General features: G+C 69.9%; 49 protein-coding genes (2 of these 49 running past the window's edge). 30 read left to right on the top strand and 19 right to left on the bottom strand.

All coding sequences use genetic code 11. From position 1 onward, the window contains the following. Positions 1-11, top strand: partial view of an alpha-amylase family protein gene (locus tag AB0K11_RS25450; RefSeq protein WP_364983755.1) — the 3' end only. It extends 1,303 nt beyond the left edge of the window; 11 of the gene's 1,314 nt are visible here — the last part of the coding sequence; the start codon falls outside the window, past its left edge; its stop codon occupies positions 9-11. A gap of 18 nt (positions 12-29) precedes the next feature. Here the strand turns inward: AB0K11_RS25450 and AB0K11_RS25445 are convergent, their stop codons facing one another. Continuing rightward, a complete protein-coding gene (locus AB0K11_RS25445; protein WP_364983752.1) occupies positions 30-458 on the bottom strand; it encodes a DUF1810 domain-containing protein in 429 nt (142 codons plus the stop codon). Between the two features lie 209 nt (positions 459-667). Between AB0K11_RS25445 and AB0K11_RS25440 the strand changes: the two genes are divergently transcribed. The 12 genes from AB0K11_RS25440 (at position 668) to AB0K11_RS25385 (ending at position 16,464) form a co-directional block, all read left to right on the top strand. Beyond that, entirely contained in the window at positions 668-2,728 is a 2,061-nt protein-coding gene (locus tag AB0K11_RS25440) for an adenylate/guanylate cyclase domain-containing protein (protein WP_364984168.1), read from the top strand. Next, positions 2,725-4,125: a mechanosensitive ion channel family protein gene (locus tag AB0K11_RS25435; protein ID WP_364983749.1), complete on the top strand. Its 1,401-nt coding sequence runs from the start codon at positions 2,725-2,727 to the stop codon at positions 4,123-4,125. The genes AB0K11_RS25440 and AB0K11_RS25435 overlap by 4 nt, the downstream gene beginning before the upstream one ends. Positions 4,126-4,132: 7 nt before the next feature. After that, a complete protein-coding gene (locus AB0K11_RS25430) occupies positions 4,133-5,392 on the top strand; it encodes an alpha-hydroxy acid oxidase (RefSeq protein ID WP_364983746.1) in 1,260 nt (419 codons plus the stop codon). A 132-nt stretch (positions 5,393-5,524) separates the two neighbouring features. Beyond that, entirely contained in the window at positions 5,525-6,526 is a 1,002-nt protein-coding gene (locus tag AB0K11_RS25425; protein ID WP_364983743.1) for an alpha/beta hydrolase family protein, read from the top strand. A 176-nt stretch (positions 6,527-6,702) separates the two neighbouring features. Further along, entirely contained in the window at positions 6,703-9,033 is a 2,331-nt protein-coding gene (gene lon / locus AB0K11_RS25420) for an endopeptidase La (RefSeq protein ID WP_364983741.1), read from the top strand. A gap of 92 nt (positions 9,034-9,125) precedes the next feature. Continuing rightward, entirely contained in the window at positions 9,126-10,166 is a 1,041-nt protein-coding gene (locus tag AB0K11_RS25415) for an LLM class flavin-dependent oxidoreductase (protein WP_364983738.1), read from the top strand. A 22-nt stretch (positions 10,167-10,188) separates the two neighbouring features. Further along, complete coding sequence (locus AB0K11_RS25410; RefSeq protein WP_364983735.1) at positions 10,189-10,521, top strand: TfoX/Sxy family protein; 333 nt, start codon at positions 10,189-10,191, stop codon at positions 10,519-10,521. A 39-nt stretch (positions 10,522-10,560) separates the two neighbouring features. Then, positions 10,561-11,193 (top strand): endonuclease, encoded by a 633-nt coding sequence (locus AB0K11_RS25405; RefSeq protein ID WP_364983732.1) that lies wholly within the window; start codon positions 10,561-10,563, stop codon positions 11,191-11,193. After that, positions 11,194-11,958, top strand: a complete 765-nt coding sequence (locus AB0K11_RS25400; RefSeq protein WP_364983729.1) for a DUF72 domain-containing protein — start codon at positions 11,194-11,196, stop codon at positions 11,956-11,958. A gap of 9 nt (positions 11,959-11,967) precedes the next feature. Continuing rightward, on the top strand, positions 11,968-12,561 hold the full coding sequence (locus tag AB0K11_RS25395; RefSeq protein WP_364983726.1) for a hypothetical protein: 594 nt from the start codon (positions 11,968-11,970) through the stop codon (positions 12,559-12,561). A 136-nt stretch (positions 12,562-12,697) separates the two neighbouring features. Further along, positions 12,698-13,312, top strand: a complete 615-nt coding sequence (locus AB0K11_RS25390; RefSeq protein WP_364983723.1) for a hypothetical protein — start codon at positions 12,698-12,700, stop codon at positions 13,310-13,312. Next, entirely contained in the window at positions 13,312-16,464 is a 3,153-nt protein-coding gene (locus AB0K11_RS25385; protein WP_364983720.1) for a DUF87 domain-containing protein, read from the top strand. Before AB0K11_RS25390 ends, AB0K11_RS25385 begins: the two co-directional genes overlap by 1 nt. On the opposite strand, the gene dctA is transcribed toward AB0K11_RS25385, so the two are convergent. From dctA to AB0K11_RS25365, 4 genes are all read right to left on the bottom strand, one after another. Then, a complete protein-coding gene (gene dctA, locus AB0K11_RS25380) occupies positions 16,451-17,812 on the bottom strand; it encodes a C4-dicarboxylate transporter DctA (protein ID WP_364983717.1) in 1,362 nt (453 codons plus the stop codon). The two genes, AB0K11_RS25385 and dctA, sit on opposite strands and share 14 nt — an antisense overlap. Before the next feature lie 109 nt (positions 17,813-17,921). Beyond that, on the bottom strand, positions 17,922-18,971 hold the full coding sequence (locus AB0K11_RS25375) for a substrate-binding domain-containing protein (RefSeq protein ID WP_364983714.1): 1,050 nt from the start codon (positions 18,969-18,971) through the stop codon (positions 17,922-17,924). A 59-nt stretch (positions 18,972-19,030) separates the two neighbouring features. Next, complete coding sequence (locus AB0K11_RS25370) at positions 19,031-20,068, bottom strand: ABC transporter permease (RefSeq protein WP_364983711.1); 1,038 nt, start codon at positions 20,066-20,068, stop codon at positions 19,031-19,033. Continuing rightward, entirely contained in the window at positions 20,065-21,609 is a 1,545-nt protein-coding gene (locus AB0K11_RS25365; protein ID WP_364983708.1) for a sugar ABC transporter ATP-binding protein, read from the bottom strand. Before AB0K11_RS25365 ends, AB0K11_RS25370 begins: the two co-directional genes overlap by 4 nt. Before the next feature lie 234 nt (positions 21,610-21,843). Between AB0K11_RS25365 and AB0K11_RS25360 the strand changes: the two genes are divergently transcribed. Together AB0K11_RS25360 and AB0K11_RS25355 are read left to right on the top strand one after the other, a co-directional pair. Further along, on the top strand, positions 21,844-22,764 hold the full coding sequence (locus AB0K11_RS25360; protein ID WP_364983705.1) for a sugar-binding domain-containing protein: 921 nt from the start codon (positions 21,844-21,846) through the stop codon (positions 22,762-22,764). A 28-nt stretch (positions 22,765-22,792) separates the two neighbouring features. Continuing rightward, positions 22,793-23,557, top strand: a complete 765-nt coding sequence (locus tag AB0K11_RS25355; protein ID WP_364983702.1) for a GolD/DthD family dehydrogenase — start codon at positions 22,793-22,795, stop codon at positions 23,555-23,557. A gap of 4 nt (positions 23,558-23,561) precedes the next feature. On the opposite strand, the gene AB0K11_RS25350 is transcribed toward AB0K11_RS25355, so the two are convergent. Next, positions 23,562-25,034 (bottom strand): acetyl-CoA acetyltransferase, encoded by a 1,473-nt coding sequence (locus AB0K11_RS25350; RefSeq protein WP_364983699.1) that lies wholly within the window; start codon positions 25,032-25,034, stop codon positions 23,562-23,564. 36 nt (positions 25,035-25,070) lie between these two features. Then, entirely contained in the window at positions 25,071-27,371 is a 2,301-nt protein-coding gene (locus AB0K11_RS25345) for a CoA transferase (protein WP_364983696.1), read from the bottom strand. 110 nt (positions 27,372-27,481) lie between these two features. Here AB0K11_RS25345 and AB0K11_RS25340 point away from each other — a divergent pair, with 110 nt between their 5' ends. Both AB0K11_RS25340 and AB0K11_RS25335 read left to right on the top strand, forming a co-directional pair. Continuing rightward, positions 27,482-29,872 (top strand): phosphoketolase family protein, encoded by a 2,391-nt coding sequence (locus AB0K11_RS25340; RefSeq protein WP_364984164.1) that lies wholly within the window; start codon positions 27,482-27,484, stop codon positions 29,870-29,872. Positions 29,873-29,905: 33 nt separating this feature from the next. Further along, a complete protein-coding gene (locus AB0K11_RS25335; RefSeq protein WP_364983693.1) occupies positions 29,906-30,655 on the top strand; it encodes a CPBP family intramembrane glutamic endopeptidase in 750 nt (249 codons plus the stop codon). A gap of 168 nt (positions 30,656-30,823) precedes the next feature. Here the strand turns inward: AB0K11_RS25335 and AB0K11_RS25330 are convergent, their stop codons facing one another. Next, complete coding sequence (locus AB0K11_RS25330; protein ID WP_364983690.1) at positions 30,824-31,891, bottom strand: APA family fibronectin-binding glycoprotein; 1,068 nt, start codon at positions 31,889-31,891, stop codon at positions 30,824-30,826. A 339-nt stretch (positions 31,892-32,230) separates the two neighbouring features. Here AB0K11_RS25330 and AB0K11_RS25325 point away from each other — a divergent pair, with 339 nt between their 5' ends. The 3 genes from AB0K11_RS25325 (at position 32,231) to AB0K11_RS25315 (ending at position 35,335) form a co-directional block, all read left to right on the top strand. Further along, complete coding sequence (locus AB0K11_RS25325; RefSeq protein ID WP_364983687.1) at positions 32,231-32,902, top strand: SDR family oxidoreductase; 672 nt, start codon at positions 32,231-32,233, stop codon at positions 32,900-32,902. Positions 32,903-32,920: 18 nt separating this feature from the next. Next, complete coding sequence (locus AB0K11_RS25320; protein WP_364983684.1) at positions 32,921-33,850, top strand: LLM class F420-dependent oxidoreductase; 930 nt, start codon at positions 32,921-32,923, stop codon at positions 33,848-33,850. Positions 33,851-33,949: 99 nt separating this feature from the next. After that, positions 33,950-35,335, top strand: a complete 1,386-nt coding sequence (locus tag AB0K11_RS25315; protein WP_364984161.1) for an NAD(P)/FAD-dependent oxidoreductase — start codon at positions 33,950-33,952, stop codon at positions 35,333-35,335. Here AB0K11_RS25315 and AB0K11_RS25310 read toward each other — a convergent pair. From AB0K11_RS25310 to AB0K11_RS25275, 8 genes are all read right to left on the bottom strand, one after another. After that, entirely contained in the window at positions 35,328-35,960 is a 633-nt protein-coding gene (locus AB0K11_RS25310; RefSeq protein WP_364983681.1) for an urease accessory protein UreD, read from the bottom strand. The genes AB0K11_RS25315 and AB0K11_RS25310 overlap by 8 nt on opposite strands. Continuing rightward, complete coding sequence (gene ureG / locus AB0K11_RS25305; protein ID WP_364983678.1) at positions 35,957-36,658, bottom strand: urease accessory protein UreG; 702 nt, start codon at positions 36,656-36,658, stop codon at positions 35,957-35,959. Before ureG ends, AB0K11_RS25310 begins: the two co-directional genes overlap by 4 nt. A 22-nt stretch (positions 36,659-36,680) precedes the next feature. Beyond that, positions 36,681-37,316, bottom strand: coding sequence for an urease accessory UreF family protein (locus AB0K11_RS25300; RefSeq protein ID WP_364983675.1), 636 nt, complete (start codon positions 37,314-37,316; stop codon positions 36,681-36,683). 3 nt (positions 37,317-37,319) lie between these two features. Then, a complete protein-coding gene (locus tag AB0K11_RS25295; RefSeq protein ID WP_364983672.1) occupies positions 37,320-39,041 on the bottom strand; it encodes an urease subunit alpha in 1,722 nt (573 codons plus the stop codon). Then, a complete protein-coding gene (locus tag AB0K11_RS25290) occupies positions 39,038-39,352 on the bottom strand; it encodes an urease subunit beta (protein WP_364984157.1) in 315 nt (104 codons plus the stop codon). Before AB0K11_RS25290 ends, AB0K11_RS25295 begins: the two co-directional genes overlap by 4 nt. Before the next feature lie 2 nt (positions 39,353-39,354). After that, positions 39,355-39,657 (bottom strand): urease subunit gamma, encoded by a 303-nt coding sequence (locus AB0K11_RS25285; RefSeq protein WP_264011829.1) that lies wholly within the window; start codon positions 39,655-39,657, stop codon positions 39,355-39,357. Positions 39,658-39,711: 54 nt separating this feature from the next. Then, positions 39,712-40,116, bottom strand: coding sequence for a PaaI family thioesterase (locus AB0K11_RS25280; RefSeq protein WP_364983668.1), 405 nt, complete (start codon positions 40,114-40,116; stop codon positions 39,712-39,714). A gap of 154 nt (positions 40,117-40,270) precedes the next feature. Continuing rightward, positions 40,271-41,047, bottom strand: a complete 777-nt coding sequence (locus tag AB0K11_RS25275; RefSeq protein WP_364983665.1) for an iron reductase — start codon at positions 41,045-41,047, stop codon at positions 40,271-40,273. Positions 41,048-41,273: 226 nt separating this feature from the next. Here AB0K11_RS25275 and AB0K11_RS25270 point away from each other — a divergent pair, with 226 nt between their 5' ends. From AB0K11_RS25270 to AB0K11_RS25255, 4 genes are all read left to right on the top strand, one after another. After that, on the top strand, positions 41,274-41,690 hold the full coding sequence (locus tag AB0K11_RS25270; protein ID WP_364983662.1) for a BlaI/MecI/CopY family transcriptional regulator: 417 nt from the start codon (positions 41,274-41,276) through the stop codon (positions 41,688-41,690). 14 nt (positions 41,691-41,704) lie between these two features. Next, entirely contained in the window at positions 41,705-42,652 is a 948-nt protein-coding gene (locus AB0K11_RS25265; RefSeq protein WP_364983659.1) for a M56 family metallopeptidase, read from the top strand. 69 nt (positions 42,653-42,721) lie between these two features. Then, complete coding sequence (gene gndA / locus AB0K11_RS25260) at positions 42,722-44,176, top strand: NADP-dependent phosphogluconate dehydrogenase (RefSeq protein ID WP_364983656.1); 1,455 nt, start codon at positions 42,722-42,724, stop codon at positions 44,174-44,176. A 24-nt stretch (positions 44,177-44,200) separates the two neighbouring features. Then, positions 44,201-45,637: a GuaB1 family IMP dehydrogenase-related protein gene (locus AB0K11_RS25255; RefSeq protein ID WP_364983653.1), complete on the top strand. Its 1,437-nt coding sequence runs from the start codon at positions 44,201-44,203 to the stop codon at positions 45,635-45,637. Here AB0K11_RS25255 and AB0K11_RS25250 read toward each other — a convergent pair. The 3 genes from AB0K11_RS25250 to AB0K11_RS25240 are packed head-to-tail and all read right to left on the bottom strand — an operon-like array spanning position 45,590 to position 49,259. Further along, entirely contained in the window at positions 45,590-46,684 is a 1,095-nt protein-coding gene (locus AB0K11_RS25250; RefSeq protein WP_364983650.1) for an ABC transporter ATP-binding protein, read from the bottom strand. The two genes, AB0K11_RS25255 and AB0K11_RS25250, sit on opposite strands and share 48 nt — an antisense overlap. Further along, entirely contained in the window at positions 46,681-48,225 is a 1,545-nt protein-coding gene (locus AB0K11_RS25245; RefSeq protein ID WP_364983647.1) for an iron ABC transporter permease, read from the bottom strand. The genes AB0K11_RS25250 and AB0K11_RS25245 overlap by 4 nt, the downstream gene beginning before the upstream one ends. 5 nt (positions 48,226-48,230) lie before the next feature. Beyond that, a complete protein-coding gene (locus AB0K11_RS25240; RefSeq protein WP_364983645.1) occupies positions 48,231-49,259 on the bottom strand; it encodes an iron ABC transporter substrate-binding protein in 1,029 nt (342 codons plus the stop codon). A gap of 327 nt (positions 49,260-49,586) precedes the next feature. On the opposite strand from AB0K11_RS25240, the gene AB0K11_RS25235 reads away from it, so the two are divergent. The 6 genes from AB0K11_RS25235 to AB0K11_RS25210 all read left to right on the top strand — a co-directional run. Then, the gene (locus AB0K11_RS25235; RefSeq protein ID WP_364983642.1) at positions 49,587-50,957 is read left to right on the top strand and encodes a hemolysin family protein; all 1,371 of its coding nucleotides are present in this window, start codon (positions 49,587-49,589) and stop codon (positions 50,955-50,957) included. After that, positions 50,957-52,009 (top strand): hemolysin family protein, encoded by a 1,053-nt coding sequence (locus AB0K11_RS25230; protein ID WP_364983639.1) that lies wholly within the window; start codon positions 50,957-50,959, stop codon positions 52,007-52,009. Before AB0K11_RS25235 ends, AB0K11_RS25230 begins: the two co-directional genes overlap by 1 nt. Then, on the top strand, positions 52,002-52,946 hold the full coding sequence (locus AB0K11_RS25225) for a 3-methyladenine DNA glycosylase (protein ID WP_364983637.1): 945 nt from the start codon (positions 52,002-52,004) through the stop codon (positions 52,944-52,946). Before AB0K11_RS25230 ends, AB0K11_RS25225 begins: the two co-directional genes overlap by 8 nt. Before the next feature lie 54 nt (positions 52,947-53,000). Continuing rightward, positions 53,001-55,199, top strand: coding sequence for a malate synthase G (locus AB0K11_RS25220; RefSeq protein ID WP_364983634.1), 2,199 nt, complete (start codon positions 53,001-53,003; stop codon positions 55,197-55,199). A gap of 101 nt (positions 55,200-55,300) precedes the next feature. Beyond that, positions 55,301-57,523: a substrate-binding domain-containing protein gene (locus AB0K11_RS25215; protein ID WP_364983631.1), complete on the top strand. Its 2,223-nt coding sequence runs from the start codon at positions 55,301-55,303 to the stop codon at positions 57,521-57,523. A gap of 86 nt (positions 57,524-57,609) precedes the next feature. Next, positions 57,610-57,671, top strand: the beginning of a protein-coding gene (locus AB0K11_RS25210; protein WP_364983628.1) for a LysM peptidoglycan-binding domain-containing protein. 592 nt of this gene lie beyond the right edge of the window; 62 of the gene's 654 nt are visible here — the first part of the coding sequence; its start codon is at positions 57,610-57,612; its stop codon lies beyond the right edge, outside the window.

The following is a 57,671-nucleotide window of genomic DNA, read 5'->3' as shown; positions in this document are numbered from 1 at the left end:
CACCGGGCTGATCGGTCCCCCGGTTGCGCTCAGGCCAACCGCTCGACGGTCGCCGGGTCCTGCTCGCCGCCGTAGAACGTCTCCAGCACGGCGGCGAAGTCGGCGTCGTCGTCGGCCGCGCGGGCGAACAGCGTCATCGACGAGCGCACCTTGAGCACGTCGGGGAAGCCGAAGACGTCCTCGGCCGACCGGCCCTCGAGCTGCTGGACCAGGTGCGTGCATTCCCGCAGCCGCGGTCCCAGCACCGGGTGCTCGAGGTAGGCCCGTGCCTCGGCGAGCGATGCGATGCCGAACCGGTCGGCGGTGGCACTGCGGCCCAGTCCGCGCAGTTGCGGGAACACGAACCAGATCCAATGCGAGCGCTTGCGGCCCGCCCGCAGTTCGGCCAGCACCGTGTCGTAGACGGGCTCCTGCGCGGTCACGAAGCGCTGCAGATCGAAGGCGTCGTCGGTGGTCATGTCCGCCACGGTGACACATGTCCGCCGCCGCGTCGGCGACATTTTGCCCACAGCCCCCGCATCGGGCCGTCGGGCCAGCTAGCCTTCTAGTCTCGATGACGACTTCCGAGGAGCCGGACTCCTCTCACCCCACCGTGCCGGCTCCCGCCCGCCGAAGCCTGCGGCGCCGCGTGTTGTCGCGCATCAGCATCCAGTCGAAACTCCTGGTGATGCTGCTGATGACCAGTGTCCTGTCAGTGGCGGTGGTCGGGTTCATCGGCTACCAGTCGGGACGTTCGTCGCTGCGGGAGTCGGTGTTCGACCGGCTCACCGAGATTCGCGCCTCCCAGTCACGCCAACTCGAGGCGCAGTTCACCGACCTGCAGGACTCGCTGGTGATCTACACCCGCGGCGCCACCGCGATCCAGTCGATCGAGGCGTTCACCACGGGCTTCGACCAGCTGGCCGATGCGCCGCTGAATCCGGCGCAGTCCCAGTCGCTGACCGACTACTACAGGAACCAGTTCGCCGTCGCCAAGCGGGAGCAGACCGGCGAGGAACTGGACGTCGCGGGCCTGCTGCCCACGTCCAACGCCGAGCGGTACCTGCAGGCGTACTACACCGCGCCCTTCGACGACTTCGAGAAGGCGATCCGGTTCGACGACGCCCGCGACGGCAGCGCGTGGTCGGCCGCCAACGCGCGCTACAACGACTTCTTCCGGGAGATCGTCACCCGCTTCGGGTTCGAGGACGCATTGCTGCTCGACACCCGCGGCAACGTGGTCTACACCGCCTACAAGGGCGTCGACCTCGGCACCAACATCCTGACCGGGCCCTACCGGGAGGGACAGCTGCGCGACGCCTATCAGAAGGCATTGGCGTCCAACGCCGTCGACTACGTCGGCATCACCGATTTCGGTGACTACATCCCCGCCGACGAGCCGACGGCGTGGATGGTCTCCCCCGTCGGCCCCGAGGGCAGGGTCGACGGGGTGCTCGCACTGCAGTTCCCGATCTCGAAGATCAACACCCTGATGACCGCCGACCGTCAGTGGGAGGCGGCAGGCATGGGCACCACGGGCGAGACGTTCCTGGTCGGGCCCGACGACCTGATGCGGTCGGACTCCCGGATGTTCATCGAGAATCCGGAGCAGTTCCGCACCGACGTCATCGACGCGGGTACCCCGCCCGGGGTCGCCGACGACTCGCTGCGCCAGCGCGGCACCACGCTGGTGCAACCCGTCGCCAGCGACGCGACCCGGGAGGCCCAGCGCGGCCAGACGGGCACCGTCATCGAAGACGACTACCTCGGCCAGAAGTCGCTGCAGGCCTATGCGCCGGTGGACCTGAAGGGGCTGAACTGGTCCATCATCGCCAAGATCGACACCTCCGAGGCCTTCGCCCCGGTGACGGCGTTCACCCGCACGCTCGTGCTGAGCACCGCCGTGATCATCTTCGTGGTGTGTCTGGCGGCGATGCTGCTGGCCCGGTTGTTCGTGCGGCCCATCCGGCGCCTCGAATCCGGTGCGCAACAAATCAGTTCGGGTGACTACCACGTCACGCTGCCCGTCCGCACCCGCGACGAGTTCGGCGACCTGACAGTCGCCTTCAACGACATGAGCCGCAATCTGGCGATCAAGGAGGAACTGCTGGCCGAGCAGCGCCGGGAGAACGACCGGCTGCTGTTGTCGCTGATGCCCGAACCCGTCGTCCAGCGTTACCGCGAGGGTGAGGAGACGATCGCCCAGGACCACCAGGACGTGACGGTGATCTTCGCCGACATCGTTGGCCTGGAGGAACTGTCGTCGGACCTGAACTCCGACGAGCTGCTGATGATCGTCAACAAGCTGACCCGGCAGTTCGACGCCGCTGCGGAGAATCTCGGGGTGGAGCAGGTGCGCACGCTGCACAACGGCTACCTGGCCAGCTGCGGTCTCTCGGTGCCCCGGCTCGACAACGTCCGGCGCACCGTCGATTTCGCCGTCGAGATGCAGCGCACGATCGACCGGTTCAACGCCGAGACGGGCCATGACCTGGAATTGCGCGCCGGCATCGACACCGGCACCGTCAGCAGCGGGCTGGTCGGACGGGCCACGCTGGCCTACGACATGTGGGGGTCGGCGGTCGACCTGGCCTACCGGGTGCAGAGCGGGTCACCGCAGGCCGGCATCTACGTCACCTCCGCGGTGTACGACGCGATGCGCGACAGCCGGACCTTCAGCTCCGCGGGCGTGGTCGCGGTCGACGGCGAGGAACAGCCGATCTGGCGGCTCACGGAGCGGCAGCCGTGACCAGCATCCTGGCCGAGACGTGGTTCTACTGGGCGCTCGGCATCGCGATCGGGTTCCCGGTCGCCCTGGTGCTGCTCACCGAGATCCACAACGCCCTGCGCCGCCGCAACAGTTTCCTGGCCGGCCCGGTGCACGTGCTGCGCAACTACATCCTGCCGCTGGGCGCCCTGCTGGTCCTGATGGTCGGAGCGATGCAGATCTCCGGCGAGACGACGCCGGTGCGCATCGTCGCCACGGTGTTCGGCGTGGTGGTGCTGGTGCTGCTGCTGTCCGGGCTGAGCGCCACCGTGTTCCAGGGCGCGCCGGAAGGCACGTGGCGCAAACGCATTCCGTCGATCTTCCTCGACGTGGCGCGCTTCGCGCTGATCGCGATCGGCGCCGGCCTCATCCTGGCCTACATCTGGGGCGCCAACGTCGGCGGTCTGTTCACCGCGCTGGGCGTGTCGTCCATCGTGCTCGGGCTGGCGCTGCAGAACTCGGTGGGCCAGATCATCTCGGGGCTGCTGGTGCTGTTCGAGCAGCCCTTCCAGCTCGGCGACTGGATCCAGACGCCGTCGGCCAAGGGCCGCGTGATCGAGGTGAACTGGCGCGCCACCCACATCGACACCGGCGGCGGCACCCAGGTCATCCCGAACTCGGTGCTCGCAGCGGCGTCGTTCACCAACTTCAGCAGGCCGCCGGGGGCCCATTCGCTGGCGGTCACCACCATCTTCTCCGTCGACGACCCGCCCGACGACGTGTGCGCCATGCTCAACCGGGTGGCGGCGGCGCTGCCACAGCTGCGGCCGGGCGCCACGCCGAACAGCGTGCGATCGGGCAGCCTGGAGTACACCACCGGGATCCCGCTGCGCTCACCGGCCGACGACTTCGCCGCCAGATCGCGTTTCCTTCGCTGGGTCTGGTACGCGGCCCGGCGCGAGGGGCTGCACCTCGACGAGGCCGAGGACGAGTTCGAGACGCCGGACCGGATGCAGAGTTCGGTGCGGATCATCGCGCCGACCCTGCGGCTCAACCAGTCCGACCAGGAGGACCTGCTCGCGCACGCCCGGCTGACCCGCTTCGGCACCGACGAACACCTCCAGGTCGCAGGCCAGGTCCCCAAGCGGATGATGTTCATCGTCAACGGCAAGGTCAAGCTGGTGGCCACGGACGACGACGGCGGCGCGATTCCCATCCGTACCCTGGAGGCCGGTGAGTTCCTCGGGCAGACCACGCTCACCCGTGAGCCCGTGACCGCCGCCGCGTACGCACTCGAGGAGGTGACCGTGCTTCAGGTCGACCGTGAACACATCGAAGATCTGGTGGCTCGAAAGCCGATGCTGCTGCAGGAGATCGGCCGGGCGATCGAGGAGCGGCGCGCCAGCCTGCGGCGCGCGCTGGCCGCCTCGGAGAAGTAGGCCTGCGGTGAAACGGCACCTGCCCCGGCCGGCCGAACTCGCCCCGCTGATCGGCTTCCGCAAGCCGCAGCTCGACGCGACGAAGCGACGCCTCGACCGGGCTCTCACGATCGACGACCTGCGGCGGATCGCGAAGCGCCGGACGCCGCGGGCCGCCTTCGACTACACCGACGGTGCGGCGGAGGAGGAACTGTCGCTGGCCCGTGCCCGGCAGGCCTTCCTCGACGTCGAGTTCCACCCGACGATCCTGCGCGATGTCGAGACCATCGACACCTCCGTCGACATCCTCGGTGCGTCGTCCGCGCTGCCGTTCGGCATCGCGCCGACCGGCTTCACCCGGCTGATGCACACCGAGGGCGAGGTCGCAGGCGCCCACGTCGCCGCCCGCGCCGGCATCCCGTTCTCGCTGTCGACGCTGGGAACCAGCTCGATAGAGGACGTGAAGGCGGCGAACCCGAACGGCCGCAACTGGTTCCAGCTGTACATGTGGAAGGACCGGGAGCGGTCGATGGCGCTGGTGGAGCGGGCGGCCGCGGCCGGCTTCGACACCCTGCTGGTGACGGTGGACGTGCCGGTGGCCGGCGCGCGGCTGCGTGACACCCGCAACGGCATGTCCATTCCGCCGACGCTCACCCTGCGCACGGTCCTCGATGCGATCCCGCGGCCCCGGTGGTGGTTCGACCTGCTGACCACCGAGCCGCTGTCGTTCGCGTCGCTGGACCGCTGGCCGGGCACGGTGGCGGAGTACCTCGACTCGATGTTCGACCCGACCGTCACCTTCGACGATCTCGCCTGGATCAAGCAGCAGTGGCCGAACAAGCTGGTGGTCAAGGGAATTCAGACGCTCGAGGATGCCAGGGCGGTCGTCGACCTCGGAGTGGACGGTGTGCTGCTGTCCAACCACGGCGGCCGCCAGCTGGACCGGGCGCCGGTGCCGTTCCATCTGCTGCCGGTGGTGGCGCGTGAACTCGGCGCCGATGCGGAGATCCTGGTCGACACGGGCATCATGTCCGGCGCCGACGTCGTCGCGGCGTTCGCGCTCGGCGCCCGGTTCAGCCTCGTCGGCCGGGCGTACCTGTACGGCCTGATGGCCGGTGGCGAGGCCGGGGTGCAGCGGGCCGTCGACATCCTGGCCGGCCAGATCGGCCGGACGATGCGGCTGCTCGGGGTCACGTCGCTGCAGGAACTGACACCGCGGCACGTCACCCAGCTGCGCCGGATGCGGCCGGTTCCGATCGGCGGCGAAGGTCTCGAGCCCGACGCGTAATCGTTAGCCAACCGCGACAACGCATCCGGGTGTTGGTACCAGTGTGACTGGTGAGGCCCGTGTTTCACTTTTCGAGCACAGCAACGGCAATTGCTTGTGGCATGCAAAACGAAAGGTGGGTTGGTTGCCGTTATGAAGTTCGTCAGAAGGTTTCGCGGTACAGCAATGTGGATGCGCAGGCTGGCGGTGGTTGCCGCATCGGCGGCCATGCTGCCCGGCCTGATCGGCTTCGCAGGTGGCTCGGCGACCGCAGGCGCGTTCTCCCGGCCGGGTCTCCCGGTCGAGTACCTGGACGTGTTCTCCCCGTCGATGAATCGCAACATCAAGGTCCAGTTCCAGGGCGGCGGTCCGCACGCGGTGTATCTGCTCGACGGCCTGCGTGCGCAGGACGATTTCAACGGCTGGGACATCAACACCCCGGCGTTCGAGTGGTACTACCAGTCCGGGCTGTCGGTGGTGATGCCCGTGGGCGGGCAGTCCAGCTTCTACACCGACTGGTACCAGCCGTCGCGGGGCAACGGGCAGGACTACACCTACAAGTGGGAGACGTTCCTGACCCAGGAACTGCCGGCCTACCTGCAGGCCAACAAGGGTGTGGATCCCAACGGCAACGCCGTGGTGGGTCTGTCGATGGCGGGCAGCACCGCGCTGACCTACTCCATCTACCACCCGCAGAAGTTCATCTACGCCGGCGCGCTGTCGGGGTTCCTCAACCCGTCCGAGGGCTGGTGGCCGATGCTGATCGGCATGGCGATGAACGATGCCGGCGGCTACAACGCCGAGAGCATGTGGGGGCCGTCCAGCGATCCGGCGTGGCGGCGCAACGACCCGATGATCAACATGAATCAACTGGTCGCCAACAACACCCGGATCTGGATCTACTGCGGCACCGGCACCCCGTCGGACCTGGACTCCGGGGCCAACGGCGGGAATCTGATGGCCGCACAGTTCCTCGAAGGGTTCACGCTGCGCACCAACGTCACGTTCCGTGACAACTACATCGCAGCGGGCGGGCAGAACGGCGTGTTCAACTTCCCGGCGAACGGCACGCACAGCTGGGGTTACTGGGGTCAGCAGCTCCAGCAGATGAAGCCCGACATCCAGCGGGTGCTCGGCGCCCAGGGTGCGGTCTAGATCCACTCACACACCAGGGAGCCTGCCGTCACCCCCACGGCAGGCTCCCTGTCTGTGTGCGCACGGCGTCGTGGCGAAATCGCGGCGCCGTACGCGCAGGGCGAACGGGGATCGGTGCGGGGAACAAAGCGACCGCCGTCAGGGTTGAGCGCATCAGGTTCAACTTTGGAGGATGGATGTCTGAAGCAATCGCAGTGCCCGTGTTGTTCGTCAGCGAACCGGTCGTCCTGCCCGGAATGGTGGTGCCCGTCGAGCTCGACGACGCGGCGCGCGCAGCCGTCGACGCGGCACAGGCCAGCGAGAGCGGCAAGCTGCTGATCGCACCGCGCCTGGAGGACCGCTACCCCACCTACGGGGTGATCGCGTCGATCGTGCAGGTCGGCCGCGTCCCGGGGGGCGGCGCCGCGGCGGTGGTGCGCGGTGAGCGGCGCGCCCACATCGGTTCCGGCACCACCGGGCCGGGCGCCGCACTGTGGGTCACGGTGCAGGAGGCGCCGGAGCCCAAGAGCTCCGAGGAGACCAGGGCGCTGGCCGCGGAGTACAAGAAGCTGCTGCTGGCGATGCTGCAGCGCCGGGAGGCGTGGCAGATCGTCGACGTGGTCAACAAGATCACCGACCCGTCGGCGCTCGCCGACACCGCCGGGTACGCGTCGTACCTGTCCGACGTCCAGCGCCGCGAGCTGCTGGAGACCGAGGACGTGGCGCGTCGTCTCCGGCTGCTGATCGACTGGACCGGCGAGCACCTGGCCGAGGTCGAGGTCAACGACAAGATCGCCGAGGACGTCCGGTCCGGGATGGACAAGCAGCAGAAGGAGTTCCTGCTGCGCCAGCAGCTCAACGCGATCCGCAAGGAACTCGGTGAGGGTGAGCCCGAGGGCTCCGACGACTACCGGGCCCGCGTCGAGGCCGCAGACCTGCCCGAGAAGGTGCGGGAGGCCGCGCTGCGCGAGGTCGGCAAGCTGGAGCGCTCCAGCGACCAGAGCCCCGAGGGCGGCTGGATCCGGACCTGGCTGGACACCGTGCTGGAACTGCCGTGGAACGTCAGCACCGAGGACTCGACCGACCTGAAGTCGGCGCGGGAGATTCTCGACGCCGACCACCACGGGCTGGACGACGTCAAGGACCGCATCGTCGAGTACCTCGCGGTGCGCGCCCGTCGGGCGCAGCGTGGTCTGCAGGTCGTCGGCGGTCGCGGCTCGGGTGCGGTGATGGTGCTGGCGGGTCCTCCCGGTGTCGGCAAGACGTCGCTGGGTGAGTCCGTCGCGCGGGCGCTGGGTCGAAAGTTCGTCCGCGTCGCGCTGGGCGGTGTGCGCGACGAGGCCGAGATCCGCGGTCATCGGCGCACCTACGTCGGCGCGCTGCCGGGCCGCATCGTGCGGGCCATCGGCGAGGCGGGGTCGATGAATCCCGTCGTGCTGCTCGACGAGATCGACAAGGTGGGCTCGGACTACCGGGGCGACCCGAGTGCGGCGTTGCTCGAGGTGCTGGATCCCGCGCAGAACCACACGTTCCGCGACCACTACCTGGACCTCGATCTCGACCTGTCGGACGTGGTGTTCCTGGCGACGGCCAACGTCATCGAGAACATCCCGCAGGCACTGCTGGACCGCATGGAGCTGGTGCAGATCGACGGCTACACCGAGGACGACAAGGTCGCCATCGCCCGCGACTACCTGCTGCCCCGGCAGCGGGACCGGGCGGCGCTGACCGACGCCGAGGTGACGGTCACCGACGCCGCGCTGCGCAAGATCGCCGCCGACTACACCCGCGAGCCCGGGGTGCGGCAGTTCGAGCGGCTGCTGGCCAAGGCGCTGCGCAAGGTGACGACCAAGCTCGACGCCGACCCGGCGCCGATCGTCGTCGACGAGCCGGGCCTGGTCGAGTACCTGGGCCGTCCGCGGTTCACGCCGGAGTCGGCCGAACGCACGGCGGTGCCCGGTGTGGCGACCGGGCTGGCCGTCACAGGGCTCGGCGGCGACGTGCTCTTCATCGAGGCCGGCGCCACGGAGAACGCCGCCGGTGAGTCCAGCTTGGTCCTGACCGGTCAGCTCGGCGACGTGATGAAGGAGTCCGCGCAGATCGCGCTGTCCTACGTGCGGGCGCACGCCGAGCAGTTGGGTGTCGACCCGAAGGCGCTGGACCGCAAGATCCACGTGCACGTCCCGGCCGGCGCCGTCCCCAAGGACGGACCGTCGGCGGGTGTGACGATGGTGACCGCGCTGGTGTCGATGGCCACCGGCCGTCAGGTGCGCGCGGACGTCGGCATGACCGGTGAGGTCACGCTGAACGGCCGGGTGCTGCCGATCGGCGGTGTCAAGCAGAAGCTGCTGGCCGCCCAGCGCGCAGGGCTGTCGACGGTGTTCATCCCGCAGCGCAACGAGCCCGACCTGGACGACGTCCCTTCGGAGGTCCTGGCGGTGCTCGAGGTGAAGCCGATGACCGACGTAGCCGACATCGTGGCGCAGGCGCTGGAGCCGGCGGCCGAGACGGCGACCGTCGCGGCCTGACAACCGAATACCGCGAGCAGACGCAAATGCTCCCCAATGACCGGCGTGTCGGGGACATTTGCGTCTGTTCGCGCGGAGAGGGGTGAGGGCACATGCCACGACGCGGAGAGCCGCTGCGCAAGCTCGGCTTCCTGACCATCGGCCGGTTCGACGCCGCCGACCCGCGCCCCGGCATCGAGGAGACCCTCGCGGTGATCGAGCGGGCCGAGGCGCTCGGGTTCGACAGTGTGTGGCTGCGCTGCAGGCACCTGCAGCCCGGGATCTCGTCACCCGTGGCGATCATGGCGGCCGCGAGCCAGCGCACCCGCCGCATCGAATTGGGCACGGCGGTGATCCCGCTGGGGCTGGAGAACCCGTTCCGGCTCGCCGAGGATCTCGCCACCGTCGACCTGCTCTCGGGTGGCCGCATCAACCCGGGCGTGTCGGTCGGCACACCGATGCAGTACGACCACTACAAAGCAGCGCTGTACCCGGAATCGCATGATCTGCAGGACTTCTCGAAGGAGCGGGTGCTTCGGCTGCTGCGGGCGCTGCGCGGTGAACCGGTCAGCGACTTCGCCGGCACCGTCGGCATCGAACAGTTCACCGACCACGTGCAGCCGCACTCCCCCGGCCTGGCCGACCGGCTCTGGTACGGCGGCGGGCTGACATCGGCGATCTGGGCGGCCGAGCAGGGGCTCAACTACCTCACCAGCTCCGTGGTGAGCACGCAGGACATCTCCGGGGGCACGTCCCGCGTTGACTTCGCCACCATCCAGGGCCAGCAGATCGACGCGTACCGGGCACACCACCCGCGTCCCGAACGGGCCCGTGTCTCACAGGGTCTGGTCGTCATCCCGACCGACTCCGCCACCGACGCGCAGGCTCGAAGCTACCGGGAGTACGCCTCAAGCCGCCTCGAACGGACCAGGACACCGCAGGGACCGCGGGGCATGCTGTTCTCCCCCGACCTCGTCGGCCCCTCCGACGAACTCGCCGACCGGCTGTACGCGCACGCCGGCTTCCAGCGCGCCGACGAGGTGGCGTTCGCGCTGCCCTTCACCTTCGGGCCCGAGGACTACGCCCAGATCATCGGCGACCTCGCCGAGCACCTCGGACCCCGACTGGAGTGGTCGCCCGCCGACTCGCGCTGACGAACCGCGTTACCGTCATGGCGTGGCCTACGACACCGAACTGGCCGACCGCATCCGGGAGCTGCTCGCCGCCGAGCCGGGCGTCGACGAGAAGCGGATGTTCGGCGGCCTGGCATTCCTGATCAACGGCAACATGGCCGTCGCGGCCAGCGGCAGAGGCGGCCTGATGGTGCGCGTCCCGCCGGAGGAGACCGAGCGGCTGCTGCGGCGCGACCACGTCTCGCCGATGGTGATGGCCGGCCGCGAGACCAGGGGCTGGCTGCGGGTCGCCGACGACGGCGTCAAGACCATGCGCCAGCTCCAGTCGTGGGTGCGTCGCGGCGCGGGCTACGCCGCGAGCCTGCCAGCCAAGTGAGGACGTTTCCCGGCACGGCCCACGGGTAAGCCGAACGTGATGGGAGTCAAGGCCGATCAGCTGGTCCGGCGACTGCTGGACCGCGCGGGCACCACGTACGCCGAAGAGGCCGGTGTCCACCTGAAGGACACCCCGATGCCGCTGTTCCAGCTGCTGACGCTGTGCATGCTGGCCAGCAAGCCGATCGACGCCACCATCGCCATGCGGGCCGGACACGAACTGTTCACCGCGGGCATCCGCACGCCGGACGCAGTGCTGGAGGCCAAGCGGCAGAAGATGATCGACGCGTTCGGCAGGGCGGGTTACGCGCGCTACGACGAGAGCTCGGCCACCCGGCTCACCGACATGGCGACCGCGGTGCGCGACGGCTACTCGGGTGACCTCCGCGCCCTCGCCGAATCGGCCGGCCACGACGTGGCGGCGGCGAAGAAGCTGCTCAAGGAGTTCAAGGGCATCGGCGACACCGGCGCCGACATCTTCCTGCGCGAGGTGCAGGACACCTGGACCTGGGTCCGGCCCCACTTCGACGACCGGGCTCGCCGCGCCGCGAAGGCACTCGGCCTGCCCACCGAGCGCCTCGGGGAACTCGCGCCCGGCCGCAACGCCGCGCTGGCCGCCGCGCTGGTGCGGGTGTCCCTCGACGACACGCTGCGCGACGAGATCGCCGGGTAGATGATCCGCATCGGCACCTCCGGCTGGTCCTACGACCACTGGACCGACGTGCTGTACCCACCGAAGTTGCCGGTCGCCAAGCGGCTCGCGCATTACGTCGCCGAGTTCGACACCGTAGAACTGAACGCCAGCTTCTACCGGTGGCCGCGCGACGCCACGTTCGAGGGCTGGCGGCAACGCCTCCCCGACGGCTTCACCATGACCGTCAAGGCCCACCGGGGGCTCACCCACTACCGCAGGCTGGCGTCCCCGGAACCGTGGATCGAGCGGTTCGAGCGCTGCTGGACCGCGCTCGGCGACAAGAGCGAGGCGCTGCTGGTCCAGCTGCACCCCGCCCTCGCGCGCGACGACGACCGGCTCGACCACTTCCTGACGCTGATGCCCGACCGCATCCCGGTCGCGATGGAGCTTCGTCACGCGTCCTGGAACGACGACGCGGTGTTCGCGCTCCTGGAACGCCACCGGGCCGCCTACGTCGTGATGAGCGGGCCCGGCATGCCGTGCGTGGCAAGGGCGACGAGCGACCGGGTGTACGTACGGCTGCACGGCCCTGACGACGGTCCGCTCTACGCGGCGTCCTACTCCGACGACGCGCTGCGGCAGTGGGCCGACCTGATCGCCGGCTGGGCGGACCAGGGCAGGCGCGTGGTCGTCTATTTCAACAACGACCTGGGCGGCCACGCCGTCCGCAACGCGCGCACGCTGCGCGAGCTGCTGTCCAACCGCACCCCGGCGTACCGCCGGAATGAGGTTCCGGCACGCTGAAGCACTGACATGCGTGCCACAACTCTGATCGCGACGGCCTCCGCGGCGCTCGCCCTCGCGGGCTGCACTGCCGACACCGTCGTCAACACCGAAGAATCCGCCGCGCCGTCAGCCGCCGCGGCACCGCCACCGCCGGCCGGCCCGCCGCCCAGCAACGCGCACCTGGTCAACGCCTTCTACTACGGCGCGCCGGTGGACGGCCGGACCCGCTACTTCTTCACCACCCCGTCGGGACGCTGGCAGTGCGCCGTCGTGGCCCGGGAGCGGGCCGGCTGCCAGGCCGCCACGGGGGCGCTGAGCATCACCGGCGCACCCGAGACGGTGCCCGACTCCGCCGGCGAGCCGACCGCACCCACGGCCGTCATGGTCGAGCGCGAGGGCGACGCCCGGTTCGTCGCGCAGGAGCAGCCCGAGTTCGGGCTGGACCCCGGTCCGGCGAACGTGCTGCCCTTCAACCGGATACTTGCCGTCGGAGGTTTCCGGTGCAACGTGCAGGAGGCCGTCGGGATCTCGTGTCTGAGCGAACGCAGCGGCCGCGGATTCAGCTTCTCCGACGAGGGATTCGCGCCGCAGTACACCGACGTGCCCGCGGGTGCGCCGTAGTCTCCACTTCGCCATCGCGCCACGGGTGTGACAAGAATGAAGGCGACACCGTGGAGGGGGTATCCGGGTGGGGCGTGGACCGTTTCGCGCTGTCGCCGGTACCCGCGCGAGACCGACGGCAGAAAGGCGAGCGGACGTGACCGTGGCCCCCGACGAGCTGACCGGAACCGAACAGGCGGTGCTCCTGGTGCTGATGGCCGAATGCCGGCCGGTGCCCAACCCGGAGCTCAAGAACCTCGGCCCGGCGCTCGACCAGTCGAGCAGGAATCGGCTGCAGCGGCGTGGCCTGATCGAGGTCACCTCCGGGCGGCCGATGGTGCTCGAGCTCACCGACGACGGCTGGGCGACATGCCGATCGCTGTTCGGAGCCACCGCCCCGGCCCGGCCCTCCGGACAGGGCCGGGCGCTGTACACGCTGATGAAGGCGCTCGGCCGGCACCTCGACCGGACCGGGCTCTCGCTGGCCGAGGCGTTCGGGCCGGCGCAGGACGAGGACGTCGACACCCGGGTCCGCCGGAGCTATCGGCAGCTGTCGCGCCGTCCCGGCGGCTGGGTGGGACTCGCGGCGCTGCGCGAACACCTGACCGAGGTGCCGCGCGACGAGCTCGACGCCGCACTGCTGCGGCTGGAACGACAGCCCGGAGTGAGCCTGATACCCGAGGAGAACCGCAAGGCGTTGACCGAGGATGACCGGGCCGCGGCGCTGCGCATCGGCAACGAGGACAACCATCTGATCGCGATCGAGTCCTGATGCAGACACAGCACCGGGAGGCGCTCGGCGCGCTGCGGCTCAACTCCGTGATGAGCCTGGACGACATCTGGCATCCGCAGAGCACCCACATCGGCGGTCTGCACGAGGACGCACTGGCGGACGTGATGACCGCCTTCGAGGAGGTCAGGCGATACCCCGACGCCGCGCCGCTGGGTGTCGTCATCCGGGGACGGGCCGGATCGGGCAAGACCCACCTGCTGGGTCAGGTCCGCGAGCGGGTGCAGGCCGAAGGCGGCTTCTTCTTCATGGTGGAACTGCTCGATGCCACCACCTTCTGGCAGTCCGCACGCGGCGGCATCCTGGAGAGCCTGGGCAGGCCGGGAGCCGTCGAGGAGACCCAGCTCAAGGACCTGCTGTGGCACCTGTCCACGCCCGCGAAGATCGGTCGCGCCACCCGGCGGGACGTCGTGCGCGGTGAGGATCTCGGTCCGGAGATGCTCGACGAATTCGTCGTCGCGTGCACGAAGGCCCATGGCGACACCGTGCGGCAGTGCCGTCATGCGCTGCGGGCGCTGATCCTGCTGGGCGCCACCGACCCGTCGTTGCAGGACATGGGTGATGCGTATCTGACGTCGACCGACGACTCCGGCGGGGACGAACGGGCGGCCTGGGGTCTGCGCCGGCCGGGCAAGACACCGCAGGAGACGGTGCGCGACATCGCGCGTCTCGTCGCGCTCGCGGGACCGGCCGTCATCGGCATCGACCAGATCGACACGCTGCTCGCCCAGTCGGCGGGCAGCACCGATGCGCCGGGCAGCGTCTCCGACAACCGGAATCTCGAACACGTTGCGCACGGCTTGATGTCCATCAAGGAGGCGATGCGGCGCACGGTCCCGGTGGTGGCATGCCTGCCGAGCGTGTGGGAGCTGATCCGCGACCGGGCCACCGCCTCGGTGCCCGACCGCTTCCGCGAAACCCATGTGCTGGAACGCGTGCCGAGCGCGGCGATCGGCCGCTCGATCCTCGAGCGCCGCTTCGCGGCCGGATACGCCGTGTCACGCTTCGACCCGCCCTATGCGAGTTGGCCGATCCTGCCGTCCGCCTTCGACGACGCTCCCCAGTACACGCCGCGCCGGCTGCTGCAGCGGGCCGACGCGCACGTGCGCGCCTGCCTGCAGAGCGGCTCGCTGACCGAACTCGCCCACCTCAACGACGAGACACCCGAGCCCGCGTCCGCCGCCACGGGCGCCGAGCGGCAGGCCGCGAACACCCACGAGCTGGACCGCCGGTTCGCCGAATACCGCGGCGGGGCGGTGGTGGAGGCGGCGCTGGACCCCGACGGCGAGGACACGACGATGCCGAGCCTGCTCGCGGCCGGCCTCGAGGCCTGGATCACCGAGCGCGGCGACGCCGGTCAGGCGTTCCGGCTCGACCCGCCGCCCGGACGGCATGTCGTGCTGCACGGTCGGTTACGGCAGAGCCTGGACGACGCGACCGACGACGAGCGGCACTGGGCGTTCCGCGCCATCGCCCACGGCAACGCCATCGCCGTGCAGAACCGGATCCGCAAAGCTTGGGACGCAACGGGAATCAGCTCGGACCCGGACCGGAGGAAGCTTCTGCTGCTGCGCAATCCCCGGTGGCCCGGCGGAGCCAAGACGGCGGCCCTGATCGCCGAGGTAGAGGCGGCGGGGGCACGCACCGTCCCGATCGGCCGGGAGGACCTGCGCACCCTCGCCGCACTGCGCGACCTGTTCGACGACAACGATCCCGATCTGCCGGAATGGCTGCGCCTGCGACGGCCCGCGCACGGAATCGCGGTCTTCCGTGAGGCCTTCGGAGACCTCACCGGCGATCCGCCGCCGCCGGTGCCCGAACCCGTTGCGGCGCAACGTCCTACGCAGAACGCCGAGCCCGCCGTGCCGACCTACGTCGCGGTCGAGGAATCGGCAGGCGACGTGCCGCTCGGAGTGGACGCCGCCGGCGCGCCGCTGACGGTGAATCTGCTGGCGCTGCGCAAGCACACCGCCATCTTCGCGGGATCGGGGTCCGGCAAGACGGTGATGATCCGGCGGCTGATCGAGGAGTGCGCGCTGCGCGGGGTCTCGTCGATCGTCCTGGACGTCAACAACGACCTGTCCCGCCTCGGCGAGGCGTGGCCCACACCGCCCCCGGGCTGGAACGCCGCGGACGACGCCCGCGCGGCGCAGTACCTCGACGGCACCGAGGTGGTGATCTGGACGCCGCGCAAGAACTCCGGCAGACCGCTGTCCTTCCAGCCGCTTCCGGACTTCGCAGGCGTCCTCGACGACGACGAGGAGTTCGACGACGCGGTGGACTCCGCCGTGGCCGCCCTCGAGGTGCGGGCACTCACCGCGGGCAGGACCGCCAAGGCCAACCTTTCGCGCGCGGTGCTCAAGGAAGCGTTGCGGCACTACGCCCGTCGCGAACCCGACGCGACGCTGCCGGGGTTCATCGCCATGCTCGGTGACCTGCCCCATGGCGTCACCGAACTGGCCAAGGGACCCAAGTTGGCCGCCGAGCTGGCCGAGAACCTGCACGCCGCGATGGTCAACGACCCGCTGTTCGGCGGGCGGGGCACGCCCGTCGATCCCGGCCTGCTGCTCACCCCGTCCGCGGGGCACCGGGCGCGGGTGTCGGTGATCAGCATGATCGGTCTGACCAGCGAGCAGCAACGCGAAGGCTTCGTCAACCAGCTGCAGATGGCGTTGTTCTCCTGGATCAAGCGCCATCCCGCCGCCGACCGGCCGCTGGGCGGACTGCTGGTGATGGACGAGGCACAGAATTTCGCGCCGTCGGACCGGCACACCGCCTGTACCCGCAGCACGCTGGCGCTGGTGTCGCAGGCCCGCAAGTACGGGCTGGGACTGGTGTTCGCCACCCAGGCGCCGAAGGGACTGCACCTCAACATCCCCGGCAACTCCGCGACGCAGTTCTACGGCCTGCTCAACGCGCCGGCGCAGATCGCGGTGGCCCGGGAGATGGCCCGCGCCAAGGGCGGTGAGGTGCCCGACATCAGCAAGCTGCGGGCAGGCAACTTCTATGTCGCGCTCGAAGGCAACGCGTTCCACAAGATCCGCGCGCCGTGGTGCCTGTCGCACCATCCGCAGAGTCCGCCCACCACCGACGAGGTGCTCGACATCGCCCGGCGCGGGGTCACCGGGAGCTGATCACCGGCTCCGGCTGTGCCGCCACCGCGTCGACGTCCTCGCCGCGCAGGACGCTGCGCATCCGCTCGCTGTCGAGCTGTCCCTCCCAGCGCGCCACCACCAGCGTGGCGACACAGTTGCCGAGCAGGTTGACCGACACCCGCATCGAGTCCATGATCCGGTCGGCGCCGAGCAGCAGCGCGACGGCGGCCACCGGGATGGCGCCGTGGCCGATCGCGGCGACGGTGGCCGACAGCGCCAGGAACGACGAACCCGGCACACCCGCCATGCCCTTGGACGTCAGCATCAACACCAGCACCGCCATCACCTGTTCGCCGATGCTGAGGTCGACCCCGAGCGCCTGCGCCAGGAAGAGCACGCAGATGGACAGGTACAGCGTGGCGCCGTCGAGATTGAACGAGTACCCCGTCGGGACGACGAGACCCGTTGTGGTTCGCGAACATCCGGCGAAGATCAGCTTGTCCATGATGCGGGGCAGCACCACCTCGGTGGACGCGGTGCCCAGCGCCAGGAACAGCTCGTCCTTGATGTAGGTGACGAAGCGCCACAGGTTGACCCCGGCGAGGAACCACGAGATCGCCGCGAGGACGCCGATGAACAGCGCGGCGCCGAGATAGCACGCGGCGATCAGCTTGGCGTAGCTGCCCAGTGACGAGATGCCGTACTGGCCGATGATGTAGGCCATCGCGCCGAACGCGGCGACCGGCGCGAGCCGCATGATCCAGCCGATGATCGTGAAGAAGATGGTCGAGAGGTGCTCGATCATCTCGAACACCACAGGCGGGCCGTGCTCGCCGAACTTGGCCAGCGCCAGCCCGAACAGCACCGCGAAGAACAGCACCTGCAGCAGGTGGTTCTCGGCGAATGCCGACACCACCGAGGCCGGGATGATGTCGAGCAGGAATTCCACGGTGTGCGGCAGTTCCCCGTCGTTGGTCTTGGCCGCGACCGCGTCGGCGCCGGTGGCCAGGGTGTCGGCGTCGATGTCGAATCCGGCACCGGGCTTGACGAGGTTGCCGATCACCAGACCGAACAGCAGCGCGAAGGTGGTGACGACCTCGAAGTAGACGAGCGCCTTGACCCCGATGCGTCCCACCGACTTCAGGTCGCCGACGTGGGCGATGCCGATCACCACGGTGCAGAAGATGATCGGGGCGATCAGCATCTTGATCAGCTTGATGAACGCGTCGGCGACCGGTTTGAGGTCGGCGCCGAACGCCGGCCACAGCCAGCCGACCAGGATCCCCGCCACGATCGCGATCATCAGCTGGACGAACAGCGAGGAGTACCAGGGCTTGCGCGGCGCTGCGGGGCCGGCGTCGTCGTTCTGCAGAGCGCTGTCCGTCATCGACCTTTCATAGCGACGGCGGGTTTCGGCGCGGTGAGTGTCGCGTAACGGTGGCGATAAGCGACGGCGGGACCGGCCACCGTGGTGACCGGTCCCGAGTTCGTGCCCGCTAGGGCTGCTTCTGGCCCGGAATGCCCTCGTAGGCGATGTCACCGGTCTTGAGGTTCTGGTTGATCAGATCCGGCAGACCGTCGAGGAACTTCTGCCGCTCGGTCACCACGTGCTGGATCGCGACGTCCACGTTGTCCTTCGTGATCGCCGGCATGATGTACACGGGATTGGTGTTGACCTGCTCCCCCTTGACCAGCTTGTCGGCGACCGCGAGACCCGCCGCCAGTTCGACGGTGCCGTTCTGCAGTGACGTGCCGATGAATTCGCCGCTCTTCACGGCGTTCAGGCCGTCCTCGATGCCGTCGATCCCGACGATGGGCACGTCGCTGCGACCCACCTCCTTGAGGGCCTGAAGGGCGCCGAGACCCATGTCGTCGTTCTGCGCGACCACACCGGTGATCTGGTTGCCGAAGCCCGAGATCCAGTTCTTCATCTTGTTGACGGCCTCGTCGCGCTTCCAGTTCGCGGTGTCGCGGGCCAGCACCTTGATGTCGGGGTACTTCTTGAGCGTCTGCTCGATACCCTCGCTGCGGTCGAGTTCGCCGGACTGGCCGAGCGGTCCCTGCAGGATGACGATGTTGCCGCGGCCGCCGAGGCGGTCGGCCATCATCTGCATCTCCTGCGCCCCGGCCGCCACGTCGTCGGGTTGGACGTTGCCCGCGATGTCCTTGCTCTCCAGCGCGGCGTTGACCGGCACCAGCGGGATGCCCTTCGCCTTGGCCGAGGCCACCTGGGGTCCCAGCGAGTCCGCCTGCACCGGCACCACGATGATGGCGTCGACGCCCTGGTTGATGTACGAGTCGATCTGGCTGGCCTGGGTGGACACGTCCAGATTGGCCGAGTTCCAGACCAACTCGATGTTGTTGGCCTCGGCGTAGGTGTCCATGCCCTCCTTGCCCGCGGTGATGAAGGAGCTCATGTCGTAGACCGACACGCCGATCCTCGTGCTGTCGCTGTTGGCCTCGGTGTCGCCGGCCCCGCAGGCGGTCAGCCCGAACCCCAGCACACCGGCGGCGCCGACGGCGGCCCACTTCGTTCCCAGTCCCATGACGTTTCTCACTCTCGTTGATTTGAGGAAATCTGCCTGTGTCGTGCGTGCGAACCCGGTCATGTCCGTCTTCGGGTGGACCAGACATCGACGGCCACCGCCGCCACGATGAGCACGCCCTTGATCACGTCCTGCCAGTACGCGGGCACCACGAGGATGTCGAGCCCGTTGTTGAGCGTCTGGATGATGAACAGCCCCAACACCGTTCCCCACACCGTGCCGCGTCCGCCCATCAGGCTCGCGCCACCGATCACCACCGCGGCGATCGCGTCGAGTTCGTATCCCTGCCCCAGGTTCGGTGGCCCCGAGATGACCCGCGAGGCCAGCATCACCCCGGAGATGCCGGCCAGCAGACCCGACAGCGCGTAGACGCTGAAGAGGACGTTCTTGGCGTTGATGCCGGCGATCTCGGCCGCCGACCTGTTGCCGCCGACCGCATACACCCGCATGCCGTAGGTGGTGCGCTTCATCACCACCGCCAGCACCACGATGCCGACGATCATGACCAGCACCGGGATCTGCAGCCCGAGGATCTTGGTGTTGGCGATCGACCCGAATTCCGCGGGCAGTCCGTTGATCGGCGCGCCCCCGCCGATCACGTAGGCCATGCCGGAGCCCGCCGTCAGCGTCCCGAGGGTGGCGATGAACGGGGGGACGTTGAGGCGGGACACCAGGATTCCGTTCAACGAGCCGACCGCGAGACCGACGATCATGGCCACCAGAACCGTCATCCACACCTGGCCGGGGTGGGCCTTCGCCGTCGCCGCTCCCGCCATCGCCGACACCGCGATGACACTGCCCACCGAGAGGTCGATCCCTCCGGTCAGCACCACCAGCGTCTGCCCGAGCGCGATGAGGGCGAACGGCGCCGCCGCGACGAGGATGGTCACCAGGTTGTCGACGGTGCCGAATCGTGCACTGCGGTAACTGAAGTAGGCGATCACCAGCAGCATGATGATGACCATCGAGTACCGCAGTGCCAGGCCGCTCAGCCACGCCCGGGAGAACAGTTTGACCGGTTCGCCGGTGATCGGCGAGGTCACCGTCGCCGGTCCTGCCTCCCCCGCGTTCTCCTCGGTGCCGGTGGGGGTGCTCACGAGTCCTCCTCCGTTGATCGAGCGGGAATCCGGTCGCCAGGTCCGTCCAGCGCGGTCGCCATCCGGAACACCGACTCCTGCACCGACGGGTGGTCCAGCGCCTCCCGGTCGAGCTCTCCGACCAGCGCGCCGCCGCGCATGACGAAGGCCCGGTGGGACAACCCGATGATCTCGGGCATGTCCGACGACGCCATCACCACGGCCATCCCGGCGGCGGCGAATTCGGTGATTATGCGGTAGATCTCACTGCGCGCGCCGACGTCGACGCCGCGGGTGGGCTCGTCGAGCAGCAGCACGTTGACGTCGCCGGTCAGCCAGCGGGCCAGCACCACCTTCTGCTGGTTGCCGCCCGACAGCGTGCCGACCTGTTGATTCAGTCCCCGACTGCGCAGGCGGACCGAGGACATCACGTCGGACACCGCCTTGGTGCGGGCCTTTCCGCGCAACCATCCCGCGACGCTGAACGACGACAACCGGGGCAGTGACCCGTTGTCCAGCACGCTCATCGACAGCACGACGCCGGAGAGCTTGCGGTCCTCGGGAACCATCGCCATTCCGGCGGCGATCGCCGCGGCGGGAGCGTTGCGCTTCACCGGCCGGCCGCGCACCACGATGTCGCCGGCAGTGGTGTGCCGGGCGCCGAACATGGCCTCGAGGAGTTCGGTGCGCCCCGCGCCCACCAGGCCCGCGAGTCCGAGGATCTCGCCTGCGGCCACGGAGAACGACACCGGTTCGGCCGCGCCGTCGACGTGCAGGTCCCGAATCTCGAGCACCTTCTCGGTACCGGGTTCGGTGCGGTCGGGGAAGAGTGCGTCGAGCTCGCGGCCGATCATGGCGGTGACGATGTCGTCGTCGGTCACGTCGGCGATCGGGGCGTCGAGGATGAGGCCGCCGTCGCGCAGCACCACGGCGCGGTCGGCGATGGCGCGGATCTCGGCCATCTTGTGCGTGGTGTAGACCATCGCCACGCCGTGTTCGCGCAGCCTGCGCACGATGGAGTAGAGACCCTCCACCTCGCGCTCGGAGATCGCCGAGGTGGGCTCGTCGAGCATCACCACCTGTGCGCCGGTGCGGGCGGCCTTGACGATCTCCACGATCTGGCGCAATCCGACCGGCAGGCTGCCCATCCGGGCCGTCGGGGAGATGCCGACGTCGAAGACGGCGAGCGTCTCGCGCGCCTCGGCGATCATCGCCCGCCGGTTCAGGAACGGGCCGCGGCGGATCTCCCGGCCGACGAAGAGGTTCTCGTAGACCGTCATGTCCTCGATCGAGGCCAGTTCCTGCGGCACGATGGCCACACCGTGGCGCACGGCGTCCCTCGGATTGCCCGGAGCGAGGTGGGCGCCGCGCACCGACACCGTCCCGGCATCGGCGTGGTACTGGCCGCTGATGATCTTCATCAGCGTCGACTTCCCCGCGCCGTTTTCGCCGGCGAGTGCGGTCACCGTGCCGGGTTCGAGGGTCAGCGTCACCCCGCGCAGGACCGGCACGCCGCCGAAACTCTTGGTCACTCCGGCACATTCGAGCACCGCGCTGCTCACGATGGCATCTCCGTCGACATCGGGCCGGACCGCGGAAGCGGCGACTCGCAGACCGCCGATCCCGTCATGCCAGTCAGCCCTTTCCGGACGAACCGCACCGGGTTCCTCCGCTGTGTGGGCGGGAACACTCTCCCGCTCGCTTGTGAGGTGGATCATGCTCTGGACTATGCTCATATGTCAACGGCTCTGCACATATGTGCACGGGACGTCCGCGGCGGACGTGGGAGGGGCGGCATGGGGCCCGACGAACTATTCGAGCGTGCACTGGTGGCGCGCCGGTATTACCTGGAGGGCCGCACCAGGATCCAGATCGCCGAAGAACTCGGGGTGTCCCGCTTCAAGGTGACCCGCATGCTGGACGAGGCCCTCGAGTCGGGCATGGTCGAGATCAAGATCCACAATCCGGGGTCGGTCGACGTCGACCTGTCCACCGCGGTGCAGCGCCGGTTCGGCCTCCAGCACGTGTACGCGGTGGCGACCGACTCCCGCAACACGGCCGACCGGGTCCAGGCGGTCGCCGAGGCGATGGCCGAACTGCTGCAGTCGATCCTGCGCGACGGCGACGTGGTGGGGGTCGACTGCGGTCGCACGCTCGCCCACATCGCGCCCCATCTGACGACGCTGCCGCGATGCGACGTCGTCCAACTGAGCGGCATGGCCGGCGCCATCACCGGTAACGGCCTCGATCTGGTGCGGCGGATCAGCGAGGTCAGCGGCGGGCAGTCCTGGCCGCTGTACGCCCCCCTCGTCGTCCAGGACGGCCGCACCGCCGAGGCGCTGCGGGGCAACCAGCAGATCCGGGCCACGGTGGGCCGGTATCCGGACGTCACATGCGCTCTGGTGTCGGTCGGGGCGTGGAAGCCCGGGGCGTCGCAGACACACCTGTCACTGACGGCGGCCGAGGTCGCGCGGTTCAGCAAGGCGCGGGTGTGCGCCGAGACGTGTGCGCTGCTACTCGACGAGGACGGCCACCGGGTGCCGGGCCTGGACGACCGCAGGATGGGGATCGGGGAAGCAGCGCTGCGGGCGATCCCGACCCGGATCGCGATCGTCACCGGTGCCGAGAAGATCGCCGCCACCAGGGCGGTGCTCTGCTCTGGGCTGGTCACGGCGATCGTCACCGACAGCGACATCGCGGCAGCGCTACTCGACTGACCGAACGAACGAAAGGGTGTGACATCACATGACCTCTCCTGCAGTGGATCTCGATTTCCGGCTCGACGACAGGGTTGCGCTGGTCACCGGTGGGGCGTCCGGCATCGGCGCGGCGATCGCCGCGGCACTGGCCGCGAAGGGCGGCCGGATCGCGGTGGTGGACCTCGACGCGTCCGGCGCGCAGACAGCGGCGCAGGCACTCGGAGCGGACAGCAGGGGTTTCGGCTGCGACGTCTCCGACGCCGGGTCGGTCCTTGCCGTCGTCGAGGAGGTGATGGCGAGCTTCGGGCGCATCGACATGCTGTTCAACAGCGCGGGCATCGTGATGCTCGCGCCTGCCGAGGAACTGGCAACCGATGCGTGGGACGCCACGATCGACGTCAACCTCAAGGGCACTTTCCTGATGTGCCAGGCGGTCGGCAACCGGATGCTGGCGGCCGGTCGTGGGGTCATCGTGAACATGGCGTCCCAGGCCGCCAGCGTCGCCCTCGACCAGCACGTCGCCTACTGTGCGTCCAAATTCGGGGTGGTCGGCGTCTCGAAGGTGCTGGCATCCGAGTGGGCGGGCCGCGGCGTCCGGGTGAACACGATCTCACCGACGGTCGTGCTCACCGAACTGGGGCGCAAGGCCTGGGACGGACCGCGGGGCGAGGCGATGAAGAAGCTCATCCCCACCGGACGATTCGCCTACCCCGACGAGATCGCCGCGGCCGCGGTGTTTCTCGCATCCGACGCGGCGGCGATGATCAACGGCGCCGACCTGGTGATCGACGGCGGCTACACGATCCGCTAGTCCGCTACAACAGCGCCGCGGTGCCGTCCTCGCGCACCGTGACCTTGACACCGGCGATGTCACCCTCCACCGTGGCGGCCGCGTCGCCGGCGTCGGTGATCACCGCGAGGGTGCGCGCGTCGTCGGGCGTCCGCACGGCGAGGTAGGCCTTCTCGGGCGCGCCGTCGCGGTCGAACGGGGTGGTCCACGCCTCGACGGTGCCGGTGCCGGACCACTCCACCAACGAGGTCCGGGTGGGCTCCAGGTCGACCTCGGATTGTACGTCCTGCCAACGGAATTCGTGCGCGGGCGGCTCGGTGCCGTAGACACCGAAGCTGTGTTTGGTGAGGTAGCCGCCGTTGGCGGTGATCAGGCCGCGCCTGCCGCGTCCGGCGGTCAGTTGCTCGGCCATGGTGGCGATGGAGTGCGTGACGTAGTTGTTCCACGGCCCACCGGCGAACGTCAGCCCGCCGGTCACCGTCAGCGGACGCGCGGGGTCCGCCACCGGCAGTCCGAGTTCGGCGGCGGCCACCTGCACGGCGGACGGGAAGCACGAGTAGACGTCGACGAGGTCGATCCGGTCGAGATCGGTGCCCGCAAGCTCCAGCACCCGACGACCCGCGATCCGGATCGCCGGTGAACTGTGGAACTCCGCGCGCTCCGAGATCGCATACGTGTCATGGGAGTCGGTGCCGGCGTAGGGAAAGACCCAGCGTTCCTCGGGCACCTGCAGCCGCCGCGCCTGCTCGACCGAGGTCAGGATCAGTGCCGCGCCCTGATCGACCATGTTGTTCGAGTTCATCAGCTTGGTGTACGGCCAGCTGATCATCCGGTTCGACGGACTTGGCCGCCAGATATCCTCTGCGGCAACGGGTTCACGGCTCCACGCGTGCGGGTTTCCCGCGGCCACCGCGCTGAACTGCGCCCACAGTTCACCGATGCGGCGCCGGTGTGACTCCGGGTCCTCCCCCGTCGCGATCCGCACCGCCTGCTCGAACATCGGGTAGACGTGGGCGGGCCGTCCCAGCTCGATGCGCATCTCGGCGTCGCCGGCCATCGGCACGTCCTCGGCTCCTGGCGGTGCCGGCAGCGATTCGTCCTGTCGCGTCCAGTCCGCCTTCTCACCGCGGCGCTTCAACCGGCCACGGGTGCGCCACGTCTCGGCGCCCGCGATCAGCACCACACCGGCCTTGCCGTCCTGGATGTCCAGGCAGGCCTGGTTGACCAGGGTCTGCGGCACGTTGCCGCCGATGCCCGAGTAGCGGGTGGCGGCGCCGCCTGCGCCGATCCGTTCGGCGAGCAGCAGCCCGGGGTCGATGTAACGCCAGGACAGCAGGTTCACCACGCGCACGGAATCGACCGCCGCGAGTACCCGGGCGTCCGCGGCGGAGCGCGCCGCGGCGGCCATCAGATCGACGGGTTCGACCGCGGGATTCTCGTCGTGCTGGTTGACCTGGCCGTATCCGATGAGTACCGGCGTGGCGGGGGCGACAGGCATGGGGACAGCATGCCGGATCGCCGGGTCGATCCGCCGTCAGGGTCGCCCGGCTGTGGTGAACAGCACGCCCTCGGCGATGAGCCGGTCCACCTCGGCGACGTCGAGTCCCAGCAGCTTCTGGCAGATCTCCCTGGTGTGCTCGCCCGGCATCGGCGCCGGCCGTAACTCGGCGGGCGGGATGTGCCGGTATGGGGTTGGGCCGGTCTCGGTCGGCATCGGCATCGCGAACAGCGGGTGGGTCATCTCGGAGTACAGCTCGCGGTGCCGGACCTGCGGCTCGGCGAGCACGTCGGCCGCCCGATGCATCGGTGCGGCAGGCACTCCGGACGCCTGCAACGTCGCGGCCACCTCGGCCTTGTCGCGGACGGCGGTCCACGCCGAGATCGCCGCTGGCTCGGCCGAACCGACGAGGCCGGCCACCGCACGACGGTCAGCGGCGGTGCGCAGCGAGACCACACACCACTCGTCGTCGCCGGCACACGGGTGGACGCCGTGCACGCCGTCGTCGTCGTCGACCGGCAGCCCGGCGGCGCGCGCAGCCTGCGCGACGTAGGTGACGGCCAGCTGATTCACCGCTGCCTCCGCCTGCGAGATGTGCACGTGCGCACCGGTTCCGGAGTGGTCGCGGTCGATGAGCGCGGCGAGCGCCCCGATGGCGGTGATCCTGGCCGCGACGTGGTCGGGGAAGATGGTGGTCGCGTCGAAAGGGGTTGCGGTGTCGTCGCTCCAGAGCCGGGTGATGCCCGTGCTCGCACGCACCAGCGGTCCGTAGCCCATGCGCGCACTCCACGGGCCGGTCGCGCCGAACGCGCTGCTCTCGGCGAGCACGATGCGGGGGTTCAGCGCGCGCAGCCGGTCGTAGGAGAACCCCAGCGCGTCGAGGGTTCCCGGCTTGAAATTCGCGAACACGGCGTCGGCCCCGGCCACCAAGCCCGCGAACACGTCGGCGCCCGCGGGGTTCCGCAGATCGACACCGAGGCTGTACTCGTTGCGGTGGGTCAGCGCCCAGGACCGGCTCATCGGCTGACCCGGCGCGGTCTGCCGCAGCCCGTCGGGGTACGCCGCGCTCTCCACCTTGATCACCTCGGCGCCCAGATCCGCGAAGAGCCGGCCCAGCTCGCCGCCGGCGACGATCACCCCGAGGTCGAGGATGCGCAGTCCGTCGAACGGGCGCAGCGGTCGATCGGCCTTCGGTGCGGCCGGTGACCGCGTTGTGCACCAACCGGATTCGGGATCATCGAGGGTGGATGCTGCGCGCCGGTGACCGACGTGCTCCCCGTCGACGACGAAAGGTCCTGCGGGCACATCGAGCGGCCTGCCGGGTACCGGCTCGATGACCGACAGCGCGCCGACCGCGCGGAAATGCTCACACCGCAGCGCCTCGGCGGGCGTGAGCAACGCCGCGATCGGCACGCCGCGGGCCTGGCCCTGCTCGACCAGTTCCGCGACGGACCGCGCCGCGAAGAGTTCGGCGATCGCCGCGTTGAGTGCCTCCGACGCGGCGTAGCGGGCGGCAATGGTCTCGAACGACGGGTCGGCGAACCGTTCGGGTTCGCCGAGCCACCGCCACATCCCGCGCCACTGCCGCGCCGAGAGCAGGCAGATCCGCACGTGGCCGTCGGCGCATCCGAAGATCGGGTAGATCTGCTGGTTGCGGGGCCTGCCCCGCCACAGTTCGGCGGAACGCTTGCGGCCCACCGCGGCCTGGCCCTCCGACCCGAAGGGTGGGTCCAGTGCCTGCACCACCGCCTCGAATCGGGAGAAGTCGATGTGCTCTGCGTGCCCGCCGCGCAATCGGTGGAAGTGGGCGACCAGAGCCGCCCAGGCCGCCTGCACGGCAGCCGTCCCCGATGCCAGGCCCGCGGGTGGCAGCACCGGCGCACCGGTCGTCGGGCCGGACCGCGACAGCGCCGTGGACAGCGCGTAGAGCACCGGATCGGTGGCCCGCCACGATGCGCGGGGGCCCGTCGCGCCGAAGTCGCTGACCGACAGCACGACCAGATGCGGCCAGCGGGCCGCGACCGTCGGGGCAGGCAGCCCGAACGCCTCGAGCCGGCCGCTGTCCACCACGATGTCGGCGCCCGCGAGAAGGTCCGCGAACCGGGTGCGGTCCGCCGCTGACCGCGGGTCCAGCGCGACGCCGCGCTTGCCGGCGTTGTGCACGGTGAACGCGATGCTCGACCCCGCGATCGCCGGCCGCGCCTCCCGGTCGGCGGCGCCGCCGGGGGTTTCCACTTTCACCACGTCGGCCCCGAGATCGGCGTACATCCGGCCGATCCCGTCGGAATCCGCGTCGCCGGCGTCGAGCACCCGCAGCGAGGCCAGCAGTGTCCGCACCGCCACAGGCTAGTGCGTGCGCGGATCCGCTTGAAGATCACGTGTTCGGGTAGACGGTCGGCACCCGAAGTTCACCCGCCGTGACCAGAATGAGCCAGATGACCAGCCAGATGACCGACGAGTCGCTGTCCCCCACCCTCACCGACGACGAACTGGACCTGATCAACGCCTACTGGCGGGCCGCCAACTACCTGTCCGTCGGCCAGATCTACCTGCTGGACAACCCGCTGCTGCGCGAGGACCTCGCCGCCGAACACATCAAGCCCCGGCTACTCGGCCACTGGGGCACCACGCCGGGGCTCAACCTCGTCTACGCCCATCTGAACCGCATCATCCGGGAACGGGACGCCGACGTCATCTACATCACCGGCCCGGGTCACGGTGGACCCGGACTGGTGGCCAACGCCTACCTCGAAGGCACCTACACCGAGGTTTACTCCGGCATCGCCGAAGGTATCGACGGGATGCGAAAGCTGTTCCGGCAGTTCTCCTTTCCCGGCGGGATTCCCAGCCATGTGGCCGCCGAGACGCCGGGCTCGATCCACGAGGGCGGCGAGCTCGGCTACGCGCTCGTGCACGCCTACGGCGCCGCCTTCGACAACCCGGACCTGGTGGTGGCCTGCGTGATCGGCGACGGCGAAGCCGAAACCGGCCCGCTGGCCGCCAGCTGGCACTCCAACAAGTTCCTCGATCCGGTGACCGACGGCGCGGTGCTGCCCATCCTGCACCTCAACGGCTACAAGATCGCGAACCCGACCGTGCTGTCCCGCATTCCGCAGGAGGAACTCGAAGCGCTGTTCTACGGCTACGGCTACCGGCCGATCACCGTCGCGGGCGACGACCCCGCGAACGTGCACCAGCAGTTGGCCACCGCGCTGGACGAGGCATTCGACCAGATCGCCGCGATCCAGCGGGCCGCCCGGCTCGACGGCGAGGCGGGCCGGCCGTTGTGGCCGATGATCGTGTTGCGCACACCGAAGGGCTGGACCGGCCCGGAGAAGGTGGACGGCAAGAAGGTGGAAGGCACCTGGCGGGCGCATCAGGTACCGCTGTCGGAGACGCACTCCAACCCCGAGCACATGGCCCAGCTCGAGGAGTGGCTGCGCAGCTACCGGCCCGAGGAGTTGTTCGACGAGGACGGCCACCTGCGACCCGAACTGCGGGCGCTTGCTCCGGCCGGTGACCGGCGGATGAGCGCGAACCCGCACGCCAACGGCGGGGTGCTGCGGCGTGACCTCGACCTGCCCGACTTCGCCGACTATGCGGTGGACGTGCCCGCGCCCGCGGCGGAGTCCGCTGAAGCGACGAAGGTGCTCGGCACCTTCCTGCGCGACATCATCGTCCGCAACCCGGACCGGTTCCGGCTGATGGGACCCGACGAGACCGCGTCGAACCGGCTCTCGCCGGTGTTCGAGTCGACCGACAAGGCGTGGATGGCGGAGATGGATCCGGACGACGAGAACCTGGCGCCGTCGGGCCGGGTGATGGAGGTGCTCTCCGAGCACCTCTGCCAGGGCTGGCTGGAGGGATATCTGCTGACCGGCAGGCACGGCCTGTTCAACTGCTACGAGGCGTTCGTGCACATCGTCGACTCGATGCTGAATCAGCACGCGAAGTGGCTGTCGAGCAGCGCCCAGCTCGAGTGGCGGCGGCCGATCTCTTCGCTGAACTATCTGCTGACGTCCCACGTGTGGCGCCAGGACCACAACGGCGCGTCACACCAGGACCCGGGATTCATCGACCATGTGGCGAACAAGCGGCCCGAGGTGGTGCGGGTGTACCTGCCGCCGGACGCCAACACGCTGCTCTCGGTGGCCGACCACTGCCTGCGCAGCAAGCACTACATCAACGTGATCGTCGCGGGTAAGCAGCCGGCGCTGAACTACCTGACGATGGACGAGGCGATCGCGCACTGCACCCGCGGCGCCGGGATCTGGGAGTGGGCGGGCAGCCACGGCGGCGGGGAGGAACCCGATGTCGTGCTCGCCTGTGCCGGGGACATTCCCACGCTGGAGACCGTCGCCGCAGCAGATATTCTGCGTAAACGCTTGCCGAAGTTGAAGGTTCGCGTGGTCAACGTCGTCGACATCATGCGGCTGCAACCCGAGTCGGAGCACCCGCACGGCCTGTCGGACCGCGAGTTCAACTCGCTGTTCACCGAGGACAAGCCGATCATCTTCGCCTATCACGGCTACCCGTGGCTGATCCACCGGTTGACCTACCGGCACGCCAACCACGCGCAGTTGCACGTGCGGGGCTTCAAGGAGCGCGGCACCACCACGACGCCGTTCGACATGGTGATGCTCAACGAGCTCGACCGGTTCCATCTGGTGATGGACGTGATCGACCGGGTCGAGGGGCTGGGCACCCGGGCGGCCGAACTGCGCCAGGAAATGGCCGACGCCCGGCTCGCGGCGCGGCGCTACACCCGCGAGCACGGCGAGGACGATCCGGCCATCTCCGGGTGGACCTGGGAACCGGACGACGGTTCGGCCGACTAGGGCACCCGGCCGGCGCCGGTAGAATCACCGCAAATGACTGACCTTGCCGCGGCGCCGGCCGACGCCGACCTCACCGCGCCGCGGCGGCTCCATGTGTACGTGGACATCGCCGTGGTGGTGGCGGTCCTGGTGGTCACCAATCTCGTCGCGCACTTCACCACGCCGTGGGCCAGTATCGCGACGGTCCCCGCCGCGGCGATCGGGCTCATGCTCCTGGTGCGCGCCCGCGGCCTCGGCTGGACCGAACTGGGCCTGGGCCGCGAGCACTTACGCACCGGCGCCGGCTACGCCGCCGCCGCGGTGGGCCTCGTGCTCACGGTGATCGCCATCGGTGCGCTGCTGCCGTGGACGCGGCCGATGTTCATGAACAACAACTACGCGACGATCTCCGGTGCGCTGATCGCCTCGATGGTGGTGATCCCGCTGCAGACGGTCATCCCCGAGGAGCTCGCGTTCCGGGGCGTGCTGCACGGTGCGCTGAACCGTGCATGGGGCTTCCGGGGCGTCGCCGCCGCCGGGTCGCTGCTGTTCGGGCTCTGGCACATCGCCACGTCGTTCGGTCTGACCAGCGAGAACGTCGGCTTCACCAAGTTGTTCGGCGCCGGAGTGTTCGGCATGGTCGCCGGGGTGGTGCTGGCCGTCGTGGCCACCGGGGTGGCCGGATTCATCTTCACCTGGCTGCGCCGTCGCAGCGGCAGCCTGCTCGCTCCCATCGCGCTGCACTGGTCGCTGAATGGCCTGGGCGCGCTCGCCGCGGCCCTGGTGTGGCACCTGTCCATGTGATCGTCGCGCGGGCAGGCGGACGCATGTCGCGTGTGCGTCCCGGGCGCTCGCCACTCGCATTCTCGCGCCCTGCGCGCAGAGTCGACGCGATCTGCGGCCCACTCATGCCGAACGGGCGCCGCGGTCGATTGCTCGACGTACGCAGCGCCCGTTCGGGTCAGCTCGTGATCAGGACGGCGGACGCATCTCCGGTGCCGTATTCGGATCGACCGGCACAGCGACGCCCACACCCGGCCGCGGCGGCGGCGCGTTCGGGTCCGGCGGAGGTGCGTTGGGGTCGGGCGGAGGCGGCGGTGCGTCGGCCGGCGGGGGCGGCGGCGGCGACCAGGGCCGGATCGAGTTGGCCAGCGCCACCGCGGCGCCCTTGTCGACGGGATTGTTCGCCGAGCCGAGCCACACCACGAACCAGCGCTCCGGGGTGCGCTGCCCGCGCGGCGTGCCCGCAGGTGTGGGCTGGCCGACCACCCCGGCCCAGATCTGGCCGGTGGGCTTGGCGGCGTCGGTGAACTTCACCTCGTAGTACGACGCGACACCGGGCATCCCCGCGGCATCGAGGGGAACGGTCTCCTGGCCGAGCCGGGTGCCCGGGAACGGCATGAAGAACTCGCCCATGTCGGACGCCAGACGCTGCGCGGCCTTGGTGTTGTCGGCCTCGGCGCCGGCGAACAGCTTGAGGTCCAACCGGCCGAGCAGCACGCTGGTGTCACTCGGCGGCTCCGCGCCCTCGGGCGCGACCCGGTTGAGGAGCGCCTGGCCGTAGGACAGCTGCGTGGCGTCCGAGACCTTCCAGCCCGCGGGAACCACGTAGCTGAATCCGCCTGCGGCGTTGTCGACCCGGCCGGCCTCGGGAGCGGGCGGGGCGTTGGGGTCCGCGGGAGCAGGCGGCGGCGCGTTCGGGTCCGCGGGCGGAGGTGGCGGAGCGTTCGGATCGGCCGCCGGCGGTGGCGGCGCGTTCGGATCGGCCGGCGGCGGAGGCGGAGCGTTCGGGTCCGCGGGCGGCGGAGGCGGCGCGTTCGGGTCCGCGGGCGGCGGAGGCGGCGCGTTCGGCGGCGGCGGCTGCCCCAGGAAGGTGTTCCCCTGCGGCGGCGGGGGTGGCGGCGGCGACGGCTCGGGCTGCGCGTTGGCGATCGCCGGCAGGGTGAGTGCCGCCACGGCGACACTCGTCGATGCCGCGAGCGCCAGCGCCGTCGAGAGACTCTTACGTCGTCGTGCGGAAGTCACGTCCGGCTGCTCCATGGAGAAGAAACTACCGTGTTACCGCCGTGACGCAAGTGTGAGTTGATTAAAAAGTGTTCTAATGGTCGATTGCTGTGTCGGAGTCGGGGCAGCTCAAAGCATTCCTGAAAGATTGCTGACAAGCCGACTCCCCGGGGCGCCGCGCCGGTCCCGGTGGCAGCCCGGACTGGTCGGTCGACGGGCGTTCTGCCCAGTGAATCGCGCCGCCGATCATCGTCGTTACCGACGCGTGTCCGGTTGCTCGCGCGTCGGATTTCCCGCGCTAGCTACCGTCCAGTAACATCGGCGCTTGATCGGCGCGCCACCGCGCGCGGGTCACCGCGACGAGGAGGTCAACCGATGGACGTGCTGGTCACCGGAGGAGACACCGATCTGGGACGCGCGATCGCGGCCGGCTTCCGCACCGAAGGCCACACCGTGGTCATCGCCGGGGCGCGCCGCGACGAGCTCGAGGTCGCCGCGAAGGAACTCGACGTCGACTCGATCCTGTTCGACAACACCGACCCGGCCAGCCTCGAGGACGCGCGCGGGCTGTTCCCGCATCACCTCGATGCCCTGGTCAACGTCCCGGCGCCCGGCTGGCAGCCCGGCGACCCCCGGACGTTCTCGCTCGCCGACACGGCGGCGGCGTGGCGCGCAGCGCTCGACGCCACGGTGCTGTCGGCCGTGCTGACCACCCAGATCGTCGGTGACCACCTGCGCTCCGGTGGCTCGATCGTCAACGTCGTGCCGGAGAGCCCGCGCCCCGGAAGTGCCGATGCCGCGGTCAAGGCCGCCCTCGGCGAGTGGACCGCCGGTCAGGCGACCTACTTCGGCACCCGCGGGATCACCGTCAACGCCGTGGCCTCCGGCCGCAGCGCCGGAGCCGGTTACGACGGCCTCAGCACCACCCCGCCATCGGTCGCCGACGAGTTCGCCCGGCTCGCACTGTTCCTGAGCACGCCCGCGGCGCGGCACATCACCGGACAGACGCTGCACGTCAGCCGGGGTGCGCTGGCGAACTTCGGCTAGCGCGTTAGGGTCGACGGAGTGACGATTCGACTCGGACTCCAGATCCCCAACTTCTCCTACGGCACCGGCGTCGCCGAGATCTTCCCCACCGTCATCGCGCAGGCCCAGGAAGCCGAGGCCGCGGGCTTCGACTCGGTCTTCGTGATGGACCACTTCTACCAACTGCCCGGCCTGGGCACCCCCGACCAGCCGATGCTCGAGGCCTACACCGCCCTCGGCGGTCTGGCCACGGCGACCGAGCGCGTCCAGCTCGGCACACTGGTCACCGGAAATACCTACCGGAACCCCACGCTGCTGGCCAAGGCCATCACCACGCTCGACGTGATCAGCCAGGGCCGGGCGATCCTGGGCATCGGCACCGGCTGGTTCGAGCTCGAGCACGATCAGCTCGGCTACGAGTTCGGCACCTTCACCGACCGGTTCAACAGGCTCGGCGAGGCGCTGCAGATCATCCTGCCGATGCTCGCCGGCGAGCGGCCGACCTTCTCCGGCAAGTACTACCGCACCCAGGAGGCGATGGCCGAGCCGCGCCTGCGTGACCACATCCCGCTGATGATCGGCGGCAGTGGCGAGAAGAAGACGATTCCGTTGGCGGTCAAGCACTTCGACCACCTCAACATCATCGCGGGCTTCGACGAGCTGGCCCGCAAGGTGCAGGTCGTCAAGGAGGCCTGCGAGAAGATCGACCGCGACCCGGCGACGTTGGAGACCAGCATGCTGGTGATGGCGATGATCGACGACAACGTCACGGCCGACATGATTCCCGACGACTTCAAGGACCGCGTGGCCTTCGGCGGCGCCGAGCAGATCGCCGAGCAGGTCAAGACCAAGGTGCTCGACGCGGGGGTCGACGGTGTCATCCTCAGTCCGGTCACGAACATCGACGGATACCACCCCGGGCGCATAACGGATGTCGCCGCCGCGTTGAAGCCGATGCTGGCTGGGTAAACAGTCAGTGCGGTGCGCTATCTCACCGCGCCTGCGGGATGCCCGCCCACTAGCCTAGTGGTTGTACTGAACGAGAAGACGTTCGTCGAGGAGTTGCAGATGAGCCACCCCGGAGCCACCGTGTCCGACCGGCACAAGGTCGTCATCGTCGGGTCGGGGTTCGGCGGATTGACCGCCGCCAAGACCCTGAAGCGTGCCGACGTCGACATCAAACTGATCGCACGCACCACGCACCACCTGTTCCAGCCGCTGCTGTACCAGGTGGCGACCGGGATCATCTCCGAGGGCGAGATCGCGCCCGCGACCCGGGTGGTGCTGCGCAAGCAGCAGAACGCGCAGGTGCTGCTCGGCGACGTCACCCACGTCGACCTCGAGAACAAGCTCGTGCACTCGGAGCTGCTCGGCCACGACTACGCGACGCCGTACGACAGCCTCATCATCGCCGCGGGCGCCGGCCAGTCCTATTTCGGCAACGACCACTTCGCCGAGTGGGCGCCCGGCATGAAGTCGATCGACGACGCGCTCGAGTTGCGTGGGCGCATCCTCGGCGCGTTCGAACAGGCAGAGCGGTCCAGCGACCCGGAGCGGCGCGCGAAGCTGCTGACGTTCGTGGTGGTGGGCGCCGGGCCCACCGGTGTCGAGATGGCCGGTCAGATCGCTGAACTGGCCGACCACACCCTCAAGGGCACGTTCCGCCACATCGACTCCACCCGGGCACGGGTGATCCTGCTCGACGCTGCGCCCGCCGTGCTGCCGCCGATGGGCGAGAAGCTGGGCAACAAGGCGAAGGCCCGGCTGGAGAAGATGGGCGTCGAGATCCAGCTCAACGCAATGGTCACCGACGTCGACCGCAACGGGATCACCGTCAAGGATCCCGACGGCAGCGTCCGGCGCATCGAATCGGCGTGCAAGGTGTGGTCTGCCGGCGTCTCGGCGAGCCCGCTCGGCAAGGACCTCGCCGCGCAGTCGGGTGTCGAACTCGACAGGGCAGGCCGGGTCAAGGTGCAGCCCGACCTGTCGCTGCCCGGCCACCCGAACGTGTTCGTGGTGGGCGACATGGCGGCCGTCGACGGCGTGCCCGGCATGGCCCAGGGCGCGATCCAGGGCGGCAAGTACGCCGCGCGGCTGATCAAGAACGAGATCAAGGGCGCCAACCCGGCGTTCCGCGAGCCGTTCGAGTACTTCGACAAGGGCTCGATGGCCACCGTCTCGCGGTTCAACGCCGTGGCGAAGGTCGGCCCGCTGGAGTTCGGCGGCTTCATCGCCTGGTTGGCGTGGCTGGTGCTGCACCTGGTCTACCTGGTGGGCTTCAAGACCAAGATCGTCACGCTGCTGTCATGGACGGTGACGTTCCTCGGCCGCAACCGCGGCCAGCTGACGATCACCGAACAGCAGGCCTACGCCCGTACCCGCATAGAGGAACTCGAGGAGATCGCGGCGGCGGTGACCGAGACCGAACGGGAGAGGGAGCAGGCGGCTAGCTAGTCAGCCGCTCCCCCTGCCAGGTCGACAGCCAGCCGCCGGCGGCCAGCGCCAGCTCGGTGCCCTTCGCGCTCTCCGCACGGTCGGGGTAGGTCAGTTCGCTCACGCATGCGCGTGGCGCGCCGAGGACGTCGTCGGCGACGGTGTCGTCACCCAGTTCGATGCGGTGCCGCAGCATCGGCGTACCGTCCAGGTCGACGTGCAGGGACCCCGACCAGAAGCCCTGTCGCTCACCGGTTCTGCCGATCTGTATCCGTTCGCGCACGCGGACCCGCCCGACTCCGGTCAACCGCAGCCGCGTCAGCGTGACGTGCCGCGACGCGCCGGCCACGACGGTCGGCTGCGGGTCGACGTCCAGCTCGCCCGCCGATTCGATGTCCCAGTGGGCCACCGATTCCGGCGTTCCTGCTCCGGGCAGCACCAGCGTCGCCGCGGCGGTGCGCACCCGCAGTCGCGCGCCGGGTTCGACGACGACGCGCACGCAGATCAGATCACCGCCCAGCGGTGTGGCGGCCGCGGACACCAGGTGCACGGTGTCGGGACCGGTGCGGCGGGCGGCCAGTCCCCCACTGCACTCGAGGCGCGGCGGACGTCCCGGGCAGGCGATGATGGCGACGTCGGACCTCATGGTGCGGGCGAGGGCACCGGAGCACGCAGTTGCGCGGTGACCCAGGCGAGCACCGGGCCCGCCGTGGGGTCCTCGGTCAGCGAGATCAGCGCCGTGGGACGGTCGCCGCGCACCTTGGCCGCATCCCGGCGCATCACGTCGAGATCGGCGCCGACCATCGGCGCGAGATCGGTCTTGTTGACCACCAGCAGATCGGAGAAGGTGACGCCGGGTCCGCCCTTACGCGGCACCTTGTCCCCACCGGCCACGTCGATGACGAAGATCTGCGCGTCGACCAGTCCGGAGGAGAAGGTGGCGGTGAGGTTGTCGCCGCCGGACTCCACCAGGATGAGGTCGAGGCGGGCGTCGGGCCGATGATGCGCGGCGATCAGGTCGTCGATCGCGTCGAGGTTGGCGGTGATGTCGTCGCGGATCGCGGTGTGCGGGCAGCCGCCGGTCTGCACCGCGGCGATTCGCTCGTCGGGGAGCACGGCGTTGCGGCGCAGGAAGTCGGCGTCCTCGGTGGTGTAGATGTCGTTGGTGAGCACGGCCAGCGACAGCTGGTCGCGTAGCTGGCGGCACAGCGCGGCCACCAGTGCGGTCTTGCCGGAGCCGACGGGTCCGCCGACGCCGATCCGCAGCGGCTCCCCCGGCGTTCGTTCGCGGCGGGGGCGGTCGCGGTGGTCGTGCGGTTGGCCGTCCAGGAAATGCGGTGGCATACAGGGCCTATCGGTAGTCGAATTACGAGGAGAACAACGGTCGTTCGCGCTGGGCGTGCCGTTCGGCGAGCACGTCGAGCATCGGGTCGGAAAGGTCGGCGAGTTCTTTGGCGGCCGCCGCCGCGGTCTGGTCGCACAGTGCCGACAGCGCGAAGGTCAGGGCGGCGACGTCGCCGGGGTCCAACGCCAGCAGTCGCTGCGCGGCGGTCGCCGACCCCGTCATGGTCGTGTACACCACCGAGACCGCGGTGTGCTCGGCGCTCAGGCCGCTCGCCGCGCCCACCGCTCCGGCTGCGACAGCGAGGTGCGGCTTGATCCCGAGCGCCTGCCAGTCGGCGTCCGGCCAGACCCGGCGCGCCAGCCGCACCAGCCCGCGGCCCTGCGCCCGCGACGCCGCGCGGGCAGCCGGAGCCGGTGTGCGGGCATCGGTTTCGTGGTCCGCCTCGATCACCGTGCAAGTGCCGGTGTGCACCGCCGCCGCCAGCGACGCGGTCACCAGGCCGTGGGTCCGGATGCGGCGCACCAGGTATGCGCGCAGCGTGGCCAGGTCGAACACCAGCCCGCCGGTGACGGCCTCCTCGACGCCGCCGGAGTGCACGTGCCCTCCTGTGGGCAGCCGCGAGTCGGCCAGCGTCAGCAGGGTGGTGAGTGCGGTCATGGGCTAGAAGAGGAAATAGCGTTGAGCCATCGGCAGTTCGGCGGCGGGCTGCTCCTGCCAGACGTCACCGTCGATGCGCACCGTGAAGGTGTCCGGGTCGACCTCGATACGGGGCATCGCGTCGTTGAGCGGCATGTCCGTCTTGCCCACACCGCGCACATCGCCCACCGCGACGAGGCGCCGGCTGACCGCCAGCCGGTCGGCCAGCCTGTCCTCGATCGCCTGGGGCGCCACGAAGTGCACCGAGGTGGCGGCTGCGGCACGCGCGTCGGCGCCGAACATCGGGCGCGGCAGAACGGGCTGTGGCGTGGGAATCGACGCGTTCGCGTCACCCATCGCCGCCCACGCGATCATCCCGCCCTTGATCACCGCGTGCGGCCGGACACCGAAGAAGGCGGGTTCCCACAGCACCAGGTCGGCGAGCTTGCCGACCTCGACCGAGCCGATCTCGTGGTCCAGCCCGTGGGCCACGGCCGGGCAGATCGTGTACTTCGCCACGTAGCGGCGCACACGATTGTTGTCCGCCGCACCGTCTCCGGCCAGGGCGCCCCGGCGGCGCTTCATCACGTGGGCGGTCTGCCAGGTGCGCAGCACCACCTCACCGATGCGGCCCATCGCCTGAGCGTCGCTGCCGATCATCGAGATCGCACCGAGGTCGTGCAGCAGGTCCTCGGCGGCGATCGTCGACGGCCGGATCCGGCTCTCGGCGAACGCGAGATCCTCAGGGACGCTGGGGTTGAGGTGATGACACACCATCAGCATGTCCAGGTGCTCGTCGAGCGTGTTGACGGTGTGTGGCCGGGTCGGATTGGTCGAACTCGGCAGCACGTACGGTTCGGCCGCCACGGTGATGATGTCCGGTGCGTGCCCACCGCCCGCGCCCTCGGTGTGGTACGCGTGAATGGACCGGCCGGCGATCGCGCCGACGGTGTCCTCGACGAAGCCGGCCTCGTTCAGGGTGTCGGAGTGCAGCGCCACCTGCACCCCCGACGCGTCGGCCACCCGCAGGCAGGCGTCGATGGCCGCCGGGGTGGAGCCCCAGTCCTCGTGCAACTTGAAACCCGATGCACCGCTGCGCAACTGCTCCCACATCGAGTCCGCGCTGACGGTGTTGCCCTTGCCCAGCAGCGCGATGTTCATCGGCCAGGAGTCGAGCGCCTCGAGCATGCGGGCCAGGTGCCATGCGCCGGGGGTGACCGTGGTGGCCTTGCTGCCCTCGGCCGGGCCGGTGCCGCCGCCGATCAGCGTGGTGATGCCGCCCGCCAGCGCCTCGCCCATGATCTGCGGGCAGATGAAGTGCACGTGACAGTCGATCCCGCCTGCGGTGAGGATGCGGCCGTTGCCTGCGATGATCTCGGTCGACGGCCCGACCACCAGGTCGCGATGGACGCCGTCCATGATGTCGGGGTTGCCGGCCTTGCCGATCGCGACGATGCGGCCGTCGCGAATGCCGATGTCGGCCTTGATGATTCCCCAGTGATCGATGATCACCGCGCCGGTGATCACCGTGTCGGGGGCGCCGTCGGCGCGCGTCGCGCGGCCCTGTCCCATCGACTCGCGCAGCACCTTGCCGCCGCCGAACACGGCCTCGTCACCGGCCAGTCCCGGTCCGCCGCTGCGGTCCTCGGTGATCTCGACGAACAGGTCGGTGTCCGCCAACCGGATCCGGTCGCCGATGGTGGGTCCGAACAGTGCGGCGTACCGGGACCGCGACAGCCCGCTCACGATTCGTCCAGCCGGCCGGGCGGGGTCAGGCTGAGCCCGTGCACCTCGCGGGTCCCCCGCAACGGCACCGCCGACACCGTCTGTGCCACACCCGGTTCGAACCGCACCGCGGTGCCCGCGGGGATGTCGAGCCGATGGCCGTGGGCGGCCTGCCGGTCGAAGTCGAGTGCGGCGTTCGCCTGCGGCAGGTGCACGTGACTGCCCACCTGCACGGGCCGGTCGCCGGTGTTCACGACGTCGAGGGACACCCGCTCGGCGCCCTCGTTGATCTCGATGTCGCCGTCGCCGTGCAGGATCTCCCCCGGAATCATGGTCACGGGATCGGGTGGTGGACGGTGACCAGCTTGGTCCCGTCCGGGAAAGTGGCCTCCACCTGGACGTCCTCGAGCATTTCCGGCACTCCCTCCATCACGTCCTCCCGCGACAGCACGTCGCGTCCACTGACCATCAGTTCCGCGACGGTGCGGCCGTCCCGCGCACCCTCGAGCAGGTGGTCGGTGAGTACGGCGACGGCCTCGGGGTGGTTGAGCCGCAGCCCGCGGGCCTGCCGGCGCCGCGCCAGTTCGGCGGCATAGGAGATGAGCAGCCGCTCCTGCTCATGCGGGGTCAGTCGCATAGTTCGCGATCCTGCCACGGCGCGGCACGCTCAGCAGCGCTCGACGGCTGAGGGTCAGGCGTCGGGGAGATTCTGCAGGCGGACCTGGCCGCGGGCGACCGTCCGGTCGGTCTCGTCGGTGATGGTGATCAGCCACAGCTGCTGGCGGCGGCCGCGGTGGATCGGCGTGGAGACCGCGGTGACCGTGCCCGATCGGAGTGCGCGCAGGAAGTCGGTGTTGTTGTTGACGCCCACCACCGTGCCGCCGCCGTTCTCGGACAGCCACACGTGAGCGGAGACACTGGCCAGGCTCTCTATCACCGCGCAGTAGACGCCCCCGTGCACGATTCCCCAGGGCTGCAACAACTTTTCGTTGATGGTCAGCTGCGCGCGGCCGCCGTCGGGGGTCATCTCCAGGTAGGTCAGGCCCAGTTCGGTGTCGAATCCTTCGCCGAGACCGGCGGGCAGTTCTGTGCTCACCCTTGGATGTCTACACGGCCGGCGCACCAAAAGATTCGGGCGGGTCCCGCACTGTTGCGCGGGACCCGCCCTCGAGGGGACCGGGGGTCTCTGCAGCCCTCAGGACTCCGGCGCGGTCCGTATGCCTCGTGACGAAAGAATAGGCAAGGCTGCCCTAATTAAGCAAGCCCTTCCCCCGGCCGGTCCGCGCGGCGCCGCGCACCGGCAGGCCGAACCCGACGAGCGCGTCCAGCACGGCCTGGCCGCGGCGCATGCTCGTCAGCTCGCTCGAGCCCGCCAGCATGGGTACCTGGGTGGCGGCGCTGACCACGGCGGCGCCGACCATGTGCCACATCGCCGCCTCGGTCATCGCTCCGCCGCTGATCTGCACCAACCGGGTGAACAGCGGTTCGAGAGTGCGATGGCTGCGGTGCGCGATCCAGGTGGTCAGCGCGGCCTCGTTCGGCAGGGCGACGATGCCCTGCCCGGCTCCCCGGCCCAGCCGGCCGCGGCGTGGGCCGAAGTAGGGGTCGTCGGGCAGCGCCCGCAGCGTCGGGTCGACGACGCCCACCCAATCGATCGCGCCCTCGGAGTCCACGTGCACCCAGAGGTTCTCCAGGCCGGTGTCCCACGCCCGTCCCTCGAGCACCACCAGCGGGATCACCCGGCCGATGACCACATGCGCCAGCGTCGCCGCCAATTGCTGGGCGACCGCGCACCGGTTCCCGGTCTCGGTGGCCGCGATGTCGAACATCACCTGAAGCCGCTCGCTGGTGAGCGCCTCGGCCAGCGGCCACCACCGGCGCCGCGAGAGGTCGCCCATCACGGCGACGCCGTAGACGCGGGGACACTCGGGATAGAGCTCGCGCAGCCGGCGGGATGACTCGTGTAACGGCATCGTCCGCCTGATGGTCATGCCTGCGATCAGCGGATCGTCGATCAGTACCGTCACTGCACCTCCCGGGCGTCGTCGTCACGGGTTAGGTTAGCCTTACTATAGCGACCAGGCAACACGGGCTGCCGCCTGTGAGCTGTTTCACAGGGCGGCCGAACGAGGCCGTTGACCTCAACCGGAATGCAACGCGCGAAAGAAGAAGTTGATCTCCAGCGATGTATACGACGCACGGTAGTACGTCCGTAGTACCCTTGATCTACTGCTCAGGGAGAGTGAACGGAACATGGCCAAGTTGACGCGTCTAGGGGAGCTCGAGCGTGAGGTGATGGATCACCTCTGGTCCGCTCCCGAACCCCAAACCGTCCGGCAGGTGCACGAGGCACTGTCGGCGCGGCGTGATCTGGCCTACACCACGATCATGACCGTCCTGCAACGGCTCGCGAAGAAGAATCTCGTGGTGCAGCATCGCGACGACCGGGCACACCGCTACGCCCCCACGCACGGCCGCGACGAGCTGGTCGCGGGCCTGATGGTCGACGCTCTCGACCAGGTCACCGACTCCGGCAGCCGCGAGGCCGCACTGGTGCACTTCGTCGAGCGGGTCGGCGCAGGCGAGGCCGCCGCGCTGCGGCGTGCGCTCGCCGAACTGGAGACCAAGCATCGAATGACGTCGCCGGCTGGCGATTCCGGTACCGGCTGAGGGAGACTGACAGCGTGTCCGCGCTGGCCTTCACCATCGTCGCGCTGGTCCTGATCGGACCGGTGCCGGCAATGCTCGCGCGGGCGTCCTGGCCGATGCGCGCGCCGCGGGCCGCGATCGTGCTCTGGCAGTCGATCGTGCTGGCCGCGGTGCTCTCGGCGTTCAGCGCCGGAATCGCGATCGCCAGCCGGTTGTTCGTCCCCGGCACCGATGGCCGCCCGACGGCCACCATCACCAGTGAGATCGCCATCCTCGGCTGGCCGATGTGGCTGTTGCTCGTCTTCGTGTTCGCACTCACCCTCCTCATCGGGGCCCGCCTGATCGTGTCGGTGCTGCAGGTGGCGATCGCGACCCGCCGCCGGCGCGCCCATCACCGGATGATGGTCGACCTGCTGGACATGCCGCGCACCTCGGTGCTGGACGACGTCTGCAGCACGGCCGACCTGCGCGTCCTCGACGTCGCACAGCCGATGGCCTACTGCCTGCCCGGGATGCGGAGCCGGGTCGTGGTCAGCGACGGCACCCTGACCAGCCTCGCCGGCGACGAGATCGCGGCGATCCTCACCCACGAACGGGCCCATCTGCGCGCCAGGCACGACCTGGTGCTCGAGATGTTCACCGCCGTGCACGCCGCGTTTCCCCGTTTCGTCCGCAGCGGCAGCGCCCTGGACGCCGTGCGGTTGCTGATCGAACTGCTCGCCGACGACGCCGCGGTCCGCGCGGCAGGACCCACTCCCCTGGCCCGCGCCCTGGTCGCGTGCGCGTCGGGGCGCACGCCGTCAGGTGCACTCGCGGCCGGTGGCCCCACGACGGTGATCCGGGTGCGCCGGCTCGCGGGCCGGCCGAACAGCCCGCTGCTGGCCGCCGTCGCCTACCTCGCCGCGGTGGCCGTGCTGGTGGTGCCCACCGTGGCTGTGGCGGTGCCGTGGCTGACCGAACTCCACCGGCTGTTCACCACCTAGATTCAGCGCCGAGGGATGCATCGCGCTCGAAGAAGCGTTCTCTGACCACAACCAACGAAAGGCTGCCGCATGACCAACTCGGGCACCACCGGTACGGCACAGATCGGCGTCACCGGGCTGGCGGTGATGGGATCGAACATCGCCCGCAACTTCGCCCGACACGGCTACACGGTCGCGCTGCACAACCGCTCGGTCGCCAAGACCGACGCGCTGCTCGCCGAGCACGGCTCGGACGGGAACTTCGTCCGCAGTGAGACGATCCGCGAATTCCTCGACGCGCTGGAGAAGCCGCGACGCGTGCTGATCATGGTCAAGGCCGGCGACCCGACCGATGCCGTGATCAACGAGCTGGCCGACGCGATGGAGGAAGGCGACATCATCATCGACGGCGGCAACGCGCTCTACACCGACACCATCCGTCGGGAGAAGGCGATCCGCGAGCGCGGCCTGCACTTCGTCGGCGCGGGCATCTCCGGTGGTGAGGAAGGCGCGCTGAACGGTCCGTCGATCATGCCGGGCGGTCCCAAGGAGTCCTACGAATCGCTGGGTCCGCTGCTCGAGGAGATCTCCGCACACGTCGACGGCGTGCCGTGCTGCACCCACATCGGCCCCGACGGCGCAGGCCATTTCGTGAAGATGGTGCACAACGGCATCGAGTACTCCGACATGCAGCTCATCGGCGAGGCCTACCAGCTGCTGCGCGACGGCCTCGGCAAGAGCGCGGGCGAGATCGCCGACGTGTTCGACGAGTGGAACAAGGGCGACCTGGACAGCTTCCTGGTCGAGATCACGGCGAAGGTGTTGCGGCAGAACGATGCCGAGACGGGCAAGCCGCTGGTGGACGTCATCCTCGACGAGGCCGAGCAGAAGGGCACCGGCCGCTGGACGGTGAAGTCCGCGCTCGATCTCGGTGTGCCCGTCACCGGTATCGCCGAGGCGGTGTTCGCCCGCGCGCTGTCGGGTTCGGTCACCCAGCGCAAGGCCACCACCGGCCTGGCCTCAGGCGATCTCGGCGGAAAGCCCTCCGACGCAGAGCAGTTCACCGAGGACATCCGGCAGGCGCTCTACGCTTCGAAGATCATCGCCTACGCCCAGGGCTTCAACCAGATCCAGGCAGGCAGCGCCGAGTACGACTGGGGCATCACCCCCGGTGACATGGCGACCATCTGGCGCGGCGGGTGCATCATCCGGGCGAAGTTCCTCAACCGGATCAAGGACGCCTTCGACAACGACGCCGACCTGCCCACCCTGATCGTCGACCCGTACTTCCGGGACGCGATCGAAGCCGCGATCGACAGCTGGCGGCGTGTGGTGGTGACCGCGACGCAGCTGGGCATTCCCATCCCCGGCTTCAGCTCGGCGCTCTCCTACTACGACGCGCTGCGCACCGAGCGGCTGCCCGCCGCCCTCACCCAGGGGCTGCGCGATTTCTTCGGCGCGCACACCTACGGGCGCATCGACGCCGACCGCGACAAGCGGTTCCACACGCTGTGGAGCGGCGACCACAGCGAGGTCGAGGCCTGACCCGCCCCCATTAGACTCGGGGGCGTGAAGTTCCTCCACGACCACCGGCCGCCGTACGACCTGACGTACAACGACGTGTTCGTCGTGCCCGGCCGCTCGGAAGTGGCGTCGCGGTTCGACGTCGACCTGTCGACCGTCGACGGGTCGGGCACCACCATCCCCGTGGTCGTCGCCAACATGACCGCGGTGGCCGGACGCCGGATGGCCGAGACGGTGGCCCGCCGCGGCGGCATCGTCGTGCTGCCCCAGGACCTGCCGATCTCGGCGGTGCGGGAGACGGTCGACTTCGTCAAGAGCCGCGATCTGGTGGTCGACACCCCGGTGACCCTCGCGCCGGACGACTCGGTGTCCGACGCCGTCGCGCTGATCCACAAGCGGGCCCATGGCGCCGCGGTCGTGGTGAACGACGGCCGGCCGGTCGGCCTGGTCATCGAGGCCGACTGCGTCGGGGTGGACCGGTTCGCCAGGGTGAGCGACATCGCGGTCACCGACTTCGTCACCGCACCGGTGGGCACCGAGCCCCGCAAGGTGTTCGACCTGCTCGAGAACGCCGCCGTCGGCGTGGCGGTGCTGACCGGGCCCGACGGCACCCTGGCCGGCGTGCTGACCCGCACCGGGGCCATCCGCGCCGGCATCTACACCCCCGCGGTCGACGCCAAGGGCCGGCTGCGCATCGCCGCCGCCGTCGGGATCAACGGCGACGTCGGCGCCAAGGCACGCGCACTGGTCGAGGCCGGCGCCGACGTGCTGGTGATCGACACCGCCCACGGCCACCAGGTCAAGATGCTCGACGCGATCCGTGCGGTGTCGGCACTGGATCTCGGCGTGCCGCTGGCGGCTGGCAACGTGGTGTCCGCCGAAGGCACCCGCGACCTGATCGCCGCCGGTGCCTCGATCGTGAAGGTCGGCGTCGGCCCCGGTGCCATGTGCACCACCAGGATGATGACCGGCGTCGGCCGCCCGCAGTTCTCGGCGGTGGTGGAATGTGCTACTGCAGCAAGGGAACTCGGTGGCCACGTGTGGGCCGACGGCGGGGTGAGGCACCCGCGTGACGTGGCGCTGGCGCTGGCCGCAGGCGCCGCCAACGTGATGATCGGATCCTGGTTCGCCGGCACCTACGAGTCGCCGGGTGACCTGATGCGCGACCGGGACGACCGGCCGTACAAGGAGAGCTACGGCATGGCCTCCAAGCGTGCGGTCGCGGCGCGCACCTCCGCCGACAGTGCGTTCGACCGCGCCCGCAAGGGCCTGTTCGAAGAGGGCATCTCGACCTCGCGGATGGGTCTGGACCCGTCCCGCGGCGGCGTGGAGGATCTCCTGGACCACATCACCTCCGGGGTCCGCAGCACCTGCACGTACGTCGGCGCCGCCACGCTGCCCGAACTGCACGACAAGGTGGTGCTGGGCGTGCAGTCAGCCGCCGGCTTCGCCGAGGGGCATCCGCTGCCGACCGGTTGGTGAGGGGTACGCCAGTACGGCGCCCGTCACGCTCAGGCTGACCGCCTGACCCGTCTCGATGTCGACGTCGCCGATGCGGCGGGCCACCAGCGGCGTACCGTCCGCGAGCGTCACGTGCACCGAACTGTCCGGGCCGTAGAACCGGTGGGCCGTCACCACGGCGGGCGCCCCGTCGTCGGACAGCCGCAGTTGTTCTGGCCGCACCACGACGACCACGTCGCCGTCATCGACCGGTATCCGCACCGGATGGGCACCGAGCGCGGTGCGCACCACCCCGCCGCGGCACACCCCGCCGATCTCGACGGCCGCACCGACGAACCGGGCGGCCGCCAGGGTGCGCGGCCGGTCGTACACGTCGGCCGGGGTGCCGGACTGCACCATCTGCCCGTCCATCAGCAGCGCCACCGAGTCGGCGAGCGACAGTCCCTCGGCCTGATCGTGAGTGACCAGCACGGCGGTGGTGCCGGTGTCGCGCAGGATCGCGGCGATGTCCTCGCGCACCCGCGTCCGCAGCCCGGCGTCGAGCGCCGCGAACGGCTCGTCGAGCAACACCACCCTCGGCCGCGCCGCCAGCGCGCGGGCGAGTGCCACCCGCTGTTGCTGCCCGCCCGACAGCTCGTGCGGCCGGGCGTCACCGCTGCCGTCGAGCCCCACCACGTCGAGCCAGTGCCGCACGGTGTCGGCCGCCGCGCCGCGCCGCCGCTTCGGCAGTCCGAATGCGATGTTCTCCGCGGCGCTGAGGTGCGGGAACAGCGCACCTTCCTGCGGCATCAGGCCGATCCGGCGCCGGTGCGCGGGCACGGCAGCGCCGTCGCCGCACACCACGCCGTCGCCGACGGTCACCGTCCCGGCGTCTGGCGCCTCGAAGCCGGCGACGATGCGCAGCAGTGTCGTCTTGCCACAACCCGACGGTCCGAGCACCGCGCTGATCGTGCCCGCAGGCACGTCGAGGTCGAGACCGGAGAGCACCCGCCGCCCGTCGAACGACTTGCCGAGGCCGCGGATGCGGACACCTGCGGCGGCAGGCAACGTCTGGTCTTCCGCACTCATGTGTCGCGCACCTCCACCACCTGCGCACTCCACAGGCCGAGCGCGGCCGTCGGGAGCGCGGCGAGAATCACCAGCGCGGCCGCATACGGCGCGGCGGACGCATAATCGCTGACCGAACTGTAGGTCCACAGCCGGGTGGCCATCGTGTCGGTCCCGGTCGGGCGAAGCAGCAGCGTGATCGGCAACTCCTTCATGCACGTGAGGAGCACCAGTGCGGCGCCCGCGGCGATCCCGGGCGCGGCGCCCCTGGCGGTGATCGCGGCGAACGCGGCGAACGGGCCGCGGCCCAGCGACCGGGCCACCTCCTCGTGCCGGACCGGCGTCGCCTCGATCGCGGCCCGCACCGACCCGACGGCTACCGGCACCAGCAGCACGGCGTAGGCCAGGATGAGCAACGGCTCCCGCTGGTAGAGCGGGCGCAGCGCCGCCACACCGACCGACACCATGGCGATCGCGATGACGATGCCGGGCAGCCCGTGCGCGACGTAACTGGCCCCCTCGAGCGTCCGCGTCACCGGACTGCGGTACCGCGCGACGAGCACACCGAGTGGTACGGCGGCGATGGTGCACACCACCGCCGCCACCGCCGACAGCCACAGCGTGGCGCCCACCGCGGCCGACCATTGCCCGGCATCCCAGCGCGCGCCCGCGTCGAGCAGCCAGTCGGCCAGCGCGATCACCGGGACCACCAGAGCCGCGGTGATCACGGTCAGCACGGCCGCCGTCGCCACCGGCCACCACGGTCCCAGCGCGGCCACCGGGGCCGGCCGTGCCGAGCCGCCGCCGACCCGGTAGGCCGCCGCCCGGCCGCGCGCCCGGCCCTCGAGGACCACCAGCACCAGCGCGAAGACCATCAGCACCAGCGACAGCACCGCGGCCCGCGACGGGTTGAACCCCGAGCGGTACGCGCCGTAGATGACCCAGGTGAACACCTCATAGCGCATGGCGGCGACGGCGCCGAAATCGCTGATCACGTACAGCGCCACCAGCAGCGCGCCTGCCGCGACGGCCGCCCGGACGCGGCGCAGCGTCACCCGGAACAGCACGGCCACGCCGGACAATCCCAGCGAACGGGCCACCTCCTCGTGCGCGGGGTCCATCCGGTTCAGGGCCGCCGTGGTGGTCAGCAAGACGTACGGGTAGCAGCCGAGGACGAGCACCAGGCACGCGCCCCAGAAGCCGGCCACCGCCGGCTGCACCGACAGCCACAGAAACGCCAGCAGGTAACTCGGGATCGCCAACGGCAGTGCGAGCACCACGCCGAAGAGCCGCCGGAACGGCAGATCGGTGCGGCTGAGCAGCACCGCGAAGCCCACGCCGAGCACCACGCAGCCGGCGGTCACCACGACCACCAGCAGCAGCGACCGGCCCACCAGGGCGATCGTGCGCTGCTGCAGGAGTTCGTCGGCGACGAACGCCCAGCCACGGGCGAGCGCCCGGTCACCGAGGTAGTACAGCGGCAGCAGCGTGGCCGCCGAGACAGCCGCGGCGGCGCCGAGCAGCAGCGCGGGCGGCCGACGGCGAATCCCGTTTCGCCGCAACAGGATCAGTTCGTCAGCAACCCGGTTGCGACCAGCATCTCCTGGGTCGCCTCGAGGTCGTCGAGTTGGGACAGGTCAACCGCGGGTGGCTGCAGGTCGGCCAGTGGCGGCATGCCCTCGGCCGTGGGGACGCCGGCGACCAGCGGGTACTCCTTGGTCTCGCCGGCGAAGTACTCCTGGGCGGCCTGGCTCACCAGATAGGCCGCGAACCGTTGCGCGCCCGCGGGATTCGGTGCCGACTTGAGGATGCCGACGCCGGCGACGTTGACAAGCCCGCCGGGGTCGCCCGGCGCCATGAACTTGTTCTGCGCGGTCACCGCGTCCCTGCCCTTGGCGTCGATCAGTTCGTACAGGTAGTAGTGGTTGACCAGACCGATGGCGACCTCGCCCTTGTCGACCGCATCGCGGACCGCGACGTTGTTCTCATAGGCCTTCGGGTTCTGCGCCTTGAACGCACGCAGCCACTGTTCGGCCCCCGCGTCGCCGCGCACCACCCGCAGGCCCGTGACGAACGACTGCCACGACGCGTTGCTCGGCGCGAACCCGATCTTGTCCTTCCACTCCGGCGCCAGCACGCCGTCGACGGTGTCGGGCGGATTCGGCGCCAGCTTCGGATTGAACACCACCACCCTCGCACGGCCCGACACGCCGACCCAGGTGCCGTCGGCCGCCGAATAGTTGGCCGGCACCGCCTCCAGTGTCGTGGTGTCGATCTGGGCGAACAGTCCGGCCTTGGCGACCGCGCCGAGCGCCCCGGCGTCCTGGGACAGGAACACGTCGGCGGGCGATTTGTCGCCCTCGGTGATCAGCTGGGCGGCCATCTCCCCGGAACTGGCGTAGCGCGCCTCGACGTTGAGCCCCGTTTCGGCCTTGAACTTCTCCAGCAGCGGCCCGACGAGTTCCTCGCTGCGCCCGGAGTACACCACCAGCGACTCACTGGCGTCGACGGAATCCGAGCCGCCGCACGCGCTGAGCGACAGGGCCATCGCGGCAGCACACACCGTGGCCGTGAGGCGTGAGAAGGCGAAGGGCATGAATCGACCCGCTTTCGTCGTGCGCTGTGGGGCCGCTGTGAACCGGCCCGGCCCTGGCAACTTATCACCGAGCTACTGAGGACAGGCTCAGCTCTGTCGACGGGCCGTCGGCTGGTCACCACGAGCGCGCGGGCCGCACGGCGCACCGGTTACCATGGGCTTCTCATTCGCCGAACGAGGAAGGGACTACGTGCCGCAGGCACCCGCCGATGGCCCCGGTACCGAACGGGCCTGCCGGGCCGAGCAGCCGTCCCCGGAGCAGTCCGACGCGGAACCCTCCCCTAGTCGGCCGGGCCTCGTGCCCGGCGCCCCCGCGGGGAGAACGACGTGAGCGTCACCCTGTCCATCCTGTCGGTGCTGGCCATCATCGTGCTGACCGCGGGCACCGCTGTGTTCGTGGCGGCGGAGTTCTCGCTCACCGCACTCGAGCGCAGCACCGTCGAGGCCAACGCCCGTAACGGCGACCGCCGCGACCACATGGTCCGCCGGGCCCACCGCACACTGTCGTTTCAGCTGTCCGGGGCGCAGGTCGGCATCTCCATCACCACGCTGGCCACCGGTTACCTTGCCGAACCCGTCGTCGCGCGACTGCTGCATCCGGGATTGGACGCCGTCGGCCTGCCTGCCAACGTCGCGAGCGGGCTGGCGCTGGTGCTGGCCATCCTGATCGCCACCTCGGTGTCGATGATCTTCGGCGAGCTGGTGCCCAAGAACCTGGCCGTGGCTCGGCCGGTGCCGACCGCGCGGGCGTCGGCGCCGCCGCAACTGCTGTTCTCGATGCTGGCCACCCCGCTCATCCGGATGACCAACGGCACCGCCAACTGGATCCTGCGCCGTCTCGGCATCGAGCCCGCCGAGGAACTCCGCTCGGCCCGCTCCGCGCAGGAACTGATCTCGCTGGTGCGCAACTCCGCGCGCAGCGGGTCACTGGACCCGGTCACGGCGGTCCTGATGGACCGGTCGCTGCAGTTCGGCGAGCGCACCGCCGAAGAGCTGATGACGCCGCGCACCGAGATCGAGGCGATGCAGGCCGACGACACCGTGGCCGACCTGATCGAGGCGGCGATCAGCACCGGCTACTCGCGCTTCCCGATCGTCGAGGGTGATCTCGACTCGACGATCGGCGTGGTGCACGTCAAGCAGGTGTTCGCGATCCCGCACGACGAACGGGCCACCACCCGGCTCGCCACACTCGCACTCCCCGTCGCCACCGTGCCGTCGACGCTCGACGGCGACGCGGTGATGACCCAGATCCGCGCCAACGGCCTGCAGACCGCCCTGGTGGTCGACGAATACGGCGGCACCGCGGGCATGGTCACCGTCGAGGACCTCATCGAGGAGATCGTCGGCGACGTCCGCGACGAACACGACGACGCCACCCCCGACGTGCAGCCTGCGGGCGGCGGCTGGAAGGTCTCGGGGTTGCTGCGCATCGACGAGGTGGCCAGCGAGACCGGATTCCGGGCGCCCGAGGGCGAATACGAGACGATCGGCGGGCTGGTGCTGGAGGAACTCGGCCACATCCCCGAACCCGGGGAGACCGTCGAACTCACCGCCTTCGACCCGGACACCGTCCTCGAGGACCCGGTGCTCTGGCTTGCGACGGTCGTGCAGATGGACGGGCGCCGCATCGACCAGCTCGAGCTGACCGAGCTGGGCCGCCGCGGCGAGACCGACGACGAGGAGCTGAACGACTGATGGGCGGCGACCTCTTCGGCGCGCTGCTGACCGTGCTGCTGCTGGCGGCGAACGCGTTCTTCGTCGGCTCGGAGTTCGCGCTGATCTCCGCCCGCCGCGACCGGCTCGAGGCGCTGGTCGAGCAGGGCAAGCGCAGCGCCGTCACCGTCATCCGGGCCGGCGAGAACCTGTCGCTGATGCTGGCCGGCTCCCAGTTGGGCATCACCGTGTGCTCGATCCTGCTCGGCCGGGTGGGCGAGCCCGCGGTGGCGCACCTGCTGGAGAAGCCCTTCGGGCTGGTCGGCATCCCCGACGCGGTGCTGCACACCGTGTCCTTCGTGGTGGCCCTCGGCGTCGTGGTCACGCTGCACGTGCTGCTCGGCGAGATGGTGCCGAAGAACATCGCGATCGCCGGTCCGGAGTCGACGGCGATGCTCCTGATCCCGGTGTACCTGGTCTACATCCGGGCGGCGCGGCCGTTCATCGCGTTCTACAACTGGTGCGCCAACAGCACACTGCGGGCGTTCGGAGTGGAACCGAAGGACGAGCTGGCCGTGGCGGTGTCCACGGTGGAGCTCTCGGAGATGATCGCCGAGTCGGTGTCCGAGGGGCTGCTCGACACCGAGGAGCACACCCGCCTCACCCGCGCGCTCCAGATCCGCAACCGCGTGGTCCGCGACGTGGCGATGCCGCTCAGCGAGATCCACACCGTGCCCGCCGCCGCCGCCGACAGCGGCCCGACGGTCGGCGCGGTCGAGCGGGCGCTCGCCGAGACCGGCTACTCGCGATTCCCCGTGGCCGGCCCGTCCGGCGAGTACGTCGGCTACCTGCACATCAAGGACGTGCTACCGCTGGTGCACGACCCCGACGCGGTGCTGGACCGCACGCTGGTGCGCCCGCTGCTCACGTTGCCTGCATCGCTGCCGCTGCCCGATGCGCTGACCCGGTTGCGGCGCGACAACAGCCACCTGGCCCTGGTCACCACCGACGGCATGGTGACGGCCATGGTGGCGCTCGAGGACCTGGTCGAAGACCTCGTGGGGACGGTGCGGGACGGCACCCACCGTGTCTGACGTCGCACTCCGCGCGAAGGCGGCTGACGTCGGCGTCGCCGCCCATCTCGACGTCCTCGCCGAATCTGATTGGCAGGCACGCGAATCCGTACATCGCGATCGCGTCGACGCGTTCTGTGCACCGCATCTGGCCCGCCGCCGCGCCGGCGTGGCACATCCGGTGTGGGACTTCCTGTTCACCTATTACAACCTGCGGCCCCGCCTGCTCCGCCGCTGGCACCCGGGCTTCGGAGTGGTGCTGGCGGGCGACTCGGCGGGACGCCACCTGGACATCGCCGGTTATCACCGCACGCCGCACGGTGTCACGGTCAGCCAGGACTACCTGGCCGGCCGGGCCGACACCGTCGGCTTCATCGCCGACCTGCTGACGGCGACGGCAGCAAGAGCGCCGCGGATGAACTGCTTCGGGCTGCACGAGTGGGCGATGGTGTACCGCTCACCCGAGGTCCGGCACGCGCAGGTGCCGCTGCGCCTCGGTGCTGCGGGCACCGACGCGGTGGTGGAGTCGATGCCGTTGCGCTGCAGCCATTTCGACGCTTTCCGATTCTTCACCGATGCTGCCGCGGACCGCAACGCCGAACGGCTCACCCGGGACCGCCAGATCGCCACCGAGCAGCCGGGTTGTGTCCATGCCGCCATGGATTGCTACAAATGGGCCTACAAGCTGGGACCGCTGGTGTCCTCCGAGCTGGTGATGGACTGTCTGGAGCTGGCCGCCGACGCGCGGGCGCTGGACATGCGCGCCAGCCCGTACGACCTCAGCGGGCACGGGTTCGACCCGATCTCCGTCGAGACACCGGCGGGTCGGGCGGAGTACGTGCGCGCCCAGCAGGAGATCGCGGAGCGGGCCGCTCCGCTGCGAGCCACCCTCGCCGGCAGGTGCGACCTGCTGCGTGCGGCGGCGCGCGGCGCAAGGGCCGACGTTACCGGTGGGTAAGGTGGATCAACGCGCGTCGCGTCAGCGGACGTGCCGGTGAGCTAGGAGGAAACGATGACCGATCGCGTCGAGGTGGGAAATCTGCGCGTGGCCCGGGTGCTGTACGACTTCGTCAACGACGAGGCGCTGCCGGGCACCGACATCGACCCGGACAGCTTCTGGTCGGGAGTCGACAAGGTGGTCGCCGACCTCACTCCGCGCAACACCGAACTCCTGGCCCGCCGCGACGAGCTGCAGGCACAGATCGACAAGTGGCACCGCCAGCGTGCGATCGGTCCGCTCGATCCCGACGAGTACCAGCAGTTCCTCACCGACATCGGCTACCTCGCCGGCGATCCCGGCGACGTCACCATCACCACTGAGAACGTGGACGCGGAGATCACCTCGACCGCGGGACCGCAGCTCGTCGTGCCGGTGACCAACGCCCGGTTCGCCCTCAACGCCGCCAACGCCCGCTGGGGCTCGCTGTACGACGCGCTCTACGGCACCGACGTCATCTCCGAGGAGGACGGCGCGGAACAGGGCAGCGGCTACAACCGCGTCCGTGGCGACAAGGTCATCGCCTACGCCCGCCGGTTCCTCGACGAGAGCGTGCCCCTGGCGACCGGGTCGTGGTCCGACCCGACCGGCTTCAAGATCGACGACGGGCGGCTTCTCGTCGAGCTCGGCGACGGCCAGTCCACCGCTCTGGCCGACCCCGAACAGTTCGTCGGCTACACCGGCGACTTCGGGTCGCCGCAGTGGTCGTTCCTGCTGCGCCACCACGGCCTGCACATCGAGGTCCTGATCGATCCCGACTCCCCGATCGGTTCCACCGACACCGCGGGCGTCAAGGACGTCGTGCTGGAATCCGCGGTCACCACGATCATCGACTTCGAGGACGCCGTCGCCGCGGTCGACGCCGATGACAAGACGGCGGCATACCGCAACTGGCTGGGATTGATGAGGGGTGACCTCTCGGCTCCGGTCAGCAAGGACGGCAAGAGCTTCACCCGGGTGCTCAACGAGGACCGCACCTACACCACCCCCGACGGGGAGGGCGAGCTCACCGTGCCCGGCCGCAGCCTGCTGTTCGTGCGCAACGTCGGCCACCTGATGACGAACGACGCGATCGTGGACGCTCAGGGCAACGAGGTCTACGAAGGCGTCCAGGACGCCCTGTTCACCAGCCTCGCCGCGGTCCACGGACTGCGCGCCGGCGGCGCCAACGGCCCGCTGGCCAACAGCCGCACCGGATCGGTCTACATCGTCAAGCCGAAGATGCACGGACCCGACGAGGTGGCCTACACCGTCGAGCTGTTCAGCCGGGTCGAGGACGTGCTCGGCCTGCCGCAGAACACGCTCAAGGTCGGGATCATGGACGAGGAGCGCCGCACCACGGTCAACCTCAAGGCCTGCATCAAGGCCGCCGCCGACCGGGTGGTGTTCATCAACACCGGCTTCCTCGACCGCACCGGCGACGAGATCCACACCTCGATGGAGGCCGGCCCGATGATCCGCAAGGCGTCGATGAAGAGCCAGCCGTGGATCAAGGCCTACGAGGACAACAACGTCGACATCGGGCTGGCAACCGGCTTCGTGGGCCGCGCCCAGATCGGCAAGGGCATGTGGGCGATGACCGATCTGATGGGCGACATGGTCGAGCAGAAGATCGGGCAGCCCAAGGCGGGTGCGACCACCGCCTGGGTGCCCTCGCCCACCGCGGCGACGCTGCACGCGATGCACTACCACCAGGTCGACGTGGCCGCCGTGCAGAAGGACCTGGCGGGCAAGCAGCGCGCCAGCCTGGCCGACCTGTTGACCATCCCGCTCGCCAAGGAGCTGGCGTGGGCGCCCGAGGAGATCCGCGAGGAGGTCGACAACAACTGTCAGTCGATCCTGGGCTACGTGGTGCGCTGGATCGACCAGGGGGTGGGTTCGTCGAAGGTGCCCGACATCCACAACGTGGCGCTGATGGAGGACCGTGCCACGCTGCGGATCTCCAGTCAGCTGCTGTCGAACTGGCTGCGGCACGGCGTGATCACCGAGGACGACGTGAAGACCAGCCTGCGACGGATGGCAGCGGTGGTGGACGAGCAGAACACCGGCGACGAGAAGTACCTGCCGATGGCCACCGACCCGGAGGGCAGTGTGGCGTTCCAGGCGGCCCAGGAGCTCATCCTGTCCGGCACCGCGCAGCCCAACGGCTACACCGAGCCGATCCTGCACCGCCGCAGGCGGGAGTTCAAGGCCGGTTCGGGCGCCCGTAGCTGACCTCACCCGGCACCCCGCTTCATCGGCGTTGACTAGACTTCGGCGTTGCATTGACGGCCGGTCGGAATCGACCGGTCGACGACACGAACACGGGAGCAGGAATGGGCAGGCATAGCATTCCGGATCCCGAGGACTCCGCGGGCGAACCGGAAATCGCGCCGCAGGACGGAACTTCCGCCGAGGATCCGGGGACACCACATCTGCGGCCGGGCCGCGGCCGCGGTGATGCCGGACCGCCCGCGGAGTACCCGCGGCCGGAGTACGGCGACCGCGGCGGGCAGGATCCGGGCTACGGGGATCACAGCGCCGACGACTACCCCGCCGACGATTTCCCGACGACCGCGCACCGCCGCACGGAGTACGCGGACTCCGACTACCGGGATCCCGAGCACGATCAACCCGATCTGTACGACCACGGCTTCGGCGCATCCCGTGACCACCGCCCGGACGAGTACGGCGGCTACCGCGGCGACGACCATCCCGATGACGACGACGAGTACGGGCCCGCGTTCGGCGCGGGCGCCGACGACGGCCCGCCGCCGGCCGGTCCGGCAGGACCTCAGCACAGCGGCGACTGGGACGGCGGCGAATGGACCGGCAGCCACCGTGCCGTCGCGTCCGGGCGGCGTGGTGTCAGCGTCGGCGTGATCGCCGCCCTGGTGACCGTCGTCGTGGTGGTGGCCGCCGTCATCCTGTGGCGCTTCTTCGGTGACGCACTGTCCGACCGCAGCGACGTCGCCGCCGCGCGCTGCGTCGACGGTGAACTCACCGTGGCGGTACTGGCCGATCCGTCGATCGCACCGCAGATCGAGACGCTGGCCAACGGGTACAACGAGACCGCCAGCCCCGTCGGCGACCGCTGTGTGAAGATCGGCGTCAAGCCCGCGGGATCCGATCAGGTGGTCAACGGGTTCACCGGGGACTGGCCGGCCGATCTCGGTGAACGGCCCGCGCTGTGGATCCCCGCCAGCAGTGTCTCCGCGGCCCGCCTCGAGGCGGGCTCCGGACCGCAGACCATCGACGACAGCCGGTCACTGGTCACCTCGCCGGTCCTGCTCGCGGTCCGGCCGCAGATGAGAGCCGCGCTGGGACAGCAGAACTGGTCGACCCTGCCCAGGCTGCAGACCAACCCGACCGGTCTCGACGGGCTCAACCTGCCCGGATGGGGCTCGCTGAAACTGGCGCTGCCGCGCAACGGCGACAGCGACGCGTCCTACCTCGCCGCCGAGGCGGTGGCGGCCGCATCGGCCCCGCCGGGCGCGCCGGCGAGCGACGGGATGTCAGCGGTCAGCACACTGCTGGCCGGCCAACCCGAACTGGCCGACGACACCGCGGGCACGGCGCTCGACGCGCTGGTCAAGGCGTCCGACCCGGCGACGGCTCCGGTGCACGCGGTCGCCGTCACCGAGCAGCAGCTGTTCCAGCGCGGCGCGTCGCTGCCCGAGGCGAAGAACACGCTGGCGTCCTGGCTGCCGCCCGGCCCGACGGCCACCGCCGACTACCCCACCGTCCTGCTGTCCGGCGACTGGCTCACCAAGGAACAGGTCGCGGCGGCCAGTGAGTTCGCCCGCTTCATGCGCAAGCCCGAGGGGCTCGCCGAACTGGCCAAGGCCGGCTTCCGCGCCGACGGCGCCACCCCGCCGGCCAGCGACGTCACCGCTTTCGCCCCGGTGTCGGCTCCGCTGTCCATCGGCGACAACGCGATGCGCGCCAAGATGGCCGACGCGTTGACGGCGCCGGCGAAGGGTTCGGCGGTGACGATCATGCTCGACCAGTCGATGCCTGCGCCAGAGGGCACCAATTCGCGGATGGGCAACGTCGTCAACGCACTGATCCCCCGGATCGACGCGCTGCCGCCGACCTCGGCCGTCGGACTGTGGACCTTCGACGGCGCGGCCGGGTCCTCCCGGGTGCCGATGGGACCGCTGTCGGAACCCGTCGGCGGCACACCCCGGTCGCAGGGCCTGACGACGACACTGGACTCGTTGGCGTCCACATCGGGTGGCGCCGTGTCGTTCACCACGCTGCGTCTGGTGTACAACGAGGCACTCGCGAACTACCGCCCCGGGCAGGCCAATTCCGTGCTCGTCATCACCGAGGGGCCGCACAGCGACCAGTCGCTGGACGGGGCGGGTCTGCAGGCGTTCGTCCGGGACGCCTTCGACCCGGCACGTCCGGTGGCGGTGAACGTGATCGACTTCGGCGCGGACTCCGACCAGTCCACCTGGGAGGCCGTCGCCCAGGCCACCGGCGGCGCCTACCAGAACCTCGGCACGTCCAGCTCTCCCGACCTGACGGGTGCGATCACCCGCTTCGTCGGCTGATCCGGGCGACGCGCACCCAGCGTGTCGTCGGACTCGGGTAGTGCACTACGCGTGCCACAGCGTCCCGGCACGCCGACGCTGAACGCATGAGTGACAAACATTCCGTCAAGGCAGGCGACACCCTGTGGGGCATCGCCGAACAGTTCTA

Source organism: Mycobacterium sp. NPDC050551 (assembly GCF_040674075.1).
Classification (GTDB): Bacteria; Actinomycetota; Actinomycetes; order Mycobacteriales; family Mycobacteriaceae; genus Mycobacterium.
The sequence above is the reverse complement of the archived record's forward strand: the minus strand, read 5'-3'. Positions and strand labels throughout refer to the sequence as shown.

Coding starts and splice junctions, on each gene's coding strand:
- AB0K11_RS25445 (WP_364983752.1), bottom strand. CDS start 458: ATGACCACCGACGACGCCTTCGATCTGCAGCGCTTCGTGACCGCGCAG.
- AB0K11_RS25440 (WP_364984168.1), top strand. CDS start 668: ATGCTGCTGATGACCAGTGTCCTGTCAGTGGCGGTGGTCGGGTTCATC.
- AB0K11_RS25425 (WP_364983743.1), top strand. CDS start 5,525: ATGAAGTTCGTCAGAAGGTTTCGCGGTACAGCAATGTGGATGCGCAGG.
- lon (WP_364983741.1), top strand. CDS start 6,703: ATGTCTGAAGCAATCGCAGTGCCCGTGTTGTTCGTCAGCGAACCGGTC.
- AB0K11_RS25415 (WP_364983738.1), top strand. CDS start 9,126: ATGCCACGACGCGGAGAGCCGCTGCGCAAGCTCGGCTTCCTGACCATC.
- AB0K11_RS25405 (WP_364983732.1), top strand. CDS start 10,561: ATGGGAGTCAAGGCCGATCAGCTGGTCCGGCGACTGCTGGACCGCGCG.
- AB0K11_RS25400 (WP_364983729.1), top strand. CDS start 11,194: ATGATCCGCATCGGCACCTCCGGCTGGTCCTACGACCACTGGACCGAC.
- AB0K11_RS25395 (WP_364983726.1), top strand. CDS start 11,968: ATGCGTGCCACAACTCTGATCGCGACGGCCTCCGCGGCGCTCGCCCTC.
- AB0K11_RS25385 (WP_364983720.1), top strand. CDS start 13,312: ATGCAGACACAGCACCGGGAGGCGCTCGGCGCGCTGCGGCTCAACTCC.
- dctA (WP_364983717.1), bottom strand. CDS start 17,812: ATGACGGACAGCGCTCTGCAGAACGACGACGCCGGCCCCGCAGCGCCG.
- AB0K11_RS25375 (WP_364983714.1), bottom strand. CDS start 18,971: ATGGGACTGGGAACGAAGTGGGCCGCCGTCGGCGCCGCCGGTGTGCTG.
- AB0K11_RS25360 (WP_364983705.1), top strand. CDS start 21,844: ATGGGGCCCGACGAACTATTCGAGCGTGCACTGGTGGCGCGCCGGTAT.
- AB0K11_RS25355 (WP_364983702.1), top strand. CDS start 22,793: ATGACCTCTCCTGCAGTGGATCTCGATTTCCGGCTCGACGACAGGGTT.
- AB0K11_RS25350 (WP_364983699.1), bottom strand. CDS start 25,034: ATGCCTGTCGCCCCCGCCACGCCGGTACTCATCGGATACGGCCAGGTC.
- AB0K11_RS25340 (WP_364984164.1), top strand. CDS start 27,482: ATGACCGACGAGTCGCTGTCCCCCACCCTCACCGACGACGAACTGGAC.
- AB0K11_RS25335 (WP_364983693.1), top strand. CDS start 29,906: ATGACTGACCTTGCCGCGGCGCCGGCCGACGCCGACCTCACCGCGCCG.
- AB0K11_RS25330 (WP_364983690.1), bottom strand. CDS start 31,891: ATGGAGCAGCCGGACGTGACTTCCGCACGACGACGTAAGAGTCTCTCG.
- AB0K11_RS25325 (WP_364983687.1), top strand. CDS start 32,231: ATGGACGTGCTGGTCACCGGAGGAGACACCGATCTGGGACGCGCGATC.
- AB0K11_RS25315 (WP_364984161.1), top strand. CDS start 33,950: ATGAGCCACCCCGGAGCCACCGTGTCCGACCGGCACAAGGTCGTCATC.
- AB0K11_RS25310 (WP_364983681.1), bottom strand. CDS start 35,960: ATGAGGTCCGACGTCGCCATCATCGCCTGCCCGGGACGTCCGCCGCGC.
- ureG (WP_364983678.1), bottom strand. CDS start 36,658: ATGCCACCGCATTTCCTGGACGGCCAACCGCACGACCACCGCGACCGC.
- AB0K11_RS25300 (WP_364983675.1), bottom strand. CDS start 37,316: ATGACCGCACTCACCACCCTGCTGACGCTGGCCGACTCGCGGCTGCCC.
- AB0K11_RS25290 (WP_364984157.1), bottom strand. CDS start 39,352: ATGATTCCGGGGGAGATCCTGCACGGCGACGGCGACATCGAGATCAAC.
- AB0K11_RS25285 (WP_264011829.1), bottom strand. CDS start 39,657: ATGCGACTGACCCCGCATGAGCAGGAGCGGCTGCTCATCTCCTATGCC.
- AB0K11_RS25270 (WP_364983662.1), top strand. CDS start 41,274: ATGGCCAAGTTGACGCGTCTAGGGGAGCTCGAGCGTGAGGTGATGGAT.
- gndA (WP_364983656.1), top strand. CDS start 42,722: ATGACCAACTCGGGCACCACCGGTACGGCACAGATCGGCGTCACCGGG.
- AB0K11_RS25250 (WP_364983650.1), bottom strand. CDS start 46,684: ATGAGTGCGGAAGACCAGACGTTGCCTGCCGCCGCAGGTGTCCGCATC.
- AB0K11_RS25240 (WP_364983645.1), bottom strand. CDS start 49,259: ATGCCCTTCGCCTTCTCACGCCTCACGGCCACGGTGTGTGCTGCCGCG.
- AB0K11_RS25230 (WP_364983639.1), top strand. CDS start 50,957: ATGGGCGGCGACCTCTTCGGCGCGCTGCTGACCGTGCTGCTGCTGGCG.
- AB0K11_RS25220 (WP_364983634.1), top strand. CDS start 53,001: ATGACCGATCGCGTCGAGGTGGGAAATCTGCGCGTGGCCCGGGTGCTG.
- AB0K11_RS25215 (WP_364983631.1), top strand. CDS start 55,301: ATGGGCAGGCATAGCATTCCGGATCCCGAGGACTCCGCGGGCGAACCG.